Source organism: Kitasatospora sp. NPDC051914 (assembly GCF_040680995.1).
GTDB lineage: Bacteria > Actinomycetota > Actinomycetes > Streptomycetales > Streptomycetaceae > Kitasatospora.
Genome location: NZ_JBFAXX010000027.1, coordinates 1 through 55,310, shown reverse-complemented (window position 1 = coordinate 55,310; position 55,310 = coordinate 1). Strand labels below are relative to the sequence as shown.

The following is a 55,310-nucleotide window of genomic DNA, read 5'->3' as shown; positions in this document are numbered from 1 at the left end:
GAGCCGCCGAAGGCCGCCAGGTACAGGCCGGTCAGCGCCGCTGCGGTGGCCGTGCCGGCCTGCCGCTGCCAGCCCACGGCCGCGGTGGCCCCGGCTGCGGCCAGCACCGCGCCGCCGAGCTCCCGGCGGCCGCTCCACCGTGCCGTGCCGTAGCCGCCGATCAGACCGGCCGCCGCCACCGCCGTGCTCGGGACACCCGCCATCGCCGCTCTCCTCCGTCCGGGACGTGTCCTTCCGACCATAACCCGCGCCGGCCGGGCGGCCGCGCCCGGCGGCCCGAAGGTGATCGCCGGTGCCGAAATGCCGCTCGCCGGCAGCCGAGTTGATCCATACTCGCGCCCGTGACCACTGCCACCGGGAGCACCACCGCAGGCGGCGAGGCCGAGCTGAGAGTCGGCCCGCTGGAACTGTTCTTCGACCTCGTCTTCGTCTTCACCGTCACCCAGTTGACCGCCAGCCTGGCCCACCACCTCACCCCGAGCGGGCTGGTGCGGGTCCTGGTGATGCTGGCGGTGATCTGGTGGATGTACGACGCGTTCATCTGGCTCACCAACGCGATGCCGCCGTCCACCCATCCCCGGCGGGCGTTCCTGCTGCTGGGCATGGTCGGGTTCCTCATCGTCTCGCTGGCAGTCCCGCACGCCTTCGACGGCAGCGGCGCCGCCTTCGGCTGGGCGTACCTGCTGGTGGTCGCCGTGCACACCGGGATGTTCGCGGCGGCCGGGGTCGCCCGCGGGCCGGTCCTGCGGATGGGCGGGCTGAACCTCGTCAACGCGGCGCTGGTGGTGGCCGGCGGCTACCTCGAGGGCTCGGCCCAACTGGCGCTGTGGACGGCCTCGCTGGCCGTGCAGATCGCCGTCCCGTACCTGGTCGACCTGCCGCAGTTCCACCTGCGGGCCGACCACTTCGTCGAACGGCACGGGCTGGTGGTGATCGTCGCCTTCGGCGAGTCGGTCGTCGCCCTGGGCGCCGGCGCGGCCGGCCACGAGGTGCTCACCCCCGCCCCGGTGAGCGCGGCGGTCTGCGCGCTGGCGGTCTGCGTCGGCCTCTGGTGGGCGTACTTCGGGCACGACGACGACGAGCGGGCCGTCCGGTACATGGAGGTGCTGGACGACGCCCGGCGCAACCGGATCGCCATCCGGGTCCACAACATCGGGCACTACGCGCTGCTGCTCGCCGTGATCCTCTTCGCGGCGGGCGCCGAGTCGGGCGTCGCCCGTCCCACCGCGGCCCTCGGGACGGGCGAGGCCGCGGTGCTGGCCGCCGGCCCGGCGCTGTTCCTGCTCGCCAACACGGGCATCCGGCACACCTTCGGCCTGCGGCCGTTGCTGCCCCGGGCGGTGGCGGCGGGGCTGGTCGCGGCCACCGTTCCGGCCGGCACCCGGGTGTCCGCGCTCGTCCAGATCGCTGCGATCGCGGTGCTGATGGCGGCCGCGTTCGGCTGGGAGGAGCGCCGCCGGTCCGCCCGCGGCCGATAGCACCCGCGGCGGCCCGGCGGCGGCCCGTCAGCGGCTCAGCAGCGCGCGCAGGGCGGCGAGTTCGTCCTCGGTGACGCCGTGGGCGAGCAGGTAGCCGTCGACCGAGCCGTGCATCTCGCGCATCCGGGCGAGCGCGGCGAGCAGGTTCTCCGCCTCCACGGGGTGCGAGAGCTGCTCGTCGCCGTTCTCGTCGATGTACGGGACGGGGCCGTTGTCCAGGCCGAGGTGGACGTTGGAACGGAGGAAGTCCGCCACGATCTCCTCCTCGGAGAGCCCGGCGAGGTGGTGCAGCACGGCGATGGTCAGGCCGGTGCGGTCCTTGCCGACCGCGCAGTGCACGATCGCCGGCAGCCCGTCCGGCGCGGCCAGCCGCCGCACCGCGCCGGCGATCGCGTACCCGCCGGTCTCGGCCATGAAGACGTAGACGGACAGCGCCCCTGCGGGCCACTCGACGCCGGTCTCGGCCCGGTCGGGCAGCAGCGGCAGGTGGTGGTCCTCGTAGTCCAGACCGTGCCGCTCGTCCGGCCAGTGGCTGCGCTCGGTGGAGGTCCGCAGGTCGACGACGACGCGGACGCCGAGCGCCTTGAGCGCCTCCGCGCCCTGCGGGGTGAGCAGGCTGAGGGTGCCGGAGCGGAACAGCACCCCGCTGCGGACGGCGCCCACCCCGGCGTCCCGGAAGTTCGGCACGTCCGGGACGGCGCGGTGCGGCCGGGACCGCTGGTAGTCGATCCGGGCGGGGATGCCGGCGGGGTGCCCGGCGGCGGTCGTCACGGCCGTGGCCGTGCCGGTGACGGCGGCGTCGGTGTCGGTGGCGGTGTCGGCGTCGAACTCGCTCTCGGTCATGAGCCCAACGGTAGGCCCGGCGGCCGCCCCGCCCGGCGCGGATCGCGAAACACGCCCCGGGCGGGTGTCACCGCCCGCCCGCGAGGTCCAGGAAGGCCCCGGTGGCGTAGGACGAGGCGGGCGAGAGCAGGAAGAGGATGCCCTCGGCGACCTCCTCGGGCTCCCCGCCTCGGCCCATCGGCAGCCCCGGCGCGACCCGGTCGACCCGGCCCGGCTCGCCGCCGAGCGCATGGATGCCGGTGTGGATCAGGCCGGGCCGCACCGCATTGACCCGGATGCCCTCGGCGGCGACCTCCAGGGCCAGCCCGCGGGTCATCGAGTCCAGGGCGCCCTTGGACGCCGCGTAGTCCACGTACTCGTTCGGCGAGCCGAGCCGGGACGCCGCAGAGGACACGTTGACGATCGCCCCGCCGCGCCCGCCGTAGCGGGTGGACATCCGGCGCACCGCCTCGCCCGCGCACAGGAAGGGGCCGGTGATGTTGGCCGCCCAGATCCGGGCCAGCCGGTCCTCGTCCAGCTCGTCGAGGCGGCACTGCCGCTCCAGGGTGCCCGCGTTGTTCACCAGGGCGGTGAGCGTGCCGAGTTGCTCGTCGACCGCCGCGAACAGCTCCTTCGCGCCGGCCGCCCGGCTGACGTCCGCGCGGACGGCGATCGCGGTGCCGCCCGCCTCCCGGATGCCGTCCACCACGGACTCCGCAGAAGCCCGGTCGCTGCGGTAGTTGACGCAGACCCGGTACCCGCGGGCCGCCGCGAGGCGTGCCGTGGCGGCGCCGATCCCGCGCCCGCCGCCGGTGACCACAAGGACGTCGTCGCTCATGGAGCCGACGGTAGCCGATCACCGGAAACTCCGGGACGCGACCGCCGCAGGACGGCACGATGGGGCCCATGACCGCGCACCCGGCCCCGGCCGACCCGGACGACCCCGCCTTCCTCGCCGCCGACGAGGTGATCGACCACGGCCACCCGGCGGTCCGCGCCCTCGCCCGCAGCCTGCGCGGGGCGACCGCGGAGGAGACGGCCCGCGCCCTGTACGAGCACGTCCGCGACGAGCTCCCGCACTCGGCCGACGTCGACCGCTGGAGCGCCGCCGTCCGGGCCTCCGACGTGCTCGCCGCGGGCGACGCCGTCTGCCACGGCAAGGCCCACCTGCTGGTCGCCCTGCTGCGCGCCGAGGGCATCCCGGCCGGTCTGTGCTACCAGCCGCTGAACGTGCTGCACGGGCTCGCCGCCGTCCGCCTGCCCGGGTGGGCGGACTGGGTGCGGATCGACCCGCGCGGCAACCGGCCGGGGATGGACGCCCGGTTCGCGACCGCGCCGGAGGACGAGCGGCTCGCCTACCCGGAGTTCCCCGTGCTACCCGGGGTGCACGCCGCGGTGCCGCCAGCCCTCGCGGCCGCCCTGGCACGGGGCGTCCCGGGCGAGGCGTCCTTCGACCACATCCCCGTCGGACTCTGAGCCGGCCGCGAGGGGCCGCGACCGGGGCCGCGCTCAGCCGGCCGCGGCGCGCAGGGCGGCGATCTTCGGCGCCCGGCTCTTCGGGGAGTCGAGGCTGAAGCCGCGCGCATCGCCGAGCTCGTCCCGGACGAACGCCTCGGTGCGGTCGATCGCCTCGCGCAGCGCCGCGTCCACGGGCACGTACAGCTGGTGCACGATCTCGCGCTGCTCGGGGTCGTACTCCCAGACGCCGACGATCCGGCCGCGGTCGGCCACGATGTGCGTCTGCGGGTCGGCCTCGGTGCCGAAGCTGCGCCCGGCCCGTCCCGCCGGAAGGGTCCGCCCGGCGTCCTCCGGCTCCAGCAGCCGCGGCAGGTCGCGGTGGAGCAGGTGGAGGCCGTCGATCCCGGCGAGCAGCGCGTACGAGGGCTCCTCGGGCGGGACGAAGGCCTCGAACTCGTCCACCAGGCCGGCGGGCAGCAGGAGGTCGGTGCCGGGCAGGGTGACCAGGTCGAGCGGGGCCAGCGCGGCCTTGGCGGTCGCCGCGGTGAAACCGGTGAACCACCGCAGGTGCCGGACGGCCGCCGGCGCCGCCCAGGCCAGGTAGCGCTCGGCGAGTTCGGCGGCCGAGCCCCGCACCGGCTGGTCCCACCGGACGTAGCCGTAACGCTGCTGGTCCAGGCGGCCGTTGACCGGCACCCGGCGGGCCTGGCCGCGGGCCTGCAGCAGCCCCAGGGCCAGCGGCAGCGTCGTCGACGTCCCGCGCTTGCGGCCCGCCTCCCCCAGCGGGCGGACGGCGCCGCCGGCCGCCTCGCGGATCGCCGCGGGCTCCAACGGGTCGTCGGGGGACAGCAGCTGGCCGATGGTGAGGCAGAGCTTCTCGATCTCGTCCCGGGTGACGCCCAGGTGTTTCACCGCCGAGGCGATGTCGCCCTCCGGGGCGCCCGCGCCGGCGGCCAGGCCGAGCGCGAAGTCCTCCGCCGGCAGGACGTAGGTGCAGCCGCGGGCGGACGGAAGCTCGTGCACCTCCAGCGCGGCGACCGCGGCGTCCACCTCCTCCCGGTGCAGCCCGGCCCGGGCGAACAGGCCCAGGTACGGCGCCGCGCCGCCCACCGAGCGGGCCCAGCCGGCCGCCGCGAGCACCTCGGCGGCGGAGGCGCCCGCGTGGGCCCCGCCCGGGCCGCCCTCCAGCCACTGCCGGTGCGCCCACCAGGCCCGGAGCTTCGCCGTCGGAATCGCGCTGTTCGTCAGCCCACTCGCCATGCGCCCAGTATCGGCGGGTGCCGCGGCCGCCGGGCGGAGCGACGTGAGCACAATTCGCTCGCGTGCCGGGCGGACCGCGCGGCAGACTGCCGCCTGACCAATCCCGAGAGACCACTCCCGACGGACGGAGACCGCCCGTGCACGTCCTGCTCTCCGGCATCGTCGGCTCCACCGCCTACGGCCTCGCCCACCCGGGCTCCGACGTCGACCGGCTCGGCTTGTTCGCCGCGCCCACGGTCGACTTCCACGGCCTGCACCGGCCCGCCGAGTCGCACGTCACCACCGCGCCCGACCGCACCCTGCACGAGGCCGCCAAGTGGTGTCGGCTCGCCCTCGGCGGCAACCCCACCGCCTCCGAACTCGTCTGGCTGCCCAAGGACCTGTACGAGGTGCGCACCCCGTTGGGCGACGAACTGATCGGCATACGCCGTTCCTTCCTCAGCGGCCACGCCGTCCGCCGGTCCTATCTCGGCTACGCCACCCAGCAGTTCAGGAAACTGACGACCAGGGACGCCACCGACCCGGTGGCCCGCGCCCGGGCCGCCAAGCACGCCAGGCACCTCGTCCGGCTGGTCGAACAGGGCCTGGCCCTGCACGAGAGCGGCGAGATCGTGGTGCGGCTGGCCGACCCGGAGCGGGTCCGCGCCCTCGGCGAGCAGTACGCCGAGCGGCCCGAGGACGCGGCCGGCCTGCTCGCCGCCGCGGAGGCCCGCTTCGACCGGCCCGGCGTGCTGCCTCAGGCGCCGGACGAGGCCCCGGCGGAGGCCTGGCTGCGCCGGGTGCGGGCCGCTCACCTGGAGTCGGCGGCCCGACCGCCGTCCGGGCGCGGGTTCGGGCGTCGGTTCGAGCCGCGGCGCGGCGCACAATCCCCTGGCGGCCCCCCGGGGATCACCGGGTAGGATCGGCCCCGGCGAGCGCTGTACCAGTGCGGACGCGCACGCCGACGGGCCGCTAGCTCAATTGGCAGAGCTGCGGACTTTTAATCCGTAGGTTCAGGGTTCGAGCCCCTGGCGGCCCACCAGTTGTCCCGAAGTCCGGCACCGGCTCCCGGTGCCGGACTTCGGCGTTCCGGCCCGCGGCGTTCCGATCCGTGGCGTTCCGGCCCGCGGCCGCCGCTCTCAGGCGCCGCCGCGGGCGGCGGTCAGCACCGGCCGCAGCAGGTCGAGGACGGCCGTCCAGCGGTAGGCGGCGCGGCCCTCGTCGGTGCGGGCCCGGTGCGGGACGGCGTCGCCGAACAGCACGCCCATCGTCCGCAGGCGCTCCAGGCTCGCCCCGTACGCGGGGTGCGCGGCCTGCGCCGCGTTGACGTACGGCTGTACCGCGGTGGGGGTGCCCAGCCCGTACGCCTCGCAGAGGATGCCGAGGGCGAGGGTGTCGGAGATGCCCGCGGCCCACTTGTTGACGGTGTTGAAGGTGGCGGGGGCGACGGCGATCGCGTCGGCCCAGGGCAGCGGCTGCGGGCTGCCGGGGGTGCGCCAGGCGGAGCGGACGGGGTGGCCGGTCCGTGCCTCCACGGCCTCGCGGTCGATGAAGCCGAGCGCATGGGGAGTGGCGACGACGCCGACTCCCCAGCCCTCGTCGAGGGCGGCGGTGATCAGTGTGCCGACGTCGGAGGCGATGCCCGCGGCGCAGACGACGACGTAGAGGAAGGGCCGGTGCTGCTCGGTCAACCTGGGCTCCCTGGGCTCCGTGGCGGGTCTGTTCGGCGCCGGCGCGGTGCCCGCGCACAGGGGATCGTCCCCCGTCGGCGGTGCGTCGACCCGACCCGTGGCGGCGGGCCGGGACGACGGGGCGTCAGAGCTTGAACAGCGGCGGGAACCAGGGCTTGTAGACCTTCAACTGGTAGGCCATCGACACGTCGTCGATCAGGAACGGCATCCGGTTCGAGGCGTCGTCGACGGTGAAGAAGGAGATGGTGGCGGTCTTCTCCTCCGAGGAGTAGAAGGCGCTCGGCAGGGTCACCGTGACCTTCTGGTAGTCGCTGCCGGAGTCCTTGTTGGTGCGGGTGACGAGGGTGTACGGCGTGCCGTCCTGCGCGGTGGCCTCGACGGTGAGCTCGTGGTAGCCGAAGGTGGCCGGGGTCGGCGAGTCGAGCCGCATCCAGAAGGTGAGCACCGGAACCCGGAGGGCCGGGATCGTGACCTGCTGCGATATCCGGTCCATGCCGGTGTAGCCGTGCCCGCCGAGCTCGGCCTTCCAGCTGCCCGAGCGGGCCGGACGACCGGCCGAGTTGTTGATCACCTGGGCGCCGAACGGCATCGAGAACGTGTTCCACCCGGTGGCGCCGGCCTCGAAGTCGGGGTTGGTCACACCGGTCGGGGCGGCCTGGGCGGCGGGGGCGGCCAGCAGGCCGAGGGCGGCCGCGGCGACGACGGCGGAAGTGGCGATACGCGCCTTCCGGAATACGGTCTTCATGGTTCTCCTGCTCGTGGTGGACGCCCTGCACCGGCTGCCGGTGGCCGAGGGCGGTGCTCCTGCTGCGGCACCCGGCCGCGGAGCGAACATACCGTCAAGCACTGACTCCACCTGAGTGGAACCGGTTCCCGATCTGACACCGCCTCATGGAGGCGTGGTGGTTCGTTCCCGTGCGGTGCGGACGCGGTCGCGGAGGGCCGTGCACACCCCTTTCCGGGCACTCCTCCGGTGCCGCCGGGCCGCTCCGGTGGCGGCCCGCGCCGGCACCGGGAAGGGTGGTGCGGGGAATGCCCCGTACGGCACGGGGCGGCGCCCAGGCCCTGGGAGGCACCGAATGCCCGAGGTAACCACCCGCTACCGGTCCGGCACCCCGTGCTGGGTCGATCTGATGGCCAAGGACCAGCAGGCCGCCCTCGACTTCTACCGGGACCTGTTCGGCTGGCAGGGCGAGGTCGGCCCGGCCGAGTTCGGCGGTTACGCGATCTGCGCGCTGAACGGCCGCCCGGTCGCCGGCATCGCCCCGCTGATGGCCCCCGAGGGCGAGCCGCTGCCGCCCACCGTCTGGACGACCTACCTGGCCACCGACAACGCCGACGCCGCCCTCGCCGCGATCAACGCCGCCGGCGGCACCACCCTGATGCCGGCCATGGACGTCGGGAACGTCGGCCGGATGCTGGTCGCCAGCGACCCGACCGGGGCCGTCTTCGGGGTCTGGCAGCCGCTGGAGTTCATCGGCGCGGGCGTGGTCAACGAGCCCGGCGCCCTCACCTGGAACGACCTGCACACCAGCGACCCCGAGGCGGCCTCCGCCTTCTACTCCGCCGTCTTCGGCGTCGAGATCGCACCCATCGAGGGCATGCCCGACCACCACCGCGGCATCCACGTCGACGGCCGCGCGGTCGGGGGCGTCGTCGGGCTGCAGGACGACCCGCCCGGCACCCCCTCGCACTGGCGGATCTGGTACGCCGTCGACGACACCGACAGCACCGTCGACGCCCTGGTGAAGGCCGGCGGCACGGTGCTCGCCCCGCCCTCGGACGGCCCGGCCGGCCGGGCCGCGCTGGTCGCCGATCCGCAGGGCGCAGCCTTCGCCGTGATCGCCGTGGCGGCCCCGGCCGCCTGAGGCCCGACGGCCGCCCGTTCGCGACGCGCCAACACGCCGGTCCGCGAATGGGCGGCATATCGGACCGCCCACGGGCAAGACTTGCAGCCATGCTGGGGCTTCCGGACGACATCCACGCCTTCCTGTTCGACCTGGACGGCGTGCTGACGCAGACCGCCACCGTGCATGCCGCCGCCTGGAAGGACATGTTCGACACCTTCCTGCGTGCCGAGGCGGACCGCACCGGCACCGCCTTCGTGCCCTTCGACCCGGTCGCCGACTACGACGAGTACGTCGACGGCAGACCCCGCCTCGACGGCACCCGGGGCTTCCTGGAGTCGCGCGGCATCAGCCTGCCCGAGGGCAGCGAGCAGGACGCCCCCGGCAGCCGCACCGTGCAGGGGCTCGGCAGGGCCAAGAACGACACCGTGCTGCGGATGATCCGCGAGCAGGGCGTCGAGCCCTACCGGGGCTCCGTGGCCTACCTGCACCGGCTGCGCGACCTCGGCCTGCCGCGGGCCGTGGTCTCCTCCAGCGCCAACTGCCGGGACGTGCTGCGCTCCGCCGGCATCGACGACCTGTTCGACGTGGTGGTGGACGGCGTCACCGCCAAGCGCGACGGCCTGGCCGGCAAGCCCGCTCCCGACACCTACCTGGCCGCCGCCCGGGCGCTCGGCACCGCACCCGAGCACGCCGCCGTCTTCGAGGACGCGCTGGCCGGCGTCGCCTCCGGGCGGGCCGGCGGCTTCGGCGCGGTCGTCGGCATCGACCGGGTCGGCCAGGCCGAGGAACTGCGCGCGCACGGCGCCTCCCTGGTCGTCCGCGACCTCGCCGACCTGCTGCCCGAGGGGCCCGGCACCGGGGAGGCCCGGTGAACGGCCAGGACACCTTCGCCATCGACCCCTGGGGCGTCGTCGAGCGCGGCCTGGACCTCGCGGGCATGGCCCGCGCCGAGTCGGTGTTCGCCCTCTCCAACGGCCACATCGGCCTGCGCGCCAACCTCGACGAGGGCGAGCCGCACGGCCTGCCCGGCACCTACCTCAACGGCGTCTTCGAGCTCCGCCCGCTGCCCTACGCGGAGAGCGGCTACGGCTACCCCGAGTCCGGCCAGAGCGTCATCAACGTCACCAACGGCAAGATCATCCGGCTGCTGGTCGACGACGAGCCCTTCGACCTGCGCTACGGCGACCTCCACCAGCACCAGCGCAGCCTGGACTTCCGCGACGGGGTGCTGCACCGCAGCGCCGAGTGGACCTCCCCCGCCGGACGGACCGTCAAGGTCTCCTCCGCCCGGCTGGTCTCGCTCACCCAGCGTGCCGTCGCCGCCTTCGACTACACCGTCGAGGCCGTCGACGGCCCCGTCCGGATCGTGCTCCAGTCCGAACTGGTCGCCAACGAGCAGCTCCCCGACGGCGAGCGCGACCCGCGGGCCGCCGCCGTGCTGGAGGCGCCGCTGGTCGCCGAGGCGCACGGGGCGGCCGGCACCAAGGCCGTCCTGGTGCACCGCACCCGCTACAGCGGGCTGCGGGTCGCCGCCGGCATGGACCACGTCATCGAGGGGCCCGACCGCTTCGAGGCCACCGCCGAGGCCACCGAGCAGCAGGGCCGGATCAGCGTCACCACCGTGCTGAAGGCCGGCGAGCGGCTGAGGCTGGTCAAGTTCGTCGCGTACGGGTGGTCGGCGACCCGCTCGCTGCCCGCGGTGCGCGACCAGGTGGAGGCCGCGCTGACCGCCGCCCGCTACACCGGGTGGGACGGGCTGGTCGCCGAGCAGAAAGGCTTCCTCGCCGAGTTCTGGGGCGGCAGCGACATCGAGGTCGAGGGCGACGTCGAACTGCAGCAGGCCGTCCGCTTCGCGCTGTTCCACGTGCTGCAGGCCGGCGCCCGCAGCGAGGAGCGGGCCATCCCAGCCAAGGGCCTCACCGGCCCCGGCTACGACGGGCACAGCTTCTGGGACACCGAGACCTTCGTGCTGCCGGTGCTCACCTACTGCCTGCCGTCCGCCGTCGACCAGGCGCTGCGCTGGCGGCACACCACACTGCCGCTGGCCCGCGAGCGCGCCGCCACGCTCGGCCTGGCCGGCGCGGTGTTCCCGTGGCGGACGATCCGCGGCGAGGAGTGCTCCGGCTACTGGCCGGCCGGTACCGCCGCCTTCCACATCGGCGCGGACATCGCCGCCGCCGTCGTCCGCTACGTGCACGCCACCGGCGACACCGAGTTCGAGCGCACCTGGGGCCTGGAACTGCTCGTCGAGACCGCCCGGATGTGGCGCTCGCTCGGCCACCACGACCCGGCCGGCCGCTTCCGCATCGAGGGCGTCACCGGCCCCGACGAGTACAGCGCCGTCGCCGACAACAACGTCTTCACCAACCTCATGGCGCAGACCAACCTGCGGGCAGCAGCCGAGGCCGCCACCCGGCACCCGCTGGAGGCCGCCGGGCTCGGCGTGGACACCGAGGAGGCCGCCGCCTGGCGGGACGCCGCCTCGGCCATGTTCATCCCGTACGACGAGAACCTCGGGGTGCACCCGCAGGCCGACGGCTTCACCGACCACCAGCTGTGGGACTTCGAGAACACCCCGGCCGACAACTACCCGCTGCTGCTGCACTACCCGTACTTCGACCTGTACCGGAAGCAGGTCGTCAAACAGGCCGACCTGGTGCTCGCCATGCAGGTCCGCGGCGACGCCTTCACCCACGAGCAGAAGGCCCGCAACTTCGCCTACTACGAGCGCCTCACCGTCCGGGACTCCTCGCTCTCCGCCTGCACCCAGGCGGTCATCGCGGCCGAGGTCGGACAGCTCGACCTCGCGTACGACTACACCGCCGAGGCCGCCCTGATGGACCTGCACGACCTCGGCGGCAACACCCGGGACGGCCTGCACATGGCCTCGCTCGCCGGGGCCTGCATCGCCCTGGTGGCAGGCTTCGGCGGCCTGCGCGACCGCGGCGGCCGGCTGTCCTTCCGGCCGCGGCTGCCCTCCGGGCTGCGCCGGCTCTCCTTCGCCCTGCGGGTGCGCGAGAGCCTGCTGCGGGTCGAGATCACCCACGCCACCACCACCTACACGCTGAAGCGCGGGCGGAGCATCGACGTCCAGCACGACGGCGAGGTGCTGACCGTGGGGTCGGGGTCGCCGGTCCGCCGGCCCACCACGGTCGACGAGGTGCCGCCGGAGCGGTGCACCCAGCCGCCCGGCCGCGAGCCGGCCCGCCGCCACCCGCAGGCCGGCGTGCACACCCAGCCGATCGAGCACCTGCCCGCCGAGTGACGCCGGGGCGGTCACCCGTTCGCCGCCGACCGGGTGCCCGCCGCGGGCCGCCGTCGCAGGGTGGTGGCGACCCGTGACCGGCGCCGGAAGGGCGGTTCTCCCGTGGGCAGTGTGGCCGAGCAGATGGTCGAGGTGCTCCGGCAGGCCGGTGCCGAACGGGTCTACGGCGTGGTCGGCGACAGCCTCAACCCGGTCGTCGACGCGATCCGCCGCACCGAGGGCATCTCCTGGGTGCACGTCCGCAACGAGGAGGCGGGCGCCTTCGCGGCCGCCGCCGAGGCCGAGCTGACCGGCCGCCTCGCGGTCTGCGCCGGTTCCTGCGGCCCCGGCAACACCCACCTGATCCAGGGCCTCTACGACGCCCAGCGCAGCGGCGTGCCGGTGCTCGCCCTCGCCTCGCACATCCCGTCCGGCCAGATCGGCACCGGCTTCTTCCAGGAGACCCACCCCGAGAGGGTGTTCACCGACTGCAGCGGCTTCTGCGAGACCGTCTCCACCCCGGCGCAGATGCCGCGGCTGCTGCGGGTGGCGATCCAGCACGCCCTCGGCGCGCGCGGCGTCGCGGTGCTGGCCTTCCCCGGCGACGTCGCCGCCCAGCCCGCCGCCGGGCCCACCGGCAGCGGGCACTTCCTCACCGAGCAGGCCGTCGCCGCACCGCCCTGGGGCCAGGTGCAGGCCCTCGCCTCGGCCCTGGAGTCGGCCGCCACCGTCGCCCTCTTCTGCGGCGCCGGGGTGCGCGACGCGCACGAGGAGGTGATGAAGCTCGCCGGCACCCTCCATGCCCCGATCGGGCACTCGCTGCGGGGCAAGGAGTTCGTGCAGTTCGACAATCCGTACGACGTCGGGATGAGCGGCCTGCTCGGCTACGGCGCCTGCCACGAGGCACTGCACGAGGCAGAGTTGGTGCTGCTGCTGGGCACCGACTTCCCGTACGACTCCTTCCTGCCGACCCGGCGGGTGATCCAGGTCGACCACGACGCCACCCGGCTCGGCCGCCGCGTGCCGCTCGAACTCGCCGTCCACGGCGACGTCTCCGCCACCCTGCGGGCCGTTCTGCCGCTGCTCTCCCAGCGCACCGACCGCGGCTTCCTGGACGAGATGCTGGCCCGGCACGCCCGGGCCCTGGAGACGGTCGTCGGCGCGTACACCAGGGACATCGAGAAGCACACGCCGATCCACCCCGAGTACGTGGCCTCGGTGCTCGACGAAGTCGCCGCCGACGACGCGGTGTTCACCGTCGACACCGGGATGTGCAACGTCTGGGCGGCCCGCTACCTCACCCCCAACGGCCGCCGCCGGGTCATCGGCTCCTTCCTGCACGGCTCCATGGCGAACGCCCTGCCGCACGCCATAGGCGCCCAACTCGCCTTCCCCGGGCGGCAGGTGATCTCGATGTCCGGCGACGGCGGGCTCGGCATGATGCTCGGCGAACTGCTCACCGTCGCCAAGCACCGGCTACCGGTGAAGACCGTCGTCTTCAACAACGGCGCCCTCGGCATGATCAAGCTGGAGATGCTGGTCAGCGGCTACCCCGAGTGGGAGATCGACAACGGCGACGTGGACTACGCGGCCATCGCCCGCGCGTCCGGCATCCCCGCCAAACGCGTCACCGACCCGGCCAGGGTCCGCGACGTCCTGGCCGAGGCCCTGGAACGCCCCGGCCCCGCCCTCGTCGACGTCGTCACCGACCCCAACGCCCTCTCCATCCCGCCCCGCATCACCGCCGCCCAGCTCAAGGGATTCGCCCTGGCCGCCGGCCGCACCGTCCTCTCCGGCGGCGTCGGCAAGATGATCGACCTGGCCCGGTCGAACCTGCGGAACATCCCGCGGCCGTAGCGGTCCTCCTTCAGTCCACCGGGCCCGCTGCGCGGGCCGCGCGGCCGGCGAGGGCGCGGAGGTGGTCGGCGAGCTCGGGGGGCTCGTGGACCTCGAAGTCGCAGCCGAGGGTGACGAGTCGGACGGCCAGCCACTCCAGGGAGTCGGCGCGGCTGTGCAGGCGGCAGCGGTCCTCGTCGATCTCCTCCACGGTGCCGGCCGCGGGGCCGAGGCGGCGGGCGGCCTCGGCCCGCGGGAGGTGCAGGGTGGCGACCGCGCGGTGGGTGCGGGCCGGGCCGGCGAGTTTGGCGGCGACGTAGGCGGCGGCGTCCTCAGCGGGGAGCTCGCGCGGGGTGCTGCGCAGGCCGGTCCGCTGCGGGGCGGCGATGCGGTCGACCCGGAACAGCCGCCAGTCGTCCCGGTCGGTGTCGAAGGCCACCAGGTACCAGCGGCGGCCGACGGAGACCAGCCGGTGCGGCTCGACCAGCCGGCGGGTGGCGGCGCCGTCACGGGCGCAGTAGTCGAAGCGGACCTTCTCCCGGGCGGCCACGGCCGAGGCGAGCAGGGCGAGCTCCTCGGGGTCGATCCGCGGGCCGTCCCCGGGCAGCATCGGGACGGTGGCGGTGTCGAGCGCGGAGACCCGGTGCCGCAGCCGGGAGGGCAGCACCTGGACGAGCTTGGCCAGCGCCCGTACGGAGGCCTCCTCGATGCCGTCCACGGCGTGCCCGGCGGCCGTCCGCAGGCCGACCGCGATGGCCACCGCCTCCTCGTCGTCGAGCAGCAGCGGGGGCATGGCGGTGCCCGCGACCAAGCGGTAGCCGCCGATCGGTCCGCGGGTGGCCTCCACGGGGTAGCCGAGGTCGCGCAGCCGCTCGATGTCCCGGCGGACGGTGCGCGGGCTGACCTGCAGGCGGTCGGCGAGTTCGCCGCCGGGCCACTCGCGCGGGGTCTGCAGGAGCGAGAGCAGGGCCAGCAGCCGGCCGGGTGTGTCGGTCATGGCCCCAGTCTCGCGCGAGTAGCGGACGGAATCCGGCCTAATCGCCTCCTACCGTCGAAGGCGTACCCCGACGAGCACCGAGGAGCGGCAGATGACCTCCCAACACCCGGACCGCAGGCGCTGGTTCGCACTGGCCGTGGTGATGACGGCCAGCCTGATGGACCTGGTCGACGTGACCATCGTCAACATCGCGATGCCCAGCATCCAGCAGGAGACCGGGGCGTCGTTCAGCGCCCTGCAGTGGATCAGCGCCGGCTATGCGCTGGCCTTCGCGGTCGGCCTGATCACCGGCGGCCGGCTCGGCGACATCCACGGCCGCAGGCGGCTCTTCCTGCTCGGCATCGGCGGGTTCACCGTCGCGTCCGCGCTGTGCGGCCTCGCCACCGGCCCGGACATGCTGGTCGCGGCCCGGGTGCTGCAGGGCGCCGCCGGTGCGCTGATGGTGCCGCAGGTGCTGTCGATCATCCACGCCGGCTTCCCGGCGGAGGAGCGCGGCAAAGTCTTCGGCCTGTTCGGCGCCATGGTCGGCCTGGGCGCGGTGGCCGGGCCGCTGCTCGGCGCGCTGCTGACCGAGTGGGACGTCGCCGGGCTCGGCTGGCGGCCGATCTTCCTGGTCAACCTGCCGGTCGGGGTGGCCGGCCTGGTGCTCGGACGGATCTTCATCGACGAGTCGAAGGCGCCGCAGGCGCTCCGGCTGGACCTGGTCGGCATGCTGCTGGCCACCGCGGGCCTGCTGATGGTGCTGTACCCGCTGACCCGCGGCCGGGAGCTCGGCTGGCCGCTGTGGGGCTACGCGCTGATGGCGGGCGGCCCGGTGGTGCTGGCACTGTTCGTCCGGTACGAGCGGGCCAAGAGCCGCCGGGACGGCTCCCCGCTGGTGGAGCTCTCGCTCTTCCGGGTGCGCAGCTTCGCCGCGGGCATCGGCGTGCAGCTGGGCCACGGCACCGTCTGCGGCGTGTTCTTCCTGGTGTGGACGCTCTACATGCAGCTCGGCCTCGGCTGGAGCCCGCTGAAGTCCGGTCTGACCGGCCTGCCGTTCTCGCTGGCCGTCTCCACGGCGGCCGGGCTGTCGGTGCAGAAGCTGGTGCCGCGGTTCGGCCGCGGGGTGCTCCGTGCGGGAGCGGTCGTGATGGCCGCGGGCTCGCTGCTCTACCTCGCCCTCGCCGAGTGGCTGGGCACCGGCATCACGCCGTGGCAGATGGCGCTGCCGCTCGCGGTGATGGGCGCCGGCATGGGGCTGATCGTGGCGCCGCTGACCGATGCGGTGCTCTCCGAGGTGCCGCGGGAGCACGCCGGTTCGGCGTCCGGGCTGATCAACACGGTCAACCAGCTGGGTGTGGCGCTCGGGCTCGGCCTGACCTCGGTGCTGTTCTTCAACGTGGTGGACGGTGCGGGGCCGGCCGGGATCGCGGACGGACGGGCGTTCGCCGACGCCTTCGGCAGCTCCATGTGGTGGGTGGCCGGCGGACTGGTGCTGGTGTTCGTCCTGATGGGGGCGCTGCCCAGGCACCGCCCGCAGCCGGCCGCCGAGGCCGCTGCGGAGCCCGTGCGGAAGGACGGGGAGCCGGCGCTGATCGGCTGAGTTTGCCTCTGGGGCAAATTTCTTGCCCACGAGGCACGGTGGGTGTGAACTGGTCGCATGACGGACGACCAGGAGGTCGCGGGCCTCGGCATGCGACTGCGTGAGCACCGGGTGGCCGGGCGGCTGACCCTGGAGGGCGCGGCCGCCCGGGTGGGGCTCTCCCCAGCCTATCTGTCGCGGTTGGAGACCGGGCGACGGCAGCCCTCGCTGCCCGTGCTGCTCGGTCTCGCCCGCGCGTACGGGACGACCGTCTCCGGGCTGCTCGGCGAGCAGCCCGGGGAACCGGACCCGGTGGTCCGCGGCGGGGCCATCGAGCCCGGCCGGGCCGGCGGCTGGGGCTACCGGCGGGCCGGTGCACAGGGCCGGGCCATGCAGGCGCTGCGCGTCCACGTCCCGCCGAGCGTCCAGGACGCCGTCGTCCGGGTCCACCCGGGCGAGGAGTGGCTGTACGTGCTGGAGGGGCGGCTGCGGCTCACCCTCGGCGAGACCGTCCACCTGCTCGACCGGGGCGACTCGGCGCACTTCGACTCGCTCACCCCGCACTGCATCGCCGCCGAATCGCCCGCCGGGGTCGAACTGCTCTTCCTGCACACGCTGCTGCAGAGCCCGGGCGGCGAACTCTGCCTCGGCGACGCACCCCGGATCTGACCGCACCTGCCACCCCGTCAGGAGGACGGACATGGACAAGCCCACCACCGACGCCGGACGGCGCACCGACCGCAGGGTCTGGATCCGCGCCACCATCTACATGGCCGCCACGCACGCCTTCGCGGGCTTCGTGATCCTGCTCTTCGAGATCGGCAGCCGGAAGAACGGCTGACGGAGGGCCGGCCGACGGCGGAACGGCCGGCGGCCGCTCAGAGCCGGACCAGTGTGCAGAGGGCGTCCAGGGCGGCCTCGAAGACGTGGTCCGGCGGAGTGCCGTAGCCGATCACCAGGGAGGCCGGACGCTCCGGGTCGGGGCCGGCCGCCGGGGTGCGGCACCAGCCGAGGACGTTCACCGACAGCCCCAGCCAGGAGGCCTGGCGTAGCAGCTCCTCCTCGCCCAGCGAGCCCGGCGGCAGCTCCAGCACCGCGTGCAGCCCGGCCGCGATGCCGGTGACCCGCACCCGGGGTGCCCGCTCGGCCAGCACCGCCACCAGGCGGTCCCGCCGCCGCCGGTACTGCAGCCGGCTGCGGCGGACGTGCCGGTCGTACGCACCTGAGGTGATCAGCTCGGCCAGGGTCAGCTGGTCCACCACCCCGCTCTGGCCGTCCGCCAGTTCCTTCCGGTGGCTCACCGGGCCGACCAGGGCCGCCGGCAGGGCCAGCCAGCCCAGCCGCAGGCCGGGTGCCAGGCTCTTGCTGGCGGTGCCCGCGTAGACCACCCGCTCCGGGTCGAGGGCCTGCATCGCACCGACGGGACGCCGGTCGTAGCGGAACTCCCCGTCGTAGTCGTCCTCCACCACCAGCCCGCCGCTCTCCCGGGCCCAGTCCACCGCTGCGGCCCGGCGGGCGGCCTGCAGCGGCACCCCGGTCGGGAACTGGTGCGCCGGGGTGAGCACCGCCGCGGCCGCGCCGCTGCCGGCCAGCAGGTCGGTGCGCGCCCCGCCGCCGTCCAGCGGCAGCGCCACGGTGGCCAGGCCCTTCGCGGTCAGCACCTGCTGCTGCGGCGGCAGTCCGTACTCCTCGACCGCGACCGTCTCCGCGCCCTGTTCGCGCAGCACCTCGCTCAGCAGGCCCAGGCCCTGGGTGTAGCCCGCGCAGACCAGCAGCCGCTCCGGGTCGGTCCGCACCCCGCGGACCCGCGCGAGGTAGCCGGCGAGGGCGCGGCGCAGTTCGATCCGGCCGCGCGGGTCGGTGTAGCCGAACGCCTCGTGCGGGGCGGTGGCCAGTGCCCGGCGGGCCGCCGCCGTCCAGGCGGACCGCGGGAAGCGCGACACGTCCGGGCGGCCGGGCATCAGGTCGTACCGGACGGCCGGGGTGCGCGGCGCGAGGGCCGCTGGCGCGGGCACGGACGGCGTGCCGCGGTCGGCCACCACCGTGCCCGAGCCCTGCCGGGAGGCCAGCCAGCCCTCGGCGGCGAGCTGCGCGTACGCCTCGGCGACGGTGTTGCGGGCGATGCCCAGGTCCCGGGAGAGTTCGCGCGAGGAGGGAAGCCGGGTGCCGCGGGCGAGCCGGCCGGTGCGGACGGCCTCGCGCAGCGCGTCCTCCAGGGCGGCGCGCAGGCCGAGGCCGCGGGAGCGACCGGCGGTGAGGTCGAGGTGCAGGTCGCCGCCGAAAGTGGCCCAGGATTCCATGCTGCAAATGAACCACGGGCAGGGACCATCTCGTCCCTACGGTGGAACGCATGACGACGAACCAATCCGCCTACGTCCCCGCCCCCGTCCAGCGCATCTCGCTCCCGGAGCAGGCCGCCGGCTTCTACCGCGCCATGATCGACCTGGACCGGGCCGCCCGGGCCGGCCTCGACCCGTCGCTGGCCGAACTCGTGAAGATCCACGCCTCGGCGATCAACGGCTGCGCCTTCTGCCTGGACATGCACACCACCGACGCCCGCAAGGGCGGCGAGCAGGAGCACCGCCTCGCCACGCTGCCGGCCTGGCGCGAGGCCCCCTGGTACACCGCCCGCGAGCGGGCCGCCCTCGCCCTCACCGAGGCGGTCACCCTGGTGTCCCAGGGGCACGTGCCGGACGCCGTCTACGACGAGGCCGCCAAGCACTTCGACCAGCCCGAACTCGCCCAGCTGATCGCCCTGATCGTCACCATCAACTCCTGGAACCGGATCGCCGTCACCTCCCGGCTGAGCCCCGCCCCCAAGCAGGCCTGAGGCCGCGAACTCCCCGGTGCGGCACCGGCCGTAACCCATCTCACAGCCCGTCGGGCCCGGTTCGGTGCGGACCGGGCCCGCGGCGCCCCTATATTTGAACTGACTGGTCAGTTCAAAAACGGGGGAGGGGCGTCATGGCCGACCGGCATGCCGGGGCCGCAGTCAGGGCGGAGGCGTTGTCACTGCGCGGCGCACGCGGCTGGGTCTACCGGGACGTGGAGTTCGAGGCGCCGCCCGGCGCCCTCGTCGCACTGGAGGGGGAGGCCGGCTCCGGCCGCACCTCCCTGCTGCTCACCCTCGCCGGGCGGATGCGCCCCACCGGCGGCAGCGCCGCCGTCGACGGCCTCGCCCTGCCGAAGCAGGCCGCCAAGGTCCGCCGCATCGCCGCCCTGGGCCCCGTCCCCGGTGTCAACGAACCCGATCCGGCACTCACCGTCGCCGCCCACCTGCGTGAGCAACTCCACCTGCACGGTCGCCCGTTCGCACCGTCCGTGCGCCGCGGCACCGACCGGCGGGCCGCCCTCGCGCTGGCCGCCGCCGGCCTCGACCCCGACCGGCTGCCCGACGGACTGCGCACCCCCGCCCGCGAGCTGGGCGCCCTGGACCGGCTCCGGCTCGGCACCGCACTCGCCCTGATCGGCGAGCCCCGGCTGATCTGCGTGGACGAGCCCGACGAGCGCCTCGACGACGCCGGCCGGCGCGCCGCCTGGCAGCTGCTCCGCGACACCGCCGACCGCGGCATCACCGTGCTGGCCTCCACCACCGACGCCGGACGCGCCGCCGGCCTCGCCGACCTGACGGCGCACACCGCACCCGCGGAGACCCCCGCGGCACCCGAACAGGAGGCCGCCGATGCGCGCGCTTAGCCTGGCCCGCCTGGAATTCGGCCGCTTCAGCCGCGGCCGGCTGCCCCGCGCCGCAATGGCCGCCCTGCTGCTCCTCCCGCTGCTCTACGGCGCGCTCTACCTCTGGTCGTTCTGGGACCCGTACAGCCGCCTCGACAAGCTGCCGGTCGCCCTCGTCAACGAGGACCGCGCCGTCACGGTGGAGGGCAGCAAGGTCGACGCCGGGCACGACCTCGCCGCGAAGCTCGGGCAGAGCCGCACCTTCGGCTGGAAGGAGACCACCGCCGCCGACGCGGAGAAGGGCCTCGCCACCGGCCGCTACTACCTGACCCTCACCATCCCGGCCGACTTCAGCGCCGGCATCGCGGGCAGCAACGGCGACCACCCCGAGCGGGGCACCCTGCAGGTGCGCACCAACGACTCCAACAACTACGTCGTCGGCTCGATCTCCCGCACCGTCTTCAGCGAGATCCGGGCCGCCGCCAGCGCCAAGGCCTCCGCCGGGTTCTACGACAAGATCTTCCTCGGCTTCTCCGACCTGCACGACCGCACCGCGCAGGCCGCCGACGGCGCCCACCAGGTCGCCGACGGCGCCGACCGGGCCCACGACGGCTCGGCGCAGCTCGCCGACGGCACCGCCCGCGCCAAGGACGGCGCCGGCAAGCTCGCCGCCGGCGGCCGCGACGCCCGCGCCGGAGCCTTTGACCTCGCCACCGGCCTGGACAAGGCCAAGCAGGGCAGCAGCAGCCTCGACGACGGCATCGCCAGGATCGACGACAGCCTCGCCAGGCTGACCACCGGCGCCCAGCAGGTCGCCGACGGCACCCGCCGGCTCACCGACGAGGTCGACCCGCTGGCCCGCAAGATCTCCCCGGTGCTGCACACCTACCCGGAGCAGATCCGCATCGCCGCCCAGCTGACCGCCGACGCCGCCGGGAAGCTCTCCACCGACCTGAAGGACCTGCCCGCCCGCTCCTCGGCCGTCCTCGCCGACGCCCGCAGGGTGTCCGCCGAGATCGACGCCTCGTACGCGCAGCACTGCCCCGGCGGCGCCCCCGCTCCGGGCCGCGACGCCGCCGGCTGCCGGGCGGAGGCCGAGCTCTCGAACATCGGCCACCGCCTGGTCACCGCCGCCGAGCACACCGACGCCCTGATCCACCGGGTGGCACCCGAGCTGGACCGGGTGGCGGCCCACGCCGACGACGTGGAGAAGGCGGCCCGCAAGCTCGCCGACCCCGCCCTCGCCGCCGAGTTCGACGCCAAGGTCGCCGACCTGCACCGGCTGGACGACGGCGCCCACCAGGTCGCCGACGGCACCGCGAAGATCAAGCAGGGCACCGCCGCCGCCCTCACCGGCATCCGCAGCCTCGACAGCGGCCTCGGCCGGCTCGACGACGGCGCCCACCGTCTCTCCGGCGGCATCTACCGGCTCTCCACCGGCATGACCGCCCTCGACTCCGCCACCGGGCAGCTCGCCGACGGCGCCGCCCGCCTCGACGACGGCCTCGGCACCCTCGCCGACGGCTCCGGCCGGCTCGCCGCCGGACTGCAGGACGGCGCCGCGAAGATCCCCGACTACACCGACGGCCAGCGCGCCGCCCGCACCGCCGCCATGAGCGACCCGGTCGCCCTCGCCCGGCAGGAGCTCAACAAGGCGCCCAACTACGGCACCGGCTTCGCCCCGTACTTCGTCCCGCTCGCCCTCTGGGTCGGCGCGATGGTCAGCTACATGCTGCTCCGCCCGCTCGGCCCGCGCGCCCTGGCCGGCAACGCACCCGCCTGGCGGGTCGCCCTGGCCGGCTGGCTGCCCGCCGCCGCGATCGGCCTCGCCCAGGCCGGCGCCCTGCTCGGCGTCCTGCACTGGGGCCTCGGGCTGGAGCCCGAGCGGATGGCCGGGCTGATCGGCTACCTCGCCCTCACCGTGCTCTGCTTCACCGCCCTCATGCAGTGGATCAACGCCCGCTTCGGCCCGGCGGGACGGCTGCTCGCCCTGGCCCTGTTGATGCTGCAGCTCACCTCGGCGGGCGGCACCTACCCGGTGGAGTCCAGCCCCGGCTTCTTCAACGCGATCCACCCGTTCCTGCCGATGACCTACGTCGTCGCCGGACTGCGCCGGCTGATCAGCGGCGGCGACCTCACCGCCGTCTGGACGGGCAGCGCCGTGCTCGCCGCCTTCTGGGTCGGCGCGCTCGCCCTGACCGTGCTCACCGCCCGCGGCCGCCAGGTCTGGACGCTCTCCCGGCTGCACCCCGAGCTGTCGCTCTGACACCCCGCCGAAACCCTGCCGGGCGCGCGGTACGATCCGCGCGCCCGGCATTCTTCGTCCCCCCACCCACCGGCGCCGGCCGGCGTCCCCCACCCTCCGGAAGCACCCATGAGCCAACGCCGCAGCGCGACCCGGCAGAAGCTGTACGAGGCCGCCGTCACCCTCATCGCCGAGAAGGGCTTCTCCGCCACCACCGTCGACGAGATCGCCGAACGCGCCCAGGTGGCCAAGGGCACCGTCTACTACAACTTCGCCAGCAAGACCGAGCTGTTCGAGGGCCTGCTCAAGCACGGCACCGGGCTGCTCACCGACTCGCTCCGGGAGGCCGCCGAGGGAAGACCGCCGCTGGAGGGCGTCGACGCGATGATCCGGGCCGGCCTGGTCTTCATCGCCGCCTACCCGTCGTTCGCGCAGCTCTTCGTCGCCGAGACCTGGCGCACCAACCGGGCCTGGCACGAGTCGCTGCGGATGATGCGCGACAGCGCCGTCGCGGTGGTCGCCGGGGTGCTCGACGAGGCCGTCCGCGAAGGCCTGCTCTCCGAGGACCTGGACACCCAGCTGATCGCCTCGGCGCTGTTCGGCATGGTGCTGGTGGTCGCCCTCGACTGGCTGGCCTTCCAGCCCGACCGCAGCCTGGACGACGTGCACGCCGCCCTCGTCCGCCTCGTGCACGGCCGCATCACCCCGGCCTGAGCAGCACCCCGGTCTGACCGGGCGGGGCGGACCGGCAGCACGCCGGCCCGCCCGCCCCGGCGTCAGCCGATCCGCACCGGCAGCGTCCGCACGCTGTTGGAGACGAACGAGGCGATCGGCTCGGGCGCCGGACCGTCCGCCGCCACCAGCGACGGGTAGCGGGTGAACAGCCCGCGCAGCGCCGTCTCCGCCTCCAGCCGGGCCAGCCCCGCACCCAGGCAGAAGTGCGGGCCGTGCCCGAAGGACAGGTGCCGGGAGGCCGACCGCGTGACGTCGAAGCGGTCCGCCTCCGCGTGGTGCCCGCCGTCCCGTCCGGCCGCCGCGTACGAGGCCAGTAGCGCCTCGCCGCGCCGGATCAGCACCCCGCCGACCTCGATGTCCTCCGCCGCGTAGCGCAGCGGGAACTGGCCCACCGGGGAGTCGTACCGCAGCGCCTCCTCGACCACCGCGGACCAGGTCGCCTTGCCGTCCAGCACCAGCTGCAGCTGGTCCGGGTGGGCGAGCAGGGCGCGCACCGCATTGGTGATCAGGTTCAGCGTGGTCTCGTGCCCGGCCACCAGCATCAGCAGCAGGGTGCCGACCAGCTCCTGCTCGGAGAGCCGGTCGCCCTCCTCGCGGGCGGCGATCAGGTCGGTGGTGAGGTCGTCGCCGGGCTGCGCCCGCTTGGCCGCGATCACCGAACCGAGCAGCGCGAACAGGCCCTGCTGCGCCGCGATCGCGGCCTCGGGCGTCGCGGAGCTGGAGACCAGGGTGTTGGACAGCTCGTGCAGCTCGTCCTGCTGCTGCACGTCCAGGCCGAGGAGTTCGCCGATGACCTGCATCGGCAGCGGGTACGCGAAGTGCGTGCGCAGGTCGAAGTCGCCCTCCAGGCCGGCGAGTCCGTCCAGCAGCCGCTCGGCCCGGGCCTCGATCGCGGGGGCCAGTTCGGCGATCCGGCGCGGGGTGAACGCCTGGGTGACCAGCCCGCGCAGCCGCCGGTGGTCGGCGCCGTCCGCGGTGACCATGCCGGGCACGGTCACGAAGTTGAGCAGCGGCCAGCCCTCGGGCAGCCGGCCCTCGCGGAACGTCGTCCACAGCCGGGCGTTCTTGCCGACCCGGGGGTCGGCGAGCAGCTCCTGGAGGGTGTCGTGGTGGGTTATCGCCCAGACCACCACCCCGCCAGGGAGCTCCACCAGGACCGCCGGGCCGGCTTCCCGGAGCCGGGCGTTCTCGGTGTGCTGGTCGCGGCCGAAGGGGTCGAGTCTGACGGGGGTGAGACTGTCGGCGGTGTCCATGTCGGCCTTTCGGACGTGGCGGCGTGGCGGGGCGGGGAGAACGCGCTGTACAGCACCGGCAGGTCGACCAGCGCGCGCGACCAGGGCGACGGCCGCCACTTCAACTCGGCCGCGGGCACGGCGAGCTGCAGATCGGGGAGCCGGTGCAGCAGGGTCTCGACGGCGGTCTCGACGATCAGCCGGGCCGGGTGCTGGGCCGGGCAGACGTGCCGTCCGGCGCCCCACGCCAGGTGCGCCCGGTTGCCGCCGATGCCGTCCGGGCCGTGCACGGACGGGTCGGCGTTGGCCCCGGCCAGGCCGAGCACCAGCATGTCGCCGGCGCTGATGTACTGGCCGCCGAGCACGGTGTCGCTCGTGGCCCACCGCCCGGGGAAGTTCTGGGTCGGCGGGTCGCGCCACAGCACCTCGTCCAGGGCGTCCGAGACGCTCAGCCGGCCGCCGGTGAGCGTCGAGCGGAACCGCCGGTCGGTGAGCAGCAGACGCAGCGCGTTGCCGGTCCAGTTGATGGTGGTCTCGTTGCCCGCGACCAGGATCACCACCAGGTGGTGGACGGCCTCCTCGTCGGTGAGCCCGGCCTGGTGGGCGAGCAGCCAGGAGGTCAGGTCGGCGCCGGGCTGTTCGCGGCGGCGCTTCACCAGGTCGACCAGGATGGCCTGGAACTCGGCGTTGGCCCGCACCGACTTCTCGCTGCTGTCCACGAAGTGGCTGATCAGCTCGATGAGGTGGGGGCCGGCCTCGGCGGGCAGGCCGAGCAGCTGGGTGAAGACCAGCAGCGGCAGCCGGCGCGCGTACTGGGCGATCAGGTCGGCGGTGCCGTCCGGACCCCAGCTGTCGATCAGGGCGTCGGCCGCGGCCTCGGTGGTGGTGCGCAGCTGCCGGTGGTCGATCCTGGCCAGGGTGTCGGCGACGGCGGCGCGCAGCCGCTGGTGCTCGGCGCCGTCCAGGTTGAGCAGGGTGGGCCGCCAGACGGTCATCGGCAGCAGCCGCGAGTCGGCGGCGAGCCGGCCCTCCCGCGGCACCCGCCAGCGCCGCGAGTCCTTGGAGAACAGCTGCTCGTTGCGGGTGAGTTCGAGCAGCTCGGGGTAGCCGATGACCAGCCAGGCCTCGACCCCGGGCTCCAGCTCGATCGGCGCGACCGGCCCGTACTGCTCGCGCAGCCGGGCGTACAGGCCGTGCGGGTCGTCGGAGACCGCCGGGCCGTAGAGCGGTGCGGCGCGCCCGCCGCCGCCCTGGTGCATCGGGCAGCCGGGCGGCGGGAGCTGGCCGCCCTCCGGCAGGGGGGTGGTCATGGCTGGAGCTCCAGTGCGGCCGTGGCGTGCAGGTGGGAGACGAAGTCGATCAGCACGTCGTAGGCGGCCTGCCGGTCGCGGGCGTCGCAGTGCAGGATCGGCACGTCGGGGAGCAGGTCGAGGGCGGCGCGCAGCTCGTCCTCGGCATGGCGCTGGGTGTCCGGGAAGACGTTGACGGCCACCGCGAACGGGATGCCCTGCTCCTCGAGCTGGCCGAGCACGTCGAAGCTCTCGTCGATCCTGCGGGTGTCGACCAGGGCGATCGCGCCGAGTGCGCCGCGCGAGAGGTCCTCCCACAGCGGCCAGAAGCGCTGCTGCCCGGGGGTGCCGAACAGGTAGAGCGCGAGCTGCGGGCTGAGCGTGATCCGGCCGAAGTCGAGCGCCACGGTGGTGGTGGTCTTGCCGACCCGGCCGGTGAGGTCGTCGATGCCGGCGCCGGCGGCGGTCATGGTCTCCTCGGTGCGCAGCGGGGCGATCTCGCTGAGCGATCCGACGAGGGTGGTCTTGCCGACCCCGAACGGACCGGTGACCAGGATCTTGACGGCGCCCTGCACGGTGGAGGGCAGGTAGGACGGTTCAGCGGAGTTGGCGGAGGCCAACGAGCACCTCCTCGAGGAGCGCGGTGGGCAGGCGCTCGGCCTGCGGGACGTCCGGCGACCGGTGGACGGCGGTCGCCGGGGGCAGGACCTGGACGGCGCCGAGGTCCCACAGGTCGCCGACGAGCACCTTCACCACGCTCAGCGGCAGGTGCAGGTGGGCGGCGATCTCGGCGATGGCGAGCAGCCGCCCGCAGAGCGCCAGGATGCGCTGGTGTTCCCGGTTGAGCTCGGCACCGCCGGTGTCGGCCCCGGGCACGGTGGAGACGAGGCTCTCCAGCGCGAGGACGTTCCGGCTGGGCCGGCTCCGGCCGCCCGTGATCACGTACGGCCGGACCGGGCCGCTCACCGCGCGTCCCCGGCCGCCTGCTCCACCCGGGGCGGGCTGGTCAGGTGGGTGCCGATCCGCTCGACCAGCACCTGCATCTGATAGGCCACCAGGCCCGCGTCGACGGCCTCGCCGGTGACCACGGCGAGGTGGGCGCCGGCACCGGCCGCCACGATGAACAGGTAGCCGCCGCCGTACTCGACGACGATCTGCCGGGTCGCGCTGCCCGGTCCGCCGAAGCCCTGCGCCACGCCGCGGGCCAGCGACTGCAGGCCGGAGCAGGCGGCGGCGAGCCGCTCGGCGTCGTCGCGGCCGATCCGTTCGCTGCGGCCGATCTCCAGGCCGTCGTTGGACACCACGACGGCGTGCCGCACCTCGGGGACGGAGACGATGTCCGCCAGAAGCCAGCCGAGATCAGGGTTGGTGGTCATAGAACTCTCCTGCGCGCAGGGGCTGTTGGGGGGAAGCGGGAAGCGTCCCGGCCGGCCCGGGGGCGGGCGCGGCCGGGGTGCGGTGCTGCTGGTCCTGCTGGTCCTGCCTGGTGGCCGAGCGCCCGCTGGCGGTGCCGGCCTGGAAGAGTGCCATGAAGGCCTGCGCCTCCCGGGCGGAGCGCGGCGCCACGGCGCCGCCGGTGCCGCCGGACTGTCCGGCGACGTGCCGCCCTGCCGCGGGGGCGGCACGGCGACGGTTGGTGCGGCGGGGCAGCCCGCCGGTGGACGGCCCGTCCTGCGGGGCCGGTTCTGTCGGTGCGGCAGGAGCGGCGGGTGCGGCCGGGACCGCGGCCGCCGGGGCGGCGGGTGCGGCGGGCCGCTCGGCGGCGGTGTGCGGCTGCCCGCCGGGAAGCGCGGGCGAGTGCGGCAGCGGCTCGGTGAGCAGCGCGTTCGGCAGCAGGACGACCACCCGCACACCGCCGTACGGCGAGGGCGCGGAGCTGAGCGTGACCCGGAAGCCGTACTGATCGGCCAGCCTGCCGACCGCGGCCAGTCCCAGCTGCGGCACCTCGCCGAGCCGGGACACCTCCAGCCCCACATCGCCGGACAGCGCGGCGGCCGCCTTCTCCACCGCGCCCTCGGGCATGCCGACGCCGGCGTCGTCGATCTCGATCACGGCGCCGTTGTGCACCGGCATCAGCGTGACGAACACCTGCGTGCTGGGCGGGGAGTAGCGGGTGGCGTTGTCCAGCAGCTCGGCGACCGCGTGGATCAGCGCCTCCGCGGCGGCGCCCACCACGGCGGTCTCCATCCGGCTGCGCACCACCACCCGCTGGAACGGCAGGATGCGCGACTGGGCGCCGCGGACCACGTCCTCCAGGGCGACCGGTTCCGGCCAGTGCCGGCCCGCGCGTGCGCCGCACAGCACGGCCAGGGTCTGGGCCAGCCGGGCCTGCTGGGCGGCGGCGTGGTCCGCCTTGAGCAGGCCCTCCAGCAGGACGGGGTCGTCGTGGGTGCGCTCCATCTCGTCCAGCCCGGCCTGCTGGTCGTGGGCCATCACCAGGATGCGGCGGGCGACGCTGAGGAACGCGCGCTGGGTGGAGGCGACGATCTCCTGCTCCTGCTGCACCGCGGCGGCCTCAGCACTGCGGCGGGCCGTCTCGCCGGCCAACCGGCCGCGCAGGGAGTCGGTTTCGCGCTGCTGCTCGTCGAGCCGGCGGCGCAGGGTGCGGGTGACGGACCGGTACCTCGCGGCGGTCAGGACCGCGGGGACGGCGAGGACAACGGCTGCCGCTGCGCACCACTGAGACATCGTCACGCGGCGAATTCTAGGATGATGATCCTACGTAAGTGTGAACAGATCGCAGGATTGGTGATCTGGACGCGTCAAAAGGCGACTTCCGCCATGACATTTCGTCAGTGTCCGGGGCGCCTTCCGTGCCCTTCCGCCGATGCCGGACAACTCCCCCGACGGGCCCGGGCGTCCGGACCCGCGCAGGTCACTGGCCGTCCACCTCGCCGTACGGCTCCTGGGTGCGCGCCGGGACGGGCCGTAGCGAACGCAGGCCGCGGGCCACGGCGAAGCCGCGGCGGAGAGCGGCACCGAGACCGGTCTCCGGCTCGGCGGCCGCCGGTACGACCGGGGGTTCGGCCGGCGGGCGCTGCCCGGGGATGAGGCCGGTGGCGGGCGCGGTGCTGCGGGCCGTCTGCGTCATCTCTCCACGTCCTCCGTGTTCCTGCCGGGTGCCGCCGGTGCGGGGCGGGTTCTCGCCGTCCGCTGTGAGGTCTACCCCGTGGGGCGGCCGGTTCTGTCCGGATTCGGCGACAAGGCGGTCCCGGGATCCTCCCGGGCCGGTGCCGTTCGCCGCGGGCGGGGTCACGGCGCGTGCTCGACGGCGATCATCGTGCCCTGCAGCAGCGCGACTTCCTTGCCCGGAATCCCGCCGCTGACCGAACGTATCTCGGCGCCGACGACGGTGATGGTGCGGCCGCTGCGGACGACCGTCCCGGTGGCCCGCAGCCGCTCGCCGACCCCGGGGCTGAGCAGGTTCAGCTTGAACTCCACGCTCAGCACGTCCTTGCCCTCGGGCATCAGGGAGAGCGCGGCGGCGCCGGCCGCCGCATCCGCGAGCGTGGAGATCGCGCCGGCGTGCACGAAGCCGTTCTGCTGGGTGACCTCGGGCCGGACCGGCAGGTCGAGCACCACCCGGCCGCGGGACAGCTCGACGATCTCCACCCCCAGCGTCGCCAGCAGCGGCTGGCCGGTGAGGTTGCTGCGGAGTCGGTCGGTGACGGTGTCCATGGCGGTCCTGGTGCGGGGGCGGGGGTGCTCCACGAACCTTCCGCCGCCGACCGGCCCGGAGTCAACCCCGGGCCCGGACAGCACCGAGGCCCGCGCCGTACGGCGCGGGCCCGTCGGTACCGGAGTCCCGGGCGCCCCTGACGGGTTGCCCGAGTGCCGTGGGGGCCTACAGCAGGTCGGCGTCGGTGGTCGCCTGCCCGTCGGCAGCGGTGTCCGGCAGCTCGGTGCCGGTGACGGCCTTGGCGTCGCCGATGCGCTGCTGGGGCATGTCGGCGTGGGCGCTCGGGGTGGTCAGCGAGGCGACGACGCCGACGGCGAGGGAGGCAAAGGCGAGCATGCTGCGCTTCTTCATGCCCTGCACAACGCGCACGGCGGCACGAGGTCACGGCCGGCCGGCCACGGGCGGTCGGGTACGGCTAGCGCGGCCAGTGCCGCAGGCCCTCGACCAGCACTCCGGTCAGCCGCTGCCGGGACACCGTGACGTCCTCGGCGAGCCGGAAGCCGCCCGCGGTGGCCAGCGAGGCGAAGCCGTGGACGGTCGCGCGGACCGTCCTGGTGGCGTGGATCAGCTCCGATCCGGCCAGGCCGTAGCCCTGCAGCACCGCGAGGATCACCTCGACCAGCCGGCCGGCGGCCGCGGTGAGCTCCGGATCGTCCTGCGGGGCCTGCGGGAGCGCCGCGTAGCGGTTCGGGTGGCGCACCGCGTAGTCGACGTAGGCGTCGACCAGGGCGGCGAGGGCCTCGTCCCCGCCGCGGCCGAGCACCGCGCGGGAGAGCCGTTCGGTCAGTTCGTCGGTGACCCGGACGGCCACCAGGCGGCGCAGTTCGGCGAGTCCGCCGGTGACGTGCTTGTAGAGCGAGGGGGTGGCGACGCCGGCGCGGCCGGCCACGGCGGCCAGGGTCAGCGCCTCCGGGCCCTGCTCGTCGAGGAGTCCGACCGCGTGGTCGACGACGGCGGCGGGGTTCAGTCCGGCCCTGGGCATCAGGCGACCTCGTTCACTTCGTCCAGGAAGGGCAGCAGGGCGTCGGCGGTGGCCTGCGGGTACCCGGCCATGGGGTAGTGGCCGCCGCCCTCGATGATCACCTTACGGCCCCGGAGGGCCTGCGCCTGGCGCTCGGCGAGCGCGGCCGGGTCGGGGAAGTCGGGGTCGGCGCCGCCCATGACGACCAGCGCCGGGCAGGTGACGTCCGCGCCCCAGCCGGTCGGTGCGGAGTCGCCGCGGACGTACCCGCGCACCGCCTGCCGGCGGCCGGGCTGCTTGAGCGCGGCGACCAGCCGGGCGCGGTAGGCGTCGAAGTCGGCCGGGCGCCGGTTCGGGTAGTAGAACCTCTGTGCCGCGCCCCACAGCGAGGGGAACCAGGTGAGGGCCGGGCCGAGCAGGCCGACCATCGCCTTCTGCAGCAGGTTGGGCGGGAAGTTCTCGAAGAACGCGTCGATCAGGACGATTCCGGCGACCCGCTCCGGGGCGTCGGCCGCGGCCCGGACGACGGTGGCGCCGGTGTACGAGCTGCCGACCAGGACGGCGCGGCGGATGCCGAGGTGGTCGAGCAGGGCGAGGACGTCGCCGGCGATCGCGGTCGGCGAGTAGTCGTCCCAGGCGGTCGAGGACTCGCCGAGTCCGCGCAGGTCCATGGTGACCACCCGGTGCCCGGCGGCGGTCAGCAGCGGGTGCAGGTGCCGGTAGGCGGCGCGCAGGTCGAGCATGCCGGGGAGCAGGACGACCGGGACGCCGCCGCCCTGCTCGGTGTCGTCGTAGGCCAGCCGGCCGCCCGGGACGTCCAGGTGGCGGGTCTTCAGTGCGCTCCGGGTGTCGTTCACGGCGGGCCTCCTCGGCCTGGTGGCTGAATGCCTGGCTGATTGCCTGTAGCCAAAAAGCTATGGCTAATAGCCTTAGCCGTCAAGTGCGGCCCCGCCCTGCGGTAGCGTGCCGCCGGACCGCGGGAACCGAGAGAGCGAGGCGTCATGCCCTTCATCAGCGTCAAGCAGCTGGTCGGCCGTACCGAGGAGCAGCGCGCGGAGATCGCCCGGGAGCTCACCGCGACGTACGCCCGGATCACCGGGGTGGACCCGTCGAACATCTGGGTCGCCATCGAAGAGCTCCCGGCCGAGAACTGGTCGGCCGGCGGCGAGACCTTCGCCGCCAAGCGGGCCCGCGCCGCCGCCTCCGGCGGCTGACCGGGGCGGGCGGCTCAGAGGCCGTCCGCCCGGAACGGGTCGTGCTCCGCCAGCAGCTTGTCCAGCCTGGCCTGGTCGACCCGGGAGACGAGCTCGCCCGCGTCCTGGCGGTCGCGGACCACCTTGGCCAGGGTGAACGCCGAGGTGATGACGTAGAGCAGGGCGACCGCCAGGAAGGCCCGCACCCAGGCGTCCACCGGAAGGCAGGCGATCCCGATCGCGAGGGCGGCCGTGGCGAGGGCGAAGGACAGGACGGCCTGCACGTAGTAGGCGGCCGTGGTGCGGGGCTGCATGGGTGCGCTCATGCCTGCAGCGTCCCGGAGCGCCGGTGGACCGGCATGAGTACGGATACTCAGCTTCGACGGCTTATCACCCTGAGTCACCATCCAACCGACAATCCATGGCAAATCGCCCATCGTGCCCGTAGTCCCGACGAATCCACTGGCTCAGACGCTTGGAATCAGGGCGGGCATAGCATTAACGTTTGATAACGCAGCGCGGTCGGCAACGCCGTACCGACACGGCACCGTGCGCGTGTCGCTCAATCCCGCGTCTGCCTTCACGGTGGGCCCGGGAGCCGGGGAACCACCTTCCTTGGGGTGAATCGGCCGGGCCGGTGGCCCAGCCGTAGGAGACCTTCCTGCTCCGAACCCGTCAGCTAACCCGGTCGGCGAGAGGGAAGGAAAGGAGTGCGCCCCCGTGGCGTCGACGCACTCGGCGGACCCCACCGCCGCAGCCACCCGGCTCCTCGACCACCCCTGGGAGCAGGCCGAACAGGCCCGCCACCGGCTGCCCCGCCAGACCAGGGGCGGCAGCCCGCTGCTCGGTGTGACCGCGACCATGGCCGCCACCTTCGGTGCCGCCGGCCTCACCGCGGCCGCCGCCGGCCCGGCCGCCGCTGCCGAGCCCGCCGTCTCCGTCCCCGACGAGGCACCCGACGCCGACCCGGGCCTCGCCCTCGCCGCCCGCATCCAGCAGCAGGCCGACCACCGCACCGCCGCCGACGAGGCCGCCCGCCTCGCCGCCGCCCAGGAGGCCGAGGCCCGCCGCGCCGCGCAGGCCGCCGTGGAGGCCACCGCCCTCGCCCTGCCGACCACCGGCTACACCCTGGGCACCCAGTACGGCCCCTCCGGCTCGCACTGGGCCCACCTGCACACCGGCCTCGACTTCGAGGCCGCCACCGGCACCCCGGTCACCGCGGTCGGCCCGGGCACCGTCACCTCGGCCGGCTGGGCCGGCTCGTACGGCTACCGCATCGTCCAGACCCTGCCCGACGGCACCGAGATCTGGTACTGCCACCTCGCCCGGCTCGCCACCACCGACGGCCCGGTCGAGCGCGGCACCGTCCTCGGCGCGGTCGGCGCCACCGGCAGCGTCACCTCGCCCCGGCTCCACCTGGAGGTCCGCCCCGGCGGCGGAGCCCCCGTCGACCCGCTGAGCTGGCTCCGCTCCCACGGCGTCCAGCCCTAGCCGAAACGCACGCCCCCGGCTTCGCTCACTCCTCGTCGTGCGTCTGCCGGGCCGCCGCGTACGCCTCCAGTTCCTCGGTGCCCGGTTCGGGGGCCAGGTCCGAGTACTCCGCGACCAGCAGGGCCGGCAGCCCGGGCACCGTCCACTCGCCGCAGAGCCACAGCGCGACGTCCGCCACGACCTGCTCGAAGTCCTCGAACTCGCCCCGCAGCTCGAACGGCATCGGTTCGCCCATCGCGGTCAGCGCCGCCAGGTTGCGGTAGCTGCGCTGCATCAGGCCGTACTCCAGCAGCCGCCGTGCCCCGTCGGTGGCCATGCCGATCGACAGCAGGTGCGCCTCGCCCCAGCCCAGTGCGGCGTCCGCACCGGTCATCGCGTCCAGCGCACCGGTCTCCACCAGGGCCTCGTACGCCGCCGTCCGGCCGTCCGGCTCCAGCGCGCGGAAGGCGTCCAGCCAGGCCCGCACCGCCGCCGCATCCCCGGTGTCCACGCCGTCGGCGCGCAGCAGCAGCGTGTACAGCCGCGGCCAGGTCAGCAGCTGCGGCCGCCGCAGCAGCGTCCCCAGCAGCTCGCCCTGCCACTCCGCCTCGGCGTGCAGGCGCTCCTGCCGCTTCGCGTTCAGCCGCCGCGCCGCCCGCTGACGGTCGATCAGCAGCCGCACCGCCTCCCCGTAGGCCGCCGGGTCGCCGGCCGGCTGCACGTACAGGTGGAGCCGTTCGTGCAACAGCTGCTCCAGCACGGCCGAGCCCAGCTCGGGCCGGCCGTCGTGCATCGGGGCGCCGCCCAGTTCCAGCAGCGTCAGCACTTCCCGGAGCGCCTCCTCCGGGACGGGTGCGCGGCCCTCGGCATCCGCCCAGGCGAGCAGTTCCTCGGCGCAGGTACGGGGGATGAGCTGCAGGTCTTCGTCGTCCACGCCCCGTACGGTAGCCGGTGCGGCGACCGGCGTGCGGCACGGCGGGCCCGTCGCGGGGCGGCAGGGTAGGGTCGGCCGCCATGACACCCGAACAGGTCCGGACGGTGCGACAGGTCCGCCTGACCGGACCGCGCCTGGCGATCCGCGAGTTCCGGCTCACCCCGGAGGACACCGCGGCCCTGCACGCGATCTTCGGGGACCCGGAGACCGCCCGCTACCTGCCCTTCGAACCGCGCGACGAGGAGGAGTGCGCCGACCAGATCGAGCTCTACCTCGAAGAGGCCGAGAAGGACCCGCGGACCGTCTACCGCCTCGCCGTGACGCTCCGTGAGGACGGCCCGGAGGCGCTGCCGATCGGCAACGCCGTCCTCGGCCTCGAAGGGCAGCGCGCCGCCACCATCGGCTACGCGCTGCGCCGCGACACCTGGGGCAACGGTTACGCCGGCGAGATCACCGCCATGCTCTGCGGGTTCGGGTTCGGCACCCTCGGCCTGCACCGGCTCGCCGCCCGCGTCGACCCGGCCAACACCGCCTCCGCCCGGGTGCTCGCCCGGGCCGGCTTCCAACCGGAGGGCCGCATCCGGCACGACCTCCACCTGCGCGACACCTGGCACGACTCCCTGCTGTTCTCCCTGCTGGAGGAGGAGTGGGTGCAGCCCGCCGCAGGACGGGGGTAGGGCCAGCCCCACCCCGGATCCGGCAGCGGGCTGCATTACGCCGGAGCGGCCGGTCCGGCACCGTGGTGTGCACACCAGGACGCACCGAGGGGGCCCCGATGACCACCGCACCGCTGTACTCGACCACCGGACTGCACCCGGCCACCGGCCGGCACCCGGCCGACGCGCCCGCCGCCCGCCGGCCCGGCTTCTTCCGGGCGCCGTTCTCCGGCACCACCTACCGGGAGGTCGGCTACGTCCTCACGGGCCTGCCGATCGCGATCGCCGCGTTCACCGTCGCCGTGACGCTCTTCTCGGCCGGTCTCGGCCTGGCGGTCACCGCGCTCGGCCTGCCCGTGCTGGCCCTGCTGCTGTCCGCGGCCCGCGGCTTCGGCGCACTGGAGCGGTACCGCGCCCGCACCCTGCTCGGCGCCGACATCGCGGCGCCCGCGCCGGTGCGGCCCGCCCGGGCCGGGTTCTGGGGCGCCGTCACCGCGCGGCTCGCCGACGGCGCCGGCTGGCGGGGAGTGCTGCACCAGGTGGTGATGTTCCCCTGGGCGGTGCTGAGCTTCGCCCTCACCGTCACCTTCCTGGTGACCGGCTGGGTCGTCGCCCTCTACCCGCTCTACCACTGGGTCTTCGCCCGCTACACCGACTGGCCCGGGTACCGGGTGTTCGACTTCACCACCGACGCCGGCCGCCACCACGAGTACTACATCACCTCGCCCGCGCAGATCGCCGGCGTCTCGGCGATCGGCATCGTCCTGGTGCTGCTCACTCCGCTGATGATCCGCGGCCTCACCGGGGTCAACCGCCTCGCCGCCCGCGGCCTGCTGGGCGGCCGCTGAGCAGCCGGGCGGGCGGCACCGGCCCGGCCCGCGCCGCTCGCCGGGGCCCGGCCGTACGGTCTCAGGGTGCTGCAGGTGTTTCCGGTGACTTCTGCACCTGAGCCGGGATCGTCGTCGGCGCAGGCTCCTTCCCGAGGCCGAGGCCGAGGCCGGGCGCCGCGGCCTCGCCCGGGCCGTTCCCGCCGGGGCCGCCGTCACCGCTGTCGCCGCGGGTGCCCGGGTCGCCCGCAGCGGGGGCCGGCAGCCGTCGCAGCACCTCGTCGGCCACGGCCCTGCGCCGCGAGTACGGCGGCACGTTCCTGGTGTTGCGGATCTTGTAGGCGACCGCCGCCCGCAGGGCCGCCCGCTGCTCCTCGCTCAGCGCGGCGCCGCCGAGCATGGCCTTGGCGGCGAGCAGTGCCTGCAGCAGCTCGAAGGGCGAGAGGTGCCGGTCGATGGCCGAGACGACCAGGTCGAGGTTCTCCGGGTCCGGCTTGCCCTGCAGCAGGGCCAGGGCCTGCACCCGCAGGCCCTCCACGCCCGTTCCGAAGAGGTCGCGCACCTGCTGCGGACTGAAGTTCAGCGACTGCGCGGCGAGCACCGTCTGGTTCACCGAGTCGGCCAGGGTCTGCCGGTCCGCGGCGGACAGCGCCCGGGCCAGCAGCAGCCGGGTGAGCAGCCACCCGGAGAGGAAGCCGAGGACGGTGAAGTACACCGAGAGCGCCGCCGCGAATCCGGCCGCACCCGGGCCGCCGCCGACGGCGGGGGCGAGCGCCTGGCCGAGCTCGTTCAGCCGCCGCGGGAACGTCCCGATCTGGGTGAGGCCGGCACCCAGAAGGATCTTGGTCAGCCAGTCGGAGACCTGTTCCAGGTTGGTGTTGGGCGCGTAGCTCGCGGTGGAGGTCGCGGCCTGGTCGTCCGGGTGGGCCGCGGCACCGCTGGTCAACAGCTTGGGGATGCCGAACAGGAAGCCCAGCAGGCCGCCGCCGACCGCGAAGGTCGCCGCGACGACCAGACCGCCGCCGAGCGCCCGGATCCCGTGTTCGCTCGCCAGCGCGTACAGCACCAGGCCGACCAGGCCGGCGCCGACCACCCCGATCAGCCCGATCCTCACCGCCGGTACCGGCTGTCCGCCGCGCTCCAACTGCACCGAGCCACCCCCCTGCCCCGGACCTGTCGTTCCGCAGTGACTGTAGCGGACCGTCCGATCACTCCGGGAGGTCGCTGCAGTCGTTGCAGGGTCCTTGCAGGCCGCCGCCGTGCGGCCGGGCCCGGACATGCAGACGGCCCGCGGGCTGTTTCCTCGGCACAGGCCCGCGAAGGGCCTGCGCCCGAGGCACCGGGGATGTACCGGTGAGCCCGCGGGCCGGGTGACTGCTTGGGTTTGCGCCTGCCGCCGGAGGCCGTTCGGCCCCGCTCCGCCACAGGCAGGGGCGGCTCTAGCGAGCAGCCACCTCACGCATCCTGGTGGTACTCAACTCAGGATCACCTCCTTTCAGTGTGCGGCCACCATAGGCACGCACCCCCGCGGAGGGCAATGGAATTTCCGGGTGCCGATTCTGCCCGGGTACGACGAAGGCCCGGCAGATGATCTGCCGGGCCTTCGTGCTACTGAGTAGCGGGGACAGGATTTGAACCTGCGACCTCTGGGTTATGAGCCCAGCGAGCTACCGAGCTGCTCCACCCCGCGTCGGTGAACCCAACACTACGTGACGGATGCGTGGAAGGGAAATCCATTACCGGCAGGGCGCCGGTCACCCGGTCAGCGGCGGGCGCGCCGGCTGCCGCGAGCGCCGGGCGCGGGCCCACACGGAGAGGCAGACCAGGGCGGCGAAGGCGGGCACCATCACCAGGCCGTAGATCAGCAGGAAGCCGTCGGTGCCCAGCTCGGCGGCGGCGTTCCACACCCCGTGCAGGCCGATCGCCGCGACCAGGCCGACCGGGGCGGCGAGCCGGGCGAGCCAGCGGCGGCCGGTGGTCAGGGTGACGGCGATGCCGAGGCCGGTGAGCGCGGTGAACAGCGGGTGCGCGAAGGGGGAGAGCAGGGCGCGGAGCACGAAGGTGTGCACCGTCGAGTCGAAGTCGCGCAGCGTGGGCGGCTCGCCGAACCCGATGGAGTCCAGCCGGGACTGCTGGTCGTCGGTGAAGGCGCGGCCCAGGTAGAGGGCGTTCTCGGTGAAGGCGAAGCCGCAGGCGGTGATCGCGCCGAGGACGAGGCCGGCGGCGAGCGTCCGCGGGCTGGACCGGGCCCGCGGGTGCGCCCTGCCGCCGGCGGGCGGCAGCACCGGCGGCCGGAAGTACGGCAGCGGCCTCAGGTGCGGGCGTATCCGGGGCAGCCCCGGGGTGCGCGAGCCGCGCGGCCGCGGCACCGGCGCGGGCGGGCCGTCCGGGGACGGCGCGCCCCCGGCCTCGTCGCGGGCGAGCAGCGCGCAGTTCAGGTCCTGGCGGCAGTTCGGCCGGCGGCGGAGCGGGACGAGCAGCAGGAGCAGGGCCGCCCCCTTGCAGAACTCCTCGATCAGCGGGGTGGCGACCTCCGCCCCGAGCGTCTCGCCGCGGGTGCTGCCCTGGTGGGCGACCAGGAAGTCGCTGGCCCAGCCGTTGGCGAGGAGGGCCACCGTGGTGGCGGCGCAGGCGCCCCAGGCGAGGCAGAACAGGGTGTGCCGCAGCGGCACCCGGGCCGTCTGGTTCAGCCAGGCCAGTGAGCCGAGCACGAAGGGCAGCGGCAGCAGGGCGAGCCCCAGCCCGACCAGCAGCCCGGTGGTGCCGGTCTGCCGCTGCACCAGGTGCAGGATCAGCACCCCGCTGCCGGCCAGCGCGAATGCCGCCAGCGAGGAGGACAGCGCCGGGTAGTGGAGCGAGCGGTGCAGGGCCTCCATGCGGCCCCAGAGCGGCAGCACGCGGCGCAGACCGCGCACCCGGGGCCCCGGATCGGTCCGGGTGCCGGCGGTGGTCGCGGGCGGTTCGTCGGCGGCAGTGCGGGCCGTGGTGCGGGGGGACGGGCTGCCGCTGGGCGGACGGCTCACCCGGAAAGCGTAGGCGACGCCTCCGCCGCAGCGGGAGTCCTCCGAACGATCCGTGTGCCCGGAATCACTCCGGGTGACGGACCGTCAGCTCCCGGTGGCGCAGTCCCGCCACCGGGCGTGGCGGTGTTCGGTCAGCGGCGGCGGAACAGCAGGTCGTGCACGATGTGGCCCTTGGCCAGGCCCGCGCGCTCGAACTTGGTCAGCGGCCGCCAGTCCGGCCGCGGCGCGTACCCGGGCACGCTGCCGGCCGGGCGCTCGGCGGGCTCCAGCCAGCCGCTGCCGTCACCCTCCGGGTGCAGGTTCTCCAGCTCGGGCGAGGCGGAGAGCACGTCCAGCATCTGCTCCGCGTAGTGCTCCCAGTCGGTGGCGCAGTGCACCAGGGCGCCGGGGGCGAGCTTGGGCAGCACCAGCTCCAGGAAGTGCGGCTGGATCAGGCGCCGCTTGTGGTGCTTGGGCTTCGGCCACGGGTCGGCGAAGTAGACCCGCAGACCGGCCAGCGAGGCGTCCGGCAGCATGTCGCGGAGCAGGATCACCGCGTCGCCCGCGGCGAGGCGGACGTTGCGGGAGCCGTCGCGCTCCAGCATCTGCAGCAGGTTGCCGTGGCCGGGGGTGTGGACGTCCGCGGCGAGGATGCCGGACGCCGGGTCGGCGGCGGCCATCGCGGCGGTCGTCTCGCCCATGCCGAAACCGATCTCCAGGGTGACCGGGAGGTCGCCGAAGAGCGCCGGCAGGTCCAGCGGGGTGCCGTCGATCGCGAGGCCGTGCTGCTCCCAGAGCCGGTCCAGCGCATCGGCCTGGGCGTTGGTCATCCGGCCGCGGCGCGGCTGGAAGCTGCGGATGCGCCGCTCCCGGTGCTGGGCCTCGGTGGCCTTGTGCGGGTACATCGGCGCGGGGTACCCGGCGGGGGCGGCGGAGAGCCGGGCGGACGGGGACAGCTCGGGGCTGGGGGCGGTGGCAGTCACAATCGCCCCAGTCTACGAGGGCCCGCCGGCGTCCAGGAGTGGCCCGGGCCGCACCGGGCGGCCGAGGGCGCCCGGACCGGCGCTCCGCCGCGGCCCCGGCTCAGCCGCCGGCCTCCAGCGCCGCCAGCGCACGGCGGGCGACCTCCCGGCCGATCGGCAGCGAGGCCGTCGCGGCCGGCGAGGGCGCATTGAGCACGTGCACCGCCCGGCGGGCGGAGGACGGGTCGTCCGGGTCGAAGCCGGCGAAGGCGAAGTCGTCCAGCAGCGAGCCGTCCCGGGCCACCGCCTGGGCCCGCACCCCGGCCGCGGTCGGCACCAGGTCGGCCGCGGTCACGGCCGGCAGCAGCCGCTGCACCGCCGTGGTGAACGCCCGCCGGGACAGCGAGCGGTGCAGCTCGCCGAGCTCGTACCGCCAGTGCCGGCGCGCGATCCTCCACGTACCGGGGAAGGCCGCCGTCCCGGCCAGGTCGCGCAGCCGCACCGTGCGCCAGTCGTAGCCCTCGCGGGCCAGCGCCGGCACCGCGTTCGGGCCGACGTGCACGTCACCGTGCACGCCCCGGGTGAGGTGCACTCCGAGGAACGGGAACGCCGGGTCCGGCACCGGGTACACCAGGCCGCGGACCAGGCCCCGCCGGTGCTCGGCGAGCTCGTAGTACTCGCCGCGGAACGGGACGATCCGCACCCCCGGGTCGTCCCCGGCCAGCCGGGCCACCCGGTCGCTGTGCAGGCCCGCGCAGTTCACCAGCACCCCGCAGCGCAGCTCGCCCGCGGAGGTCTGCACCGTCACCCCGTCCGTCCGGCGGGCCACCGCGCGCAGCTCGGTGCCGGTGCGCAGCACGGCGCCCTTCTCCTCGGCGAGCTCCGCGTACCGGCGGGCCACCGCGGGGAAGTCGCAGATGCCGGTGGTGCCGATGTGCAGGCCGGCCGCACCGCGCACCTCGGGCTCGTGGGCGGCGATCCCCGCCGCGTCCAGCTCGGTCACCGGGATGCCGTTGGCCCGGCCCCGCTCGGCGAGGGCGGCCAGCCGCGGCAGTTCCTCGGGCGAGGTGGCGACGATCAGCTTGCCGGTGACCTCGTACGGGATGCCCTGCTCGCGGCAGAACTCCACCATCTCGGCGGCGCCGCCGGTGGCGTACCGGGCCTTCAGCGAGCCCGGCCGGTAGTACACACCGCTGTGGATGACACCGCTGTTGCGGCCGGTCTGGTGCACGGCGAGAACCGGCTCCTTCTCCAGCACGGCGACCTGCAGCCCGGGCTGCGCCCGGGTCAGTGCATACGCCGTGGACAGCCCGACGATGCCGCCCCCCACCACCAGTACGTCGACGTCGTAGCGCACCTCGGCCCCTTCGTTCGGCTGCCCCCGCCGCAGCGATCGTGCCACGGCGGGACCGTACCGAGAAGGCAACCGGGGAGTTGCCCCACAAGGGGCGCGGGGAACTCCCGCGCCCCTACGGGTTGCCCTGGTCCTGCTCCCACGGCCAGTGGGCGTCGTGGCCGGCCTCCAGCAGCGGGATCAGCCGGAACGCCGCGTCGGTCAGGCCGCCGAAGGTGTGCCGCCGTGCAGTGCCGGAGGGCGCGTGGCCCGCCCGGTAGCCGGCCAGGTTCCAGGTGTAGACCGGGACCTGCGCCGGGACCGCGGCGAGCGGGTCGCCCTGCCAACCGCCGTACGCCTGCTCGTCGGTGACGATCACCACCCGGTCGTGGCCGCGGTAGTGCTTCTTGACGGCCTTGCCGGTCTCGGTGCCGCCGAGGTCGGAGAAGCGGTCCAGGACCTTCAGCACCGCCTCGCCGCGCTCCAGCCCGATCCGCCGGCTGGTGGTGCCGAACTCGACCAGGTCGGCGTCGGCCGCGCGCAGCGCCAGCGCCGCGCCGAAGACCGCCGCCGAGTCCGCCCGGTTGAGCATGGTCTGCGCGCTCGGCCGGTCGAACATCGAGCCGGAGCGGTCGACCAGGACGAGCGTGCGGCCGGGCAGCACCGGCACGTTGGCCAGCGAGTGGCCGAGCGCCTTCTCCAGCGCGTGGCCCCAGCGCAGCGAGGGCGCGTGCCGGTGGGCGGCCAGGTAGCGGAACGGGAACTGCTTGGACCGCTGCACCTCGCCCCGGTCGGAGATCCGCCGCGCGACCTGCTCGGCCACCGCGTCGGACACCCCGGCCTGGTCGAAGTTCCGCAGGTTGCGGACCAGCGCCATCGGCCCCATCGACGGGATGATCGCCTCCCAGACCGCCGCGTCCAGCGGACCCTGAAGCCAGCCGGCCAGCGCCTCCCAGGTCATGCCCGCCGCGGCCAGCCGCTCGGCGCCGCCGGGGCCGGTGACGACCGCGCGGCGCTGCTCGACCGGCAGCGCGAGCAGCTCGCGGCTTGCGGTCAGCAGGGCGTCGCCGGTCGGCGGCACGGCCTCGTCGGGGCGGTGCCGACGGTCCAGCGCGTACTGGAACAGCGGGCCCTGCCACGGCTTGTCGGGGTGCGGCGCCGGGTGGGTCAGCTCCAGCACGTCACCGAACCGGAAGCCCTTGGAGACGGTGTCGTACTTGAGCAGCGCGCGGCCGTTGTACAGGCGGCGGGCGGCGTCGGCGACACCCCGCTTGATCGGCTTCGGCAGCGCACGGCCGTACCGGGACGTCCAGTAGGCGAGCAGCTCGCCGGGCTCGTCGGGGCGCTGCAGCACCGCGTCGACGGCCTGCCGGGAGTGGCCGGGCGCCTTGGCGTCGAGCCGGGAGCGGGTGAACTCCGCGGCGCCGACCAGCGAGGCGGTGCGCATCGCGGCGCCGTACCGGAGCCAGCGCAGCAGGCCGAGCGTCCACTCCGGGTCGCTCACCGCGAGGGAGCGGACCAGGGCGGTGTACCGGTCGTCGCGTGCGCCGCCGCGCTCGTAGTAGGTGTCCTGGCCGACCAGGTTGGCGACGGCGAGCAGGAAGAGTTCGGACTTCTCGTCGCGCAGGTGGCCCGCACCGCCGGCGTGGTTGGCGGTGTGCTGCCCGGTCGTGGTCACGGGCGAGGTCGGGCCGGTCTTCGGACGGCGGATGTTGAAGCGAGACATGGTGATTCCCCCTGCGGGGAGGCACGGCGCGGCACGGGGCGTCCGAGATCACGGTGACGGCAGCGGCGACCGGGCTTCACAGCACCAGGAGGCGCTCCACTGGAAGGAGCCGCGGCCTGCGCACCGGACGCCCCGGCGCGACGCCTCCCGAGATCAAAAGTGGGTGCCGGCTCATTTCGTTGGAGGAAGTAACCGGTCCTGCGCACCGGGAGGTGGCAGTCGTATGAACGTGTAGGTGTCCAGAGAACAGAAGCGGCGGAGGTGACGTGTGCTGCTCTACCGACTGAGCTACACCGGCCCGAAGCCGATGGCGGGACTCGAACCCGCGACCCGCCCATTAACAGTGGAAGTAACCTCTGCCTGCGCACCTGGACGAGTAAGACGTTAGCCACCCGGCCGCCGGCCGCGCACCCGAATATCCGCCGGGTCAGGTCGAGCCGGCCAGCACCAGCCGCGCCCGCTCGGTCAACTCCCGCACCCGCCGCTCGTCCTGGAACGGCTCCAGGCGGCGCAGCAGCTCCAGCACGTACTCCCGGCTGCGCTGCGAGGAGATCCGCCCGGCCACGTCCACCGCGCGCTCCCCCGCCGCCACGGCCGCGTCCAGGTCCCCGGCCTCCGCCTCGGCCATCGCGGAGACCACCAGCCGCAGCGCGTGCGAGCGCACGTACCCCTCGGTCGGCCTGGCCAGCGCCTCCCGGGTGAACTGCCGCACCTTGGACGGCATGCCGAGGTCGCGGAAGCACTCCGCGGCGTCCGCCGCCAGCCGGTCGTAGGTGTAGAAGTCGATCCAGGTCGGGTCGGCGTCGCCGGGCCGGGAACGGTCCAGCGCGCCCTCGGCCGCGACCAGCGCCGTCGCGCAGGCCGCCGCGTTGCCCGCTCTCGCCTGCGCCCGCGCCTCCACCAGGTGGAAGAAGCTCATCGTCCGGGCCGTGGCCAGCCCCCGGTTGCGTTCCAGCGCGGCCTGCGCGAGGTCCACCGCCTCCTCGGGGAAGTTCCGGTACACCGCCTGCAGGCTCATCGACGCCAGCACGTACCCGCCGAGCGGCACGTCCCCGGCCGCCCGGGCCAGGCGCAGCGCCTGGATGTAGTACCGCTGCGCGGCCTCGTGCTGGCCGGTGTCGAAGGCCATCCACCCGGCCAGCCTGGTCAGTTCGGCCGTCGCACCGAACAGCGCCCGGCCCACCGCGTCGCTGTACGAGCCGAGCAGCAGCGGCGCCGCCTCCACCCGCAGGCACTCCGGCACCATGGACGAACGCCAGTCCCCGCCGCCGTACTTGGAGTCCCAGCGGCGGGCCTCCTGGGCCGCCTCGCGCAGCTTCGCCGCGTCCGAGTGGCCGACCCGGTACCCGGAGCGGTCCGGTGCGGCCGCCTCCCGGGCCACCGAGCCGTCCGCCGGGGTGATCAGCCAGCGGGAGACCGGAGTCGCGTACGCCGAGACCGAGAACGTGCCCGCCAGGCTGTCGCTCCACCGGCCGCCGCCCGGGCCGCGCCGCAGGTCCAGGTCGACCCGCCACAGCTCGGTCGCCGACCGCACCGCCTCCGGGACCTCGCGCGGGAACTCCAGGCCGAGTTCCGGCGTCGGCTGGGTGTCGCCCAGCCCGATCTCCTCCAGCGGCACCGGGCGGCCCAGCTTGCTGCCGAGCGCGGTCGCGATCAGATGGGGCACCGGCCGCTGCGGCACCATGCCCTTGGTGACCCACCGCGCCACCGACGTCTTGTCGTAGCGCAGCGTCAGACCGCGCTGCGCACCGAGGTCGTTGACCCGGCGGGCCAGGCCGGCGTTGCTGATCTGGGCGAGGGACAGGAGTGCGCCGAGCCGTTCGTTCGGCCCTCGTGAGCTGGCGGTCATGGTGGCGGTGGCACCCCCTGGCGAGGTCCTGCGCGGAGGGTGGCGCGCGAAGTGCGGCCACCCGCTGCACCTAGCGTAGTCGGACGCGTTCCGAGGGTTAAGAGGCCGCATTCCGGATGGCGGGATCGCGCGCCCGAACGGCCTGTCGGCGACGGTCCGCCCGAGGGTGCGACGGAATCCACTGCTCGGCCGTGCACCGTCCCGGACTCCCGTGCTCCGGTCCCGTGCCCATGTGCGCCCGCCCGTGCCCCCTGGCCGCAGTGGCAGGTGGGCGATTCGCTGGACCCCGTGGATCGGCCCGCCGTCGAGGACCCGGCGGGCCGGGGGAACCGCTGCCGCCATCCCCGCGGGCAGCGGTGGGTCCGGGAGGGCATGCGGATGCCCTCCCGGGCAGTGCGACGCCTTTCGGCCATCCGTCGATGTCCATGCCACGAGGCGCAGGGGGCGACCCGGGCCACGGAGGGGGCGGCCCGGTCCGCCCGCGGGGCACCGCCGCTCGGCCGGCCCGTCCGCCGGCCGGGCCGCGCCCCCGCAGGCCCGCCCCCGCGCTGCCGCCCTGCCCCGCAGACGGAGTGACGGGCCATCAGATCGGGTGATCCGGCCGGGCCGGTCGGCCGCCGCTTCCGTGCGTCCGCCGTGATCCGCTGCCGCAACTCGGGTCACACGGCGCACATCCGGTGGCACGATGTCTCCTGCGGCGCACCGTTTCCGGACACCCCGTGCGCTCGACCCCTCGTCAGGTGGAGGCGCGATGCGGTGGCTCACCGGCTGGAGCGGAGGGCCGCACGGCACCGGCGGCCCCTCGCCCGAAGGCGTCCGCCCGATCGCCGGCACCGCCCTGTGGACGGGCCCCAACCCGCTCTGGGCGGTCGGCGACTGGCGGCACGACGAGATCCGCCTGGTCACCCTGCGCCCCGGCGCCGACCCCGTCGTCACCACCGGCCCGCCCCCCGGCGGCAGGCCGGACACCGAGCCCGCCGACACCCCGGCCACCACCCGCCTCGCCGTCCTCGGCCGCTGCGGCGCCACCGACGCCGAACTCGCCGACGGCCTCGCCGCGGCCCGCGGCGGGGCCGTCCGCCACCTCACCGGCTGGCCCGGCAGCTACACCGCCGTCCTGCGCACCGGCACCCGCTCCACCGTGCTGCTCACCGACCTCGCCGGCGCCCAGCCGGTCTTCCACACCCCCTGGCACGGCGGCACCGCCTACGCCACCGCCGCCCTGCCGCTCGCCGACCTGATCGGCGCACCGGTGGACACCGGCCACCTCGCCGCCCTGCTCGCCTGCCCCGAGTCGCCCGAGGCGCTCGGCCACGGCACCCCCTACGCGGGCGTGCACCGGGTGCCGCCCGGACACTCCCTCGGCATCCGCGGCGGCCGCCCCTACCTCGCCTCCTACGAGCAGGACCCGGGCCCCGGCCGCCGCGAGGACGCCCCCGCCGTCCGCGAACTCACCCGGACCCTGCTGGAGGCCGTCCGCTGCCGGGTCCGCACCACCGCGCACAACCCCGCCCCCAGCACCCCCGAGGACGCCGCCGACCGTCCCCGGCTCGGCGTCGACCTCTCCTACGGCACCGCCTCGGCCACCGTCGCCCTGCTCGCCGCCGCCGTCCCGATCGCCCCCGCCGCCGGACCGGCCGGCCGCTTCCCCGCCCGCCCGGCCGCCACGGCACCGCGCACCGGCGCCGTCAAGGGCTCCTGGGCCCGCCGGCCCGCCGCCGACACCACCCCCGGGAACGAGGGCGAGGCCCTCACCGCCGTCACCCACGCCGACACCGACGGGCTCGCCCTGGCCGTCGACGTCCCCCGGCTCCGGCACGTCGTCGTCCCGCCCGGCCTCCCGTACACCGACGTCGCCGACGACCCGCTCGCCGGACCGCTCACCGACGAACCCGGGCCCGCCCTCACCGCCGCCGCCCTCACCGCCGCCCGCTTCCGCGCCGGCGGCACCGACCACCTCACCGGCTACGGCGCCCGCCAGGTCCTCGACGGCCATCCCGCCCGCCTCGCCGACCTCGTCCGGGCCGGCCGCGCCCGCGAACTCCTCGCCCCCGTCGCCGCCCTCGCCGGAGCCGACCGCGCCACCGCCGGAGCCCTCACCGGCACCGTCCGCACCCCGGTCACCGTGCTGCGCGCCGCCCACCGGCTGGCCCGCACCGGCTACGCCGACGCGCTCGACGACCTCGCCGTCCGGCTGACCGTCCGCCACTTCGCCGAACCGCCCGGCACCGCCGGCGCCAGCTCCGCCGCCGACCTCGCCTGGACCGTGCCCGGCCCGGCGGCCCGCTGGCTCTCCGACGAGGCCCTCGCCACCGTCGCCCAGCGGCTGCGGACGGCCGCCCGCGGCCCGGCCCCCGCCGAACACCCCGGCGCCCGCCGCGCCCGCCTCGCCCTGCACCGGCACGCCACCGCCTACCGCACCCTCGTCCAGGCCGCCGAACAGCGCGGCCAGCGTCTGCACGCGCCCTTCCTCGACAACCAGGTCGTCCGCGCGGCCCGGCTGCTCCCCGACGACACCCGGCTGCAGCCCGGCGCCCGGCACGCCCTGCTCCGCTCGGTCCTCACCGGCGCCGGACGCACCGACCTGCCCGCCGACTGGGGCCGCACCCCCAGGCCCGACCGCGCCGACGAGGCCCGCGCCGGCCTGCGCCGCGCCGCCGACGGCCTGGCCGAGCTCTTCCACCGCCCGCTCCTCGCCGAAGCCGGCCTGATCGACCTGCCCGCCGTCCGGCAGACCCTCGCCACCGCCGCCGAACCCGGCAGCGGACTGCCTCCCGGCACCCTGGCCGGCCTCGCCGACCTGATCGCCACCGAGCTCTGGCTGCGCCGCGTCGCCGCGCGCCGGCACGGCTCCTGCTGGACGGGCCTCCCACCGGTGGAGCGCAAGGCCCTCGCCAGACCGGCCTGAACCCGGCCGGGCGGGCCCTAGCCGGTCGCGGAGTCCGGCCCCGGCGCGTCCGTCCGTGGCGGGCCACGCTGACGCGGCATCATGACCGGGTGGCTGCCGCGATGGTCCCCCTGCCCGTGCTCGCCGAGCCGCCCCCGGCGGGCCGCCCCGGCGTCCTGGCCGCCTGCGACGGCTCCGACGGCTCGCTGTGGGCGCTCGACCGGGCGATGACCGAGGCCGAACTGTTCGGCCTGCCGCTGTACGTCCTGGCCGTGGTCAACCCCTCCCCTGCCGGCTACCCGCCCGGCATGGTCGAACTCGTCCAGCCGAGCATCGAACTGCTGGCGGAGAGCATGGCCGACGGGCTGCGCCGCGCGGTGGACACCGTCCAGGCCGCCCGGGCCAGGCCGTACGGCGGGGAACTGCAGCTGCACGTGGTGCTGGGCAGCGTGATCGAGGTGGTGCTCGCCGCCTCCGCGGGGCAGCACACGCTGGTGCTCGGCACCCGCGGCAACGGCGGCTTCACCCGGCTGCTGCTGGGCTCGGTGAGCACCGCGGCGGTGCACCACGCGAACTGCCCGGTGCTGGTCGTCCCGGCCCCGCCCGCCGACTGACCGGGGCACCCTCCGCGTGGGGTGCGTCAGATCGCCAGGCGCGCCGCCGCCGCCCGCTGCCGGGCGGCGCTGCCGGCCAGGAACCGCAGCACCACCTCCAGCTCCGCGGTGCCGAACTCCTCGCAGAGCCCGCCGACCTCGCGCTCCCAGTCCTCGGACAGCGCGGCCAGCCGTGCGGACGCCTCCGGCCGGTGCTCCACCAGGACGCGCCGCCGGTCGGCCGGGTGCGGGACGCGGCGGACGAACCCCTTGCGTTCCAGGCGGTCGACCAGCCCGGTCACCGAGGCGGGTGCGAGGCCGGAGCGCTCGGCGAGTTCCTTGGCGGTCAGCGGACCGCCGCGCTGCAGCAGGTCCAGCGCCCTCGCCTCGCTCGCGCCCAGACCGGCCTTCTCGGCGACCGCGGTGCGGAAGGCCGCCGCCGCGGCGCCGGACGCCCGGCAGGCCTCGTGGACCTGGGCGAGCACCGCGTCGCGGGGGCGGTCAGCGGAGGCGGGGTCCGGTCGCTCGGCCATGGGCCCAGCGTAGCCGCGCCCTTCGGCGGGCCGAACATTCCGCCGCTCCGAAGGAAAAGGCGACCCCGGCACGCGGCCGGGAATGCGGGTCGACAGTTGACCGTTCAACCCTTTGTGGACCGGGCCCCGCACCCCCTGGCCCGCGCACGGACCGCAACCCTCGAACAGGAGCCGCAACCCCATGAAGGTCGAGATCTACTCCGACATCGCCTGCCCCTGGTGCTACATCGGCAAGCGCCGCTTCGAGCAGGCGCTGGACCGCTTCCCGGGCAAGGACGCCGTCGAGGTGGTCTACCGGCCGTACCAGCTCGTCCCCGACGCCCCCGAGCAGGCCACCCCGCACCGCGACTGGCTCGCCGCCCGCTTCGGCCCGCAGTCCGTCGCCATGGACGCCCGGGTCACCGAGCTCGGCGCCGCCGAGGGCATCACCTACGACTTCGACGCCGCCCTGCACGCCAACACCTTCCTCGGCCACCGCCTGCTGCACCTCGCCGAGACCGAGTACGGCGCCGCCGTGCAGGCCGACCTCAAGGAGCGGCTGCTCAAGGCGCACTTCACCGACGGCGTGGACATCGGCGACCGGGCGCAGCTCACCGAGATCGCCGTCGCCGCCGGCATGGACGGCGGGCGCGCCGCCGCCTACCTGTCCGGCGAGGAGGGCACCGAGGAGGTCCGGGCCCAGCTCGACCGGGCCCGGGCGCTCGGCATCAGCGCCGTCCCGACCTTCGTCTTCGAGGGCCGCTGGGCGGTGCAGGGCGGCCAGGAGGCGGACACCTTCCTGCGCGTTCTGCAGCAGGTCGCCGAGGAGACCGGCGCCCTCGTCCCGGCACCCGGCACCGAGGCCGCCGACGGGGCCTGCGCGGACGGCTCCTGCGCGGTCTGACCGGCTCCGGCGGACGCGCCCGGCCACCCGTCAGCAGGTGAGCCGGGCGTTCGCCCAGTCGGCGACGTCGATCAGCGCCCGGCCGCCGTCGACCCGTTCCGCCACCAGCCGGATCGAGGTCTGACCGGCCAGCGCGGCGTGCACCCGCACCGGGCCGCTGCCGGCCCGCACCGGGCCCGACCGCCACAGCACCGTGCCGTCGCCGCCCTGCACGCTGAACACCACACTCCCGTGGCCGACCGCCAGGTCGTCAGGACCGGCCACCGCGTCGAACGCGGTACAGCTGCGGTTCAGGTCCACCGCCACCCGGGACGGCACGTGGACGCTCAGTGCGTGCCAGTGCCACCGCCCGGCCATCCACAGGCCCGGCCGCTGCGCCAGCGTCCCGCCGCCGTGCCGGATGCTCGGCCGGCCCTCGGCCTGCGCCTCCCGCCGTCCCGGACCGGCGAACGGCAGGTCGTCCAGCCAGAACACGGTGGGCACCGGTGGGGTGGGCGTCGGCGACGGCGTCGGCGTGGGCGTCGGGGGCTGCGGGGTCGGCGTCGGGGTCGGGACGGGCTCCGGGGTCCGCACCGGGGACGGCGGCTCCACCACCGGCGACGCGGTCGGCGTCGGGGTCGGGACGGGCACCGCGGGCCGCCGCGGCGGCGCCGGCTGCGGCACCGCCCCAGGGCTCGCCGACGGACTCGGCACCGGCTCCGGAGCACGGGGCACCGGCGGCCGCTCCGGGGCGGACGCCATCGGCCGGGGCGCGGCCACCGGGGGAGCGTCCGACGGGCCGCTCAGCGCGTACGCGGCCACGGCCGCCGCGGCCAGCGCCACACTCGCCGCGATCCCGGCCTTGGCCGCGACCCCCAGGCCCTCGCCGGCGACCACGCCGACCGAGCCCGCGCCGCCCGCCGCGGCACCGCCGGCCGTCGCGGCACCGCCCGCGGCCGCGGCACCGACCGCCGCCCCCGCCACCGCGGCACCGCCGAGCACCGCGGCCGCAGCAGCCGTGAAGGCGCCCGTACCCACCCACACCAGCACGCCCCCGGGCAGCACGGCCCGCAGACTGTGGTTGATGTCCGCCAGCTCCAGGCAGGCGGCCGTGCAGCGCGCGCACTCCTGCACGTGCCGACCCACCTCGGTGGTGGCCCGCTTGCGCAACGAGCCCCGGGCGTACGCACCCAGCCGGTTCGCGTACGCCGCACAGGACTGCTCCTGGCTGCCCGACACGTGCGCCTGGAGGAAGGCCGCGGCCAGCCGGTCCCTGGCCCGGTGCGCCTGCACCGCCGTCGCATTGGCCGTCTTGCCCAGCATCACCGCAACGGTCTTCGGCGACTCCCGCTCGACCTCGGTGTGCCACAGCACCACCCGGTCGTCCTCAGGGAGTTCGGCATAGGCGCGCATCACCATCCGGCGGTCGGCCAACGCCATCGCCCAGGCGTCCGCCCCCGGATCGGCCAGGTCGTACTCGATCGCCGCACCCGAACCCTGGGTGAACGAACCGAAGTCGTCGACCAGCTGCTCGCGCCGCTCGCTGCGCGCCCAGGCCGCCGCCACATTGCGCACCGCGGTCAGCAGGTACGCGCGGACGGCGAACTCCGGCCCCCGGCCCGCCTTCAGCGCCTGCAGCGTCCGGGCGAACACCTCACCGGCGAGATCCTCCGCCGTGAAGCTGTCCCGGCAGCAGGTCCGGGCATAGCGGCGCACCGCATCCGCGTGCCGCCGGTAGACCTCCTCGTACGCCGCGTCGTCACCGGACCGCACCCGGTCCGTCAACTCGGCATCGGAAGGCGGGCGTTCGCCGTCCACCGGCTCGGCCGGCGCGGGCACCACGGCGCGCGCCGGCAACTCCTCCCCGACGAACGCCTCCGGCGTCACACCGCCCTGGCCGGCCGCCGCCTGGCCGGGCACCCGGCCCACCAGCGACTCGCGCAGCGGCGCACCCGCCTGGTCCGGCACATGGCCGGACGGGCCCGCGCCCGCACCGGGTTCGTTCCGCTCCTCGGCGCTCACCGGCGCCCCCCGGAATCCACCGGACCGGGCACCACCGCCGGAGGTGCCGCCACGGCACCGGCGACCGGGCACCGGCAGCGAACTGCGGGAACGGCGCGCAACGGGACAATGGCTCCAAGCACGGGCAAAGGATTGCATAGCACAGCGCCGGCCGGAAGCCGGACCTGCCGCGACCCACTCGTACGAGCGCCGCACCGGACACCCGGCCCGGCAACAACTCCCTTGCTCAGTGCGCCTGCAGACCCTGCAAAAGGATCTGCAGCAGCCGCTGCGCCGGAGCATCACCGGATTGACCGTCCGTCGGATCGCCGTCCCCGGGGAGGGCCGCAGCCGCATGCACCGGCACCGCTGCCGTCAGCACCAGCACCACGTCCGACACCGTCACCCCGGCCCGCAGCTCACCGGCCGAGGCCGCCCGCGCCACCAGTGCCGCCACCAGCTGCAGCAGCAGCCGCGGATCGGCGTCCGCCGCAGCCCGGTCCTCCGCACCGAGCACCTCGGGCCCGGCCTCCGACCCGCGCTGCCCGGGCACCCGGCCCAGCTCGACCGCGTACCGGAACGCCTCCGGAGGCAGCAGCCGGCCCGCGCCGGACGCCACCGCCCGTCCCAGGAACTCCGCCAGCGACTCCCATGCCGTGCCGCCGCCGTACAGCGACTCACGGGCCTGCGCCGTCAGCCAGGCGACCTCCTCGGCCGCGATCCGGCGGACCAGCACCTCCTTGCTCGGGAACCGCCGGTACACCGTGCCGACACCCACCCCGGCCCGCCGCGCGACCTCCTCCATCGGCGCGTCGTAGCCGAGTTCGCCGAACACCTGGCGGGCCGCCCGCAGCACGCTCTCCAGGTTGCGCCGGGCATCCACACGCAGCCGCCCCGGCCGCCCGGAGGCCGCCGGCCCGCCCGCCGCCAGCAGCTCCGCCCCGGCCGGGCCGCGCTGCTCAGGGACCGAGCCGTGGCCCGTCCCGCCCCGCCCGTGCACCGGCGACACCACGCCACCCGACAGGCGATCCTGATCCGTCACTTCAACCCTCCCCCGCGGGCACCGTCGGCGCCCGCCCCAGCCGGCCGCACCCCCCGGTGCGGCCTCATGCCGTCCGCAACTCACGGGTGCGGACTACACCCTTCCCCACTTCCCCGCCGGCCAGTCGGCCGCCGGTTCGATCGACCCCGACCTTGACGGAGCACAATCCGACCATAGTTCAGGCGAGTTCGTGGCAGAAGCGGACCTCCCGCACCCGATCGGACTCCCGCGAACCGCCCCCGCCGCGACACATCCGGCCACGGAGGCCACATCCGACCCAGCCGATCCGGTTCGCCCTGTGGACAAACCCACCCCCCGCATTGCCTCATTGGAGGGCGTCCCCGCGGGACGTGAAACAGGTCACACGGCCCACGGACGGCAGGGGGTGCCCCATCAGGATTCTCATCGTCGGCGGCGGATGCGCCGGCATGGCCGCGGCCCTCGCACTCCAGCAGTCCCTCGCCGCCCGGCTGCGCACCGGCGAGGCCGAGATCACCGTGGTCGAGCCGCAGCCCTACCTGACCTACCAGCCGCTGCTCGCCGAGGTCGCCGCCGGCAGCATCGACCCCCGCCACGTGGTCGTCCCGCTGCGCCGGGTCCTCCCGCAGTGCCGCGTGCTCACCGCGCGGATCACCCGCATCGACCACGCCGGACGCCGCGCCCTGGTCGACACCGCGCCCCGCGGCACCGCCCCCGCCGTCACCGAACTCCGCTACGACCACCTGGTGCTGACCCCCGGCGCGGTCTCCCGCACCGACCCCGTCCCCGGCCTCGCCGAGCACGGCCTCGGCTTCTCCACCGTCGGCGAGGCGGTCGCCCTCCGCAACCACGTGCTGGAGCAGCTCGACCTGGCCTCCTCCACCCGCGACCCGGAGCTCCGCCAGGCCGCCCTCACCTTCGTCTTCGTGGGCGCCGGATACGCGGGCGTGAGCGCCCTCGCCGAGCTCGAGGACATGGCCAGGTACGCCGTCCGCGGCTACCACAACCTCACCGCCGACGACCTCCGCTGGCTCCTCGTCGAGGCCACCGACCGCATCCTTCCCCAGGAGCCCGCCGACCTCGCCGCCCACACCCTCGCCGAACTGCGCGAACGCAGCATCGACGTCCGCCTCTCCACCAGGCTGGAGTCCGCCGCGGACCGGGTCATGGCCCTCTCCGACGGCAGCCGCTTCGCCGCCCGCACCCTGGTCTGGACGGCAGGAGTCCGCCCCGCCCCGCTGCTGCGCGACACCGACCTCCCGCTGGACGCCACCGGGCGCGTCCGCTGCCTGCCCACCCTCCAGGTCCGCGGACCCGGCGGCGCACCCCTCGCCGGGGCCTGGGCCGCCGGCGACTGCGCGGCCGTCCCCGACCCGGCGTCCGAGGACGCGCTGTGCGCCCCCAACGCCCAGCACGCGCTCGCGCAGGCCCGGCTCCTCGCCGACAACCTGGCGGCCGACCTGGAACGCCGCACCCCCGCCCCGTACCGCCCCGAGCGCGTCCACTGCTCCACCTCGCTCGGACTGCGCCGCGGCGTCGCCCACACCCGGCGCGGGCGGGTCACCGGCCGCCGCGCCTGGTGGCTCCACCGGGCCCGCCACCTGCGCCGACTGCCCAGCCTCGACCGCCGCGTCCGGGTCTTCACCGACTGGCTGCTCGGCGGGATCTTCAGCCGCGAAGTCGTCTCCCTGGGCTCCATCGAGCACCCGCGCGCGGAGTTCGAGTCAGGCTTCCCCGAGCACGGTTAGCGCCCCCGCGCACGCCGGTCTGTAGCGAATGCGCCGGACCGGCGATACGACTTCCGGAACGACACCTCCGCCTGACAGGATCAGCCCACCCGATCATCACCACCCGTGCCGCCCCGGGCACGTCGTGTGATGGCCACTCAGAAACCGCAAGCCCCCACACCCCGAGGAAGCGGCCGACGTTGAACCTCATGCGCTGGAGCGCTCGGCTCACCGGAACCCCATGGCGCCCCGCCCCGTCCTCGACGTCCATCGAAACCGTCCCCCTCCCCGGCCCCCGCGACCCCGGCGCCGCGCCCGGCGCCCTCGACCACCGCGAGATCCACGAGCTGTACGAGCTGCGCGGTGTCCTCGACCGGCTCCCGGCCCCCGTCGCCGTCACCTACGGGCCGCTCCACCAGCTCGGGTACGCCAACAACGCCTACCGCGAGCTCTTCGGCGAGCGCACCGCCGGTTTGCCCGCCGCCGAGGGACTCCCCGAACTCGGCGCCCTCGGCGTCCTCCCCCTCATGGACCAGGCCCTCCGCGGCGGACGGCCGCGCAGCGTGAAGGCCCGCTGCATCCTCGGCGCCGCCGGCAGCCGCTACTACAACGTCGCCTGCGTCCCGCTGGCCGCCGCCCCCGCGCCGGCCCCGCCCGCCCCGGCCTCGCAGGACGGCGCCGAGCCGCTCCGCCCCGCCGCCCAGGACCTGTCCCGCCCTCCCGCCGGCCTGCTCATCTACGCCGCCGAGGTCACCGACCAGGTCCAGGCCGCCACCCGGGTCCGGGAAGCCGAACGCCGCCAGCGCGAGGCCGCCGTCACCCTGCAGCGCAGCCTCCTCCCGCAGAAGCTCGAACAGCCCGCCGACCTCCGGGTCGCCGCCACCTACCAGCCCGGTGGCGCCGACGCCGCGGTCGGCGGCGACTGGTACGACGTGATCCGCCTCGGCAACGGCCGCACCGCCCTCGTCATCGGCGACGTGATGGGCCGCGGCCTGCGCGCCGCAGCCGTCATGGGCCAGCTGCGGACCGCCGTCCGCGCCTACGCGCGGCTCGACCTCCCGCCGCACGAGGTCATGGGCCTCCTCGACGGCCTGGCCATGGAGATCGACGCCAACCAGATCGCCACCTGCACCTACGCGGTCTGGGACCCGGCCCCCGGCACCCTCGAGTACGCCTCCGCCGGTCACCTCCCCCTGCTACTGCGCTGCCCCGACGGCAGCGTCCTGCAGGGAGAGGAGCAGAACGGCCCGCCGCTCGGGACAGGGACGGGCAGCCACGTCTCCCACACCCTGAAGCTCCTGCCCGGCACCACCGGCGTTCTCTACACCGACGGCCTGGTCGAGCGCCGCGACGAGGACATCGACCACGGCCTGGACCTGCTCGCCCGCACCCTGGCCGGCGCCGCCGGCAGCCCTGAGGTGGTCTGCGCCCGGCTGCTGCGGGCCATGGGCGTCACGGCGGAGCACGACGACGACGTGGCCGTGCTGGCCTTCCAGCTGCCACTTGAACCGGAGGCGTCGGATGTGTAAAGTTCTTCGAGTTGCCTGGCAGGGAGCACCGGACGAGCGTTCTGCGCGGACGGTCCCGGGGCGGCCAGTCCCTTGAAACACCACTTCCCGGCTCGGGCTGGGTCGCGTCTTGTCGCGCCCCAGTGCGAATTCGGCGTGCCTGTTTATAGGAATTGCATTCGGATTGCGGCCGATTCGCTTCTCGGAGCGGGGATCGGCTAAGGTTTGAAACGT

At 75.1% G+C, this 55,310-nt stretch carries 52 protein-coding genes, 2 tRNA genes, 1 pseudogene and 1 riboswitch (1 of these 56 running past the window's edge); of the genes and pseudogenes, 24 read left to right on the top strand and 31 right to left on the bottom strand.

Going from position 1 to position 55,310, the window contains the following annotated elements; genetic code table 11:
• Positions 1–203: the 5' portion of a hypothetical protein gene (locus AB0M03_RS19345; protein ID WP_363492769.1), read on the bottom strand. The gene continues 100 nt to the left of window position 1, outside the view; the window shows 203 of its 303 coding nt (coding positions 1–203); its start codon is at positions 201–203; its stop codon lies beyond the left edge, outside the window.
• Positions 204–341: 138 nt separating this feature from the next.
• Here AB0M03_RS19345 and AB0M03_RS19340 point away from each other — a divergent pair, with 138 nt between their 5' ends.
• Positions 342–1,478 carry a low temperature requirement protein A gene (locus AB0M03_RS19340; protein ID WP_363492768.1) on the top strand — a complete coding sequence of 379 codons (1,137 nt, stop codon included), beginning with the start codon at positions 342–344 and terminating at the stop codon, positions 1,476–1,478.
• A 27-nt stretch (positions 1,479–1,505) separates the two neighbouring features.
• Here the strand turns inward: AB0M03_RS19340 and AB0M03_RS19335 are convergent, their stop codons facing one another.
• Positions 1,506–2,321 carry a tyrosine-protein phosphatase gene (locus tag AB0M03_RS19335; RefSeq protein ID WP_363492767.1) on the bottom strand — a complete coding sequence of 272 codons (816 nt, stop codon included), beginning with the start codon at positions 2,319–2,321 and terminating at the stop codon, positions 1,506–1,508.
• A 67-nt stretch (positions 2,322–2,388) separates the two neighbouring features.
• The gene (locus AB0M03_RS19330; RefSeq protein ID WP_363492766.1) at positions 2,389–3,138 is read right to left on the bottom strand and encodes an SDR family oxidoreductase; all 750 of its coding nucleotides are present in this window, start codon (positions 3,136–3,138) and stop codon (positions 2,389–2,391) included.
• Positions 3,139–3,206: 68 nt separating this feature from the next.
• Between AB0M03_RS19330 and AB0M03_RS19325 the strand changes: the two genes are divergently transcribed.
• On the top strand, positions 3,207–3,776 hold the full coding sequence (locus tag AB0M03_RS19325) for a transglutaminase family protein (RefSeq protein ID WP_363492765.1): 570 nt from the start codon (positions 3,207–3,209) through the stop codon (positions 3,774–3,776).
• A 33-nt stretch (positions 3,777–3,809) separates the two neighbouring features.
• Here AB0M03_RS19325 and AB0M03_RS19320 read toward each other — a convergent pair whose 3' ends face one another.
• Positions 3,810–5,018 carry a crosslink repair DNA glycosylase YcaQ family protein gene (locus AB0M03_RS19320; protein ID WP_363492764.1) on the bottom strand — a complete coding sequence of 403 codons (1,209 nt, stop codon included), beginning with the start codon at positions 5,016–5,018 and terminating at the stop codon, positions 3,810–3,812.
• 137 nt (positions 5,019–5,155) lie between these two features.
• Here AB0M03_RS19320 and AB0M03_RS19315 point away from each other — a divergent pair, with 137 nt between their 5' ends.
• Positions 5,156–5,917 (top strand): nucleotidyltransferase domain-containing protein, encoded by a 762-nt coding sequence (locus AB0M03_RS19315; RefSeq protein WP_363492763.1) that lies wholly within the window; start codon positions 5,156–5,158, stop codon positions 5,915–5,917.
• A 46-nt stretch (positions 5,918–5,963) separates the two neighbouring features.
• A tRNA-Lys gene (locus AB0M03_RS19310) sits at positions 5,964–6,039 on the top strand.
• Positions 6,040–6,136: 97 nt separating this feature from the next.
• On the opposite strand, the gene AB0M03_RS19305 is transcribed toward AB0M03_RS19310, so the two are convergent.
• Positions 6,137–6,688 carry a flavoprotein gene (locus tag AB0M03_RS19305; protein ID WP_363492762.1) on the bottom strand — a complete coding sequence of 184 codons (552 nt, stop codon included), beginning with the start codon at positions 6,686–6,688 and terminating at the stop codon, positions 6,137–6,139.
• Positions 6,689–6,812: 124 nt separating this feature from the next.
• Positions 6,813–7,433 (bottom strand): hypothetical protein, encoded by a 621-nt coding sequence (locus AB0M03_RS19300; RefSeq protein ID WP_363492761.1) that lies wholly within the window; start codon positions 7,431–7,433, stop codon positions 6,813–6,815.
• Positions 7,434–7,767: 334 nt separating this feature from the next.
• Between AB0M03_RS19300 and AB0M03_RS19295 the strand changes: the two genes are divergently transcribed.
• From AB0M03_RS19295 to AB0M03_RS19280, 4 genes are all read left to right on the top strand, one after another.
• Complete coding sequence (locus AB0M03_RS19295; RefSeq protein WP_363492760.1) at positions 7,768–8,556, top strand: VOC family protein; 789 nt, start codon at positions 7,768–7,770, stop codon at positions 8,554–8,556.
• An 89-nt stretch (positions 8,557–8,645) separates the two neighbouring features.
• Complete coding sequence (locus AB0M03_RS19290; protein WP_363492759.1) at positions 8,646–9,410, top strand: beta-phosphoglucomutase family hydrolase; 765 nt, start codon at positions 8,646–8,648, stop codon at positions 9,408–9,410.
• On the top strand, positions 9,407–11,803 hold the full coding sequence (locus AB0M03_RS19285) for a glycosyl hydrolase family 65 protein (RefSeq protein ID WP_363492758.1): 2,397 nt from the start codon (positions 9,407–9,409) through the stop codon (positions 11,801–11,803). The genes AB0M03_RS19290 and AB0M03_RS19285 overlap by 4 nt, the downstream gene beginning before the upstream one ends.
• Before the next feature lie 102 nt (positions 11,804–11,905).
• A complete protein-coding gene (locus tag AB0M03_RS19280; protein WP_363492757.1) occupies positions 11,906–13,639 on the top strand; it encodes a pyruvate dehydrogenase in 1,734 nt (577 codons plus the stop codon).
• 10 nt (positions 13,640–13,649) lie between these two features.
• Here AB0M03_RS19280 and AB0M03_RS19275 read toward each other — a convergent pair whose 3' ends face one another.
• Positions 13,650–14,615 (bottom strand): YafY family protein, encoded by a 966-nt coding sequence (locus AB0M03_RS19275; protein WP_363492756.1) that lies wholly within the window; start codon positions 14,613–14,615, stop codon positions 13,650–13,652.
• Between the two features lie 91 nt (positions 14,616–14,706).
• Between AB0M03_RS19275 and AB0M03_RS19270 the strand changes: the two genes are divergently transcribed.
• The 3 genes from AB0M03_RS19270 to AB0M03_RS19260 are packed head-to-tail and all read left to right on the top strand — an operon-like array spanning position 14,707 to position 17,017.
• Positions 14,707–16,197, top strand: a complete 1,491-nt coding sequence (locus AB0M03_RS19270; protein ID WP_363492755.1) for an MFS transporter — start codon at positions 14,707–14,709, stop codon at positions 16,195–16,197.
• Between the two features lie 57 nt (positions 16,198–16,254).
• Positions 16,255–16,845: an XRE family transcriptional regulator gene (locus AB0M03_RS19265; RefSeq protein WP_363492754.1), complete on the top strand. Its 591-nt coding sequence runs from the start codon at positions 16,255–16,257 to the stop codon at positions 16,843–16,845.
• Between the two features lie 31 nt (positions 16,846–16,876).
• On the top strand, positions 16,877–17,017 hold the full coding sequence (locus tag AB0M03_RS19260; RefSeq protein ID WP_363492753.1) for a DUF6126 family protein: 141 nt from the start codon (positions 16,877–16,879) through the stop codon (positions 17,015–17,017).
• 37 nt (positions 17,018–17,054) lie between these two features.
• Here AB0M03_RS19260 and AB0M03_RS19255 read toward each other — a convergent pair whose 3' ends face one another.
• On the bottom strand, positions 17,055–18,476 hold the full coding sequence (locus AB0M03_RS19255; protein WP_363492752.1) for a PLP-dependent aminotransferase family protein: 1,422 nt from the start codon (positions 18,474–18,476) through the stop codon (positions 17,055–17,057).
• 50 nt (positions 18,477–18,526) lie between these two features.
• On the opposite strand from AB0M03_RS19255, the gene AB0M03_RS19250 reads away from it, so the two are divergent.
• The 4 genes from AB0M03_RS19250 (at position 18,527) to AB0M03_RS19235 (ending at position 22,810) form a co-directional block, all read left to right on the top strand.
• A complete protein-coding gene (locus AB0M03_RS19250; RefSeq protein WP_363492751.1) occupies positions 18,527–19,006 on the top strand; it encodes a carboxymuconolactone decarboxylase family protein in 480 nt (159 codons plus the stop codon).
• Positions 19,007–19,140: 134 nt separating this feature from the next.
• Positions 19,141–19,872 (top strand): ATP-binding cassette domain-containing protein, encoded by a 732-nt coding sequence (locus AB0M03_RS19245; protein WP_363492750.1) that lies wholly within the window; start codon positions 19,141–19,143, stop codon positions 19,870–19,872.
• Entirely contained in the window at positions 19,859–22,117 is a 2,259-nt protein-coding gene (locus AB0M03_RS19240) for a YhgE/Pip domain-containing protein (protein WP_363492749.1), read from the top strand. Before AB0M03_RS19245 ends, AB0M03_RS19240 begins: the two co-directional genes overlap by 14 nt.
• Before the next feature lie 108 nt (positions 22,118–22,225).
• Positions 22,226–22,810 (top strand): TetR family transcriptional regulator, encoded by a 585-nt coding sequence (locus tag AB0M03_RS19235; RefSeq protein ID WP_363492748.1) that lies wholly within the window; start codon positions 22,226–22,228, stop codon positions 22,808–22,810.
• Positions 22,811–22,872: 62 nt separating this feature from the next.
• Here AB0M03_RS19235 and AB0M03_RS19230 read toward each other — a convergent pair whose 3' ends face one another.
• From AB0M03_RS19230 to AB0M03_RS19180, 11 genes are all read right to left on the bottom strand, one after another.
• Entirely contained in the window at positions 22,873–23,982 is a 1,110-nt protein-coding gene (locus tag AB0M03_RS19230) for a cytochrome P450 (RefSeq protein ID WP_363492747.1), read from the bottom strand.
• A complete protein-coding gene (locus AB0M03_RS19225; protein ID WP_363492746.1) occupies positions 23,946–25,373 on the bottom strand; it encodes a cytochrome P450 in 1,428 nt (475 codons plus the stop codon). Before AB0M03_RS19225 ends, AB0M03_RS19230 begins: the two co-directional genes overlap by 37 nt.
• The gene (locus AB0M03_RS19220) at positions 25,370–25,972 is read right to left on the bottom strand and encodes an ATP/GTP-binding protein (RefSeq protein ID WP_363492745.1); all 603 of its coding nucleotides are present in this window, start codon (positions 25,970–25,972) and stop codon (positions 25,370–25,372) included. Before AB0M03_RS19220 ends, AB0M03_RS19225 begins: the two co-directional genes overlap by 4 nt.
• Positions 25,950–26,318: a DUF742 domain-containing protein gene (locus AB0M03_RS19215; protein ID WP_363492744.1), complete on the bottom strand. Its 369-nt coding sequence runs from the start codon at positions 26,316–26,318 to the stop codon at positions 25,950–25,952. Before AB0M03_RS19215 ends, AB0M03_RS19220 begins: the two co-directional genes overlap by 23 nt.
• Positions 26,315–26,728, bottom strand: coding sequence for a roadblock/LC7 domain-containing protein (locus AB0M03_RS19210; protein ID WP_363492743.1), 414 nt, complete (start codon positions 26,726–26,728; stop codon positions 26,315–26,317). The genes AB0M03_RS19215 and AB0M03_RS19210 overlap by 4 nt, the downstream gene beginning before the upstream one ends.
• Positions 26,712–28,040 carry a sensor histidine kinase gene (locus AB0M03_RS19205; protein ID WP_363492821.1) on the bottom strand — a complete coding sequence of 443 codons (1,329 nt, stop codon included), beginning with the start codon at positions 28,038–28,040 and terminating at the stop codon, positions 26,712–26,714. Before AB0M03_RS19205 ends, AB0M03_RS19210 begins: the two co-directional genes overlap by 17 nt.
• Before the next feature lie 187 nt (positions 28,041–28,227).
• On the bottom strand, positions 28,228–28,443 hold the full coding sequence (locus tag AB0M03_RS19200) for a hypothetical protein (RefSeq protein ID WP_363492742.1): 216 nt from the start codon (positions 28,441–28,443) through the stop codon (positions 28,228–28,230).
• Positions 28,444–28,604: 161 nt separating this feature from the next.
• A complete protein-coding gene (locus AB0M03_RS19195; RefSeq protein ID WP_363492741.1) occupies positions 28,605–29,063 on the bottom strand; it encodes a PaaI family thioesterase in 459 nt (152 codons plus the stop codon).
• A 133-nt stretch (positions 29,064–29,196) separates the two neighbouring features.
• Positions 29,197–29,382, bottom strand: coding sequence for a hypothetical protein (locus AB0M03_RS19190; RefSeq protein ID WP_363492740.1), 186 nt, complete (start codon positions 29,380–29,382; stop codon positions 29,197–29,199).
• Between the two features lie 64 nt (positions 29,383–29,446).
• Entirely contained in the window at positions 29,447–30,013 is a 567-nt protein-coding gene (locus tag AB0M03_RS19185; RefSeq protein ID WP_363492739.1) for a TetR-like C-terminal domain-containing protein, read from the bottom strand.
• Positions 30,013–30,849, bottom strand: a complete 837-nt coding sequence (locus tag AB0M03_RS19180; RefSeq protein WP_363492738.1) for an alpha/beta hydrolase — start codon at positions 30,847–30,849, stop codon at positions 30,013–30,015. The genes AB0M03_RS19185 and AB0M03_RS19180 overlap by 1 nt, the downstream gene beginning before the upstream one ends.
• A gap of 144 nt (positions 30,850–30,993) precedes the next feature.
• On the opposite strand from AB0M03_RS19180, the gene AB0M03_RS19175 reads away from it, so the two are divergent.
• On the top strand, positions 30,994–31,206 hold the full coding sequence (locus tag AB0M03_RS19175; protein ID WP_363492737.1) for a 4-oxalocrotonate tautomerase family protein: 213 nt from the start codon (positions 30,994–30,996) through the stop codon (positions 31,204–31,206).
• 14 nt (positions 31,207–31,220) lie between these two features.
• Here the strand turns inward: AB0M03_RS19175 and AB0M03_RS19170 are convergent, their stop codons facing one another.
• A complete protein-coding gene (locus tag AB0M03_RS19170) occupies positions 31,221–31,511 on the bottom strand; it encodes a YiaA/YiaB family inner membrane protein (RefSeq protein WP_363492736.1) in 291 nt (96 codons plus the stop codon).
• A gap of 223 nt (positions 31,512–31,734) precedes the next feature.
• Positions 31,735–31,894, top strand: a riboswitch (cyclic di-AMP (ydaO/yuaA leader).
• 11 nt (positions 31,895–31,905) lie between these two features.
• Here AB0M03_RS19170 and AB0M03_RS19165 point away from each other — a divergent pair.
• Entirely contained in the window at positions 31,906–32,676 is a 771-nt protein-coding gene (locus AB0M03_RS19165; protein WP_363492735.1) for a M23 family metallopeptidase, read from the top strand.
• A gap of 25 nt (positions 32,677–32,701) precedes the next feature.
• Here the strand turns inward: AB0M03_RS19165 and AB0M03_RS19160 are convergent, their stop codons facing one another.
• Positions 32,702–33,589 carry a hypothetical protein gene (locus AB0M03_RS19160; protein ID WP_363492734.1) on the bottom strand — a complete coding sequence of 296 codons (888 nt, stop codon included), beginning with the start codon at positions 33,587–33,589 and terminating at the stop codon, positions 32,702–32,704.
• Positions 33,590–33,669: 80 nt separating this feature from the next.
• On the opposite strand from AB0M03_RS19160, the gene AB0M03_RS19155 reads away from it, so the two are divergent.
• Entirely contained in the window at positions 33,670–34,266 is a 597-nt protein-coding gene (locus AB0M03_RS19155; RefSeq protein WP_363492733.1) for a GNAT family protein, read from the top strand.
• Positions 34,267–34,364: 98 nt separating this feature from the next.
• Complete coding sequence (locus AB0M03_RS19150; protein ID WP_363492732.1) at positions 34,365–35,093, top strand: sensor domain-containing protein; 729 nt, start codon at positions 34,365–34,367, stop codon at positions 35,091–35,093.
• Positions 35,094–35,154: 61 nt separating this feature from the next.
• Here AB0M03_RS19150 and AB0M03_RS19145 read toward each other — a convergent pair whose 3' ends face one another.
• From AB0M03_RS19145 to AB0M03_RS19115, 7 genes are all read right to left on the bottom strand, one after another.
• The gene (locus tag AB0M03_RS19145; RefSeq protein WP_363492731.1) at positions 35,155–36,222 is read right to left on the bottom strand and encodes a hypothetical protein; all 1,068 of its coding nucleotides are present in this window, start codon (positions 36,220–36,222) and stop codon (positions 35,155–35,157) included.
• A gap of 466 nt (positions 36,223–36,688) precedes the next feature.
• Positions 36,689–36,762, bottom strand: a tRNA-Met gene (locus AB0M03_RS19140).
• 64 nt (positions 36,763–36,826) lie between these two features.
• Entirely contained in the window at positions 36,827–38,095 is a 1,269-nt protein-coding gene (locus AB0M03_RS19135) for a PrsW family glutamic-type intramembrane protease (RefSeq protein WP_363492730.1), read from the bottom strand.
• 131 nt (positions 38,096–38,226) lie between these two features.
• Positions 38,227–39,057, bottom strand: coding sequence for a tRNA (guanosine(46)-N7)-methyltransferase TrmB (gene trmB / locus AB0M03_RS19130; protein ID WP_363492729.1), 831 nt, complete (start codon positions 39,055–39,057; stop codon positions 38,227–38,229).
• Between the two features lie 100 nt (positions 39,058–39,157).
• Entirely contained in the window at positions 39,158–40,393 is a 1,236-nt protein-coding gene (gene lhgO / locus AB0M03_RS19125) for an L-2-hydroxyglutarate oxidase (RefSeq protein WP_363492820.1), read from the bottom strand.
• A gap of 112 nt (positions 40,394–40,505) precedes the next feature.
• On the bottom strand, positions 40,506–42,095 hold the full coding sequence (locus AB0M03_RS19120) for a TROVE domain-containing protein (RefSeq protein WP_363492728.1): 1,590 nt from the start codon (positions 42,093–42,095) through the stop codon (positions 40,506–40,508).
• Positions 42,096–42,522: 427 nt separating this feature from the next.
• Positions 42,523–43,944 (bottom strand): MFS transporter, encoded by a 1,422-nt coding sequence (locus AB0M03_RS19115; RefSeq protein ID WP_363492727.1) that lies wholly within the window; start codon positions 43,942–43,944, stop codon positions 42,523–42,525.
• A 751-nt stretch (positions 43,945–44,695) separates the two neighbouring features.
• On the opposite strand from AB0M03_RS19115, the gene AB0M03_RS19110 reads away from it, so the two are divergent.
• Together AB0M03_RS19110 and AB0M03_RS19105 are read left to right on the top strand one after the other, a co-directional pair.
• Entirely contained in the window at positions 44,696–46,852 is a 2,157-nt protein-coding gene (locus tag AB0M03_RS19110) for an asparagine synthase-related protein (RefSeq protein WP_363492726.1), read from the top strand.
• Positions 46,853–46,941: 89 nt separating this feature from the next.
• Positions 46,942–47,445: a universal stress protein gene (locus AB0M03_RS19105; protein ID WP_363492725.1), complete on the top strand. Its 504-nt coding sequence runs from the start codon at positions 46,942–46,944 to the stop codon at positions 47,443–47,445.
• A gap of 26 nt (positions 47,446–47,471) precedes the next feature.
• Here the strand turns inward: AB0M03_RS19105 and AB0M03_RS19100 are convergent, their stop codons facing one another.
• Positions 47,472–47,957, bottom strand: coding sequence for a MarR family transcriptional regulator (locus AB0M03_RS19100; protein ID WP_363492724.1), 486 nt, complete (start codon positions 47,955–47,957; stop codon positions 47,472–47,474).
• A 181-nt stretch (positions 47,958–48,138) separates the two neighbouring features.
• Between AB0M03_RS19100 and AB0M03_RS19095 the strand changes: the two genes are divergently transcribed.
• Positions 48,139–48,840: a DsbA family oxidoreductase gene (locus AB0M03_RS19095; protein ID WP_363492723.1), complete on the top strand. Its 702-nt coding sequence runs from the start codon at positions 48,139–48,141 to the stop codon at positions 48,838–48,840.
• A 30-nt stretch (positions 48,841–48,870) separates the two neighbouring features.
• On the opposite strand, the gene AB0M03_RS19090 is transcribed toward AB0M03_RS19095, so the two are convergent.
• Together AB0M03_RS19090 and AB0M03_RS19085 are read right to left on the bottom strand one after the other, a co-directional pair.
• The gene (locus tag AB0M03_RS19090; protein ID WP_363492722.1) at positions 48,871–50,841 is read right to left on the bottom strand and encodes a sigma-70 family RNA polymerase sigma factor; all 1,971 of its coding nucleotides are present in this window, start codon (positions 50,839–50,841) and stop codon (positions 48,871–48,873) included.
• A gap of 226 nt (positions 50,842–51,067) precedes the next feature.
• Positions 51,068–51,754 carry a helix-turn-helix domain-containing protein gene (locus AB0M03_RS19085; protein WP_363492819.1) on the bottom strand — a complete coding sequence of 229 codons (687 nt, stop codon included), beginning with the start codon at positions 51,752–51,754 and terminating at the stop codon, positions 51,068–51,070.
• Positions 51,755–52,254: 500 nt separating this feature from the next.
• Between AB0M03_RS19085 and AB0M03_RS19080 the strand changes: the two genes are divergently transcribed.
• Entirely contained in the window at positions 52,255–53,589 is a 1,335-nt protein-coding gene (locus AB0M03_RS19080) for an FAD-dependent oxidoreductase (protein ID WP_363492818.1), read from the top strand.
• A gap of 188 nt (positions 53,590–53,777) precedes the next feature.
• Positions 53,778–55,055, top strand: a pseudogene (locus AB0M03_RS19075) (SpoIIE family protein phosphatase); the annotation flags it as partial.
• Positions 55,056–55,310: the final 255 nt, after the last annotated feature.

Excerpts from the sequence above, each read along its gene's own strand:
- AB0M03_RS19095 (WP_363492723.1), top strand. The coding sequence starts at position 48,139 with ATGAAGGTCGAGATCTACTCCGACATCGCCTGCCCCTGGTGCTACATC.
- AB0M03_RS19155 (WP_363492733.1), top strand. The coding sequence starts at position 33,670 with ATGACACCCGAACAGGTCCGGACGGTGCGACAGGTCCGCCTGACCGGA.
- AB0M03_RS19225 (WP_363492746.1), bottom strand. The coding sequence starts at position 25,373 with ATGACCACCCCCCTGCCGGAGGGCGGCCAGCTCCCGCCGCCCGGCTGC.
- AB0M03_RS19150 (WP_363492732.1), top strand. The coding sequence starts at position 34,365 with ATGACCACCGCACCGCTGTACTCGACCACCGGACTGCACCCGGCCACC.
- AB0M03_RS19275 (WP_363492756.1), bottom strand. The coding sequence starts at position 14,615 with ATGACCGACACACCCGGCCGGCTGCTGGCCCTGCTCTCGCTCCTGCAG.
- AB0M03_RS19190 (WP_363492740.1), bottom strand. The coding sequence starts at position 29,382 with ATGAAGAAGCGCAGCATGCTCGCCTTTGCCTCCCTCGCCGTCGGCGTC.
- AB0M03_RS19325 (WP_363492765.1), top strand. The coding sequence starts at position 3,207 with ATGACCGCGCACCCGGCCCCGGCCGACCCGGACGACCCCGCCTTCCTC.
- AB0M03_RS19170 (WP_363492736.1), bottom strand. The coding sequence starts at position 31,511 with ATGAGCGCACCCATGCAGCCCCGCACCACGGCCGCCTACTACGTGCAG.
- AB0M03_RS19120 (WP_363492728.1), bottom strand. The coding sequence starts at position 42,095 with ATGTCTCGCTTCAACATCCGCCGTCCGAAGACCGGCCCGACCTCGCCC.
- AB0M03_RS19185 (WP_363492739.1), bottom strand. The coding sequence starts at position 30,013 with ATGCCCAGGGCCGGACTGAACCCCGCCGCCGTCGTCGACCACGCGGTC.
- AB0M03_RS19250 (WP_363492751.1), top strand. The coding sequence starts at position 18,527 with ATGACGACGAACCAATCCGCCTACGTCCCCGCCCCCGTCCAGCGCATC.
- AB0M03_RS19110 (WP_363492726.1), top strand. The coding sequence starts at position 44,696 with ATGCGGTGGCTCACCGGCTGGAGCGGAGGGCCGCACGGCACCGGCGGC.
- AB0M03_RS19260 (WP_363492753.1), top strand. The coding sequence starts at position 16,877 with ATGGACAAGCCCACCACCGACGCCGGACGGCGCACCGACCGCAGGGTC.
- AB0M03_RS19300 (WP_363492761.1), bottom strand. The coding sequence starts at position 7,433 with ATGAAGACCGTATTCCGGAAGGCGCGTATCGCCACTTCCGCCGTCGTC.
- AB0M03_RS19175 (WP_363492737.1), top strand. The coding sequence starts at position 30,994 with ATGCCCTTCATCAGCGTCAAGCAGCTGGTCGGCCGTACCGAGGAGCAG.
- AB0M03_RS19295 (WP_363492760.1), top strand. The coding sequence starts at position 7,768 with ATGCCCGAGGTAACCACCCGCTACCGGTCCGGCACCCCGTGCTGGGTC.
- AB0M03_RS19335 (WP_363492767.1), bottom strand. The coding sequence starts at position 2,321 with ATGACCGAGAGCGAGTTCGACGCCGACACCGCCACCGACACCGACGCC.
- AB0M03_RS19265 (WP_363492754.1), top strand. The coding sequence starts at position 16,255 with ATGACGGACGACCAGGAGGTCGCGGGCCTCGGCATGCGACTGCGTGAG.
- AB0M03_RS19200 (WP_363492742.1), bottom strand. The coding sequence starts at position 28,443 with ATGACGCAGACGGCCCGCAGCACCGCGCCCGCCACCGGCCTCATCCCC.
- AB0M03_RS19320 (WP_363492764.1), bottom strand. The coding sequence starts at position 5,018 with ATGGCGAGTGGGCTGACGAACAGCGCGATTCCGACGGCGAAGCTCCGG.
- AB0M03_RS19235 (WP_363492748.1), top strand. The coding sequence starts at position 22,226 with ATGAGCCAACGCCGCAGCGCGACCCGGCAGAAGCTGTACGAGGCCGCC.
- AB0M03_RS19270 (WP_363492755.1), top strand. The coding sequence starts at position 14,707 with ATGACCTCCCAACACCCGGACCGCAGGCGCTGGTTCGCACTGGCCGTG.
- AB0M03_RS19100 (WP_363492724.1), bottom strand. The coding sequence starts at position 47,957 with ATGGCCGAGCGACCGGACCCCGCCTCCGCTGACCGCCCCCGCGACGCG.
- AB0M03_RS19210 (WP_363492743.1), bottom strand. The coding sequence starts at position 26,728 with ATGACCACCAACCCTGATCTCGGCTGGCTTCTGGCGGACATCGTCTCC.
- AB0M03_RS19290 (WP_363492759.1), top strand. The coding sequence starts at position 8,646 with ATGCTGGGGCTTCCGGACGACATCCACGCCTTCCTGTTCGACCTGGAC.
- AB0M03_RS19115 (WP_363492727.1), bottom strand. The coding sequence starts at position 43,944 with ATGACCGCCAGCTCACGAGGGCCGAACGAACGGCTCGGCGCACTCCTG.
- AB0M03_RS19205 (WP_363492821.1), bottom strand. The coding sequence starts at position 28,040 with ATGTCTCAGTGGTGCGCAGCGGCAGCCGTTGTCCTCGCCGTCCCCGCG.
- AB0M03_RS19245 (WP_363492750.1), top strand. The coding sequence starts at position 19,141 with ATGGCCGACCGGCATGCCGGGGCCGCAGTCAGGGCGGAGGCGTTGTCA.
- AB0M03_RS19330 (WP_363492766.1), bottom strand. The coding sequence starts at position 3,138 with ATGAGCGACGACGTCCTTGTGGTCACCGGCGGCGGGCGCGGGATCGGC.
- AB0M03_RS19240 (WP_363492749.1), top strand. The coding sequence starts at position 19,859 with ATGCGCGCGCTTAGCCTGGCCCGCCTGGAATTCGGCCGCTTCAGCCGC.
- AB0M03_RS19255 (WP_363492752.1), bottom strand. The coding sequence starts at position 18,476 with ATGGAATCCTGGGCCACTTTCGGCGGCGACCTGCACCTCGACCTCACC.